This is a genomic window from Shewanella sp. DW31 (assembly GCF_015767295.1).
GTDB lineage: Bacteria > Pseudomonadota > Gammaproteobacteria > Enterobacterales > Shewanellaceae > Shewanella > Shewanella oncorhynchi.
In genome coordinates, this window is the sequence record NZ_JADWMP020000021.1 from 1 (window position 1) to 57,671 (window position 57,671).

The following is a 57,671-nucleotide window of genomic DNA, read 5'->3' on the forward strand; positions in this document are numbered from 1 at the left end:
ATAAGCCACAACTGAACCTCACTAACGCAGAGTTTAATGCTATTACAGTTATGGCTTGTTAAACCGATCTCAGGTTAGATATAAAAATCTTGTTGATTATTGACTGGTTCACATTGAGTGTATGGAAATTTAATATCAAATTGTGGGCCGCCTAGTTTTGAGTCTGCGCGATAACTCATAGTGCCTTTCAACAGTGTTGCGGCATTAAAGGCCGCTGATAATCCTAAGCCAGTACCACCTTTATTACGATTTGTAGTAAAGAAGGGTTCGAACATGTGCTCAGCAACATCGGCTGGAATGGCTAAGCCATTATTTTGAATGCTGATTTGAATTGATTCTTCATCCAAAGTCGCATTAATGTGGATAAGATTGTCTTCATGTCCTTGGAATGCATGGGTAAAGGCGTTCGAGAGAATATTACTAACAATTTGATTTAACAAACTGATATTGGTTTTGATATTGAGTGTAGGCTCCACGTTGATCTCCGTTGAGGCGTTAACATTGGGATGCATAATTAATGTCGACTCTAGGATTTCATGTAGCTGCTGGTTTAGATTACAGCATTGGTGTTCTTCATGACTGCGATCGATGGCGATCGTTTTAAATTTTTGAATTAAACTACTGGCTTTAGTGATATTACGGACAATGAGTTCACAGCTTTCTTGGTACTCATTAAGTATTTCATTTATCTCATCTAATGTAGCTTGATCGCTGTGGATCAGATCGATCAGTTCTTCAATATGGCTGAGCTGCGCACTCGCCGCCGTCAAACAAATGCCAATTGGGGTGTTTATCTCATGTGCAACCCCTGACACGAGTCCACCCAAGGCAGCCATTTTTTCTTGCTCAACTAAAACCTGTTGTGCTCGTTTTAGTGCGCTAAGGGATTGTTCTAACTCTAGTGTTCTTTCTTTGACTTGTCTTGCGAGCTCTTCTTTATAGCTACGTTCGAGCTTGAGTAGCCGCTCTCTATCTTCTAAGGCTATTTGCAGTTCCGTCTTAGAATTCTTTAAGGCGCTAAATGAGCTTCTAAGTTGTACTTGCATGCTATTGATGGAATCGGCGACTTGTTTGAATTCATCAATTTTTTCATGACGGTCAAATTGTAGTGGCTCGTATTCATGGTCTATGTCGATATTTTTGCAGTATTGGCTGAGTTTATCTAAGTGTTTAGTAATGTTGAACCACACTAAAAATAGAATAAACCCAGCCACTAAGAAGGTTTTAATGCCATTAGAAAGCAGAATGATAATGGCCTTATCATACAAGCGTTGATAGATAGCATCGACATCGACTTGTATTTCGAGTGTGCCGACATTGATGTTTTCAGTCGGTGATTTATAGACTAAAGGAAAGGTTTTATCTAAGGAGTGTTCTTGTTTTTGCTCGCCTGCATTCCATGCTTGGCCGCTGTCATCTTTAATCGAAATATAGTTAATATCAGGCAGCTGAATTAGCCCATTGAGCTGAGTGTTAATGAGCCGCTCGTCAATAACCCAAATACTGGCAGCGAGCACATCTAAGTTCACCTTTTCCATGTTGGAAAATACTCTATCGATACGCACTACATCATTGCGATAATCACTGATCAACTGATACGCAGTGGTGATTAAGGTGATAACAGAACTAAAAAGTACAATAGACAGGGTAAGGTGCCTGCCTATGGGGCTTTTGATAAGTTGGCTAAAGAATGTCAGCATCTTAAATTTTCTTTATGCAATAGCGGCTTGAGATGCTTATAAGCATAGACCTACAGATCCAGAAAGTGCATTTTCTCGCAGATAAAATCAACGAAATATGTCTTCATTTGTGGCATTAAATTTGCTTATTAGTCGATAAGTTCAATTTTTTGTCACTGGGATAGCACTATGTTTAAACTCAAGCTGGATTCAGTTAAGTTTTTTAGCCCGAAGAAAATGATGTTTAGAGTCATGCTGTGGCTTATGGTGAGTTGTTCTGTCTTACTTCTTATTCCTCCTAATGTGCTGGCAGTGCTGGCGCTCGATAAATTTGTGCCAGAACATGCACAGTTTGTTGGATTAGGTCTAATCGTTTCTATCGCTTATTTTTTGAGTCAGTTAATTAACTTAGGTTTAGATGAGTCTATCCGTCATTTAAGTGATAAGCGCGTTATTGAGACGATTGAAGCTAAAGTGAATCTACTTGATCCCGCCGAGCGAGCTTTAGTGAGGGAATTCTTTCTTCAAGGCGCCACGATTTTGACTCTGCCGCAAAATGAACCCGCTGTAAAAAGTTTAGTGAATGCCTGCATCTTAGAAAAGCTCGGTAACGAGCGCCATTATGCGATTCAGGGACCGACCGCTGACTATAAGATTGCCATGAAAGCGCGTATGTACCTCAACCGTGATGTGCTGCGTTTGCCTGCAGGTGAGCCGAGCCAAGAAGAAATGCAGTCGTTGATTAAGGCGCGTCCGCAATTTTTGAATGGATTAGTACAAAACAGAAAACACGCTGCATAGGCGTGTTCTACCTCACTCGGATGAGTGCTAGCTATGTTTTAGTTAGCATTTTTAACATGCGAGACAATAAAAAATGGGGGTGATAAGACCCCCTAGATTTTGCATTTATACAAGAAACATGAAGAACAACTGGAGCAAAAACTATGGTTTCGGTGCCGACTTCACAATGAACATCCAAGTGATATAAGACACTATCCCTATTGTGCTAAAGATAACGATCATTGAAAGTAAGCCTATGGGGTTACCAAACATCAGATCTAACCAAAATGCCATGACTGAAATCCTCTTTCCTGTGAAGTCCTCGCTAAATTAGCGGTATTCGATAGCTAAAATACTGATCTCGATCAATAAAAAATCGACATAGGAATACAAAGTCATAACCCTTAGTTAACTCTGTGATCTTGGTCAAATTTAAGGGTGTGCTTAACAGCGGCGAGTTCAAATAATTTAGTTTTGTTTCTTCTTCCGTTAGCGTCTAGGATTAACCTATTCAACTCGATCGATATTCAGTTAACGCGCTATTCCATTTATTCGTTCTTGTTTTTATATGAAGGCGCGATATCAGTTTTTTAAAGGAGTAAAAAATGGATTCTAAAAAAAGTCACAAGGATTCAATGGGATATAATTCTATCTTTGCGCCACTATTGTTGCTGATTTATCCCCTCTATTGTTTGGTGATCACTGGGCACTTTGTCGCCATTTTATGTTTAAGCGCGCTCGCCGCCATTTTAGTGTTCAACATCAATAAATTAATTCGTAATTTGAGACAACTTGAGCGTGCAGCCCACCACTTAGGCGAGGGAGATTTGAGTTATCAATTGGAAGAGAAAGATGCGGGTGTGTTCATTAAGGTAGTACATAACATTAATCGCATGGGTGAGGATGTCAGCCGTACGATTTTGTCTTTATCTGATACTTGTGAAGGGATGAAAAAAGTCGCCTCGGATATCAAGGTTATCAGTGAACAGGCAAAGCAAGGCGTGTTAGAGCAAGAGCATCAAACGGAACTGGCAGCCAGTGCGATGACGCAGATGGTTTCAAGCGTACAAGCCGTATCGCAAAATGCGGTGAGTGCTGCGCAGGCAGCTGATATTGCCCAAAGTTCTGCTAAGCGCGGCGATCAAATCATGAATGGCATAGTCACTAAAATTGGCGCTATGTCACAACAGATCCATGATACTCGAACCGTGATCGAGCACTTGGCCGCCGACAGCAACAATATCAGTAGCATTATTGAAACCATTTCGCAGGTGGCCGAACAGACCAATTTACTCGCTTTAAATGCTGCCATTGAAAGTGCGAGAGCGGGTGAACATGGTCGCGGTTTTGCTGTAGTCGCCGATGAAGTACGTAATCTCGCTAAACGAACATCCGAAGCCACGGTTGAGATCCAGCAGCAAATCGCCGCATTACAAAAAGGCGCACAACATGGTGTTGAAGTCATGTTGAAAAACGTGGCGATTGCCGACGAAACGGCTGATATGGTTGATCAAGCTCACAGTGCACTCGGGCAGATTGTCGCTCAGGTGGAGACCATTACCGATATGTCCCACCAAATCGCCACGGCATCGGGACAACAACATACAGTAGCAGAGGAAATTAATAAAAATATCAGTGTGATGGCTGAGCTAGCCCTCAGTAATGCCTCCCACACCAACAACACTAACTTATCGAGTTTGAAAGTGTATAACATGTCGCAGGAAATCGGCTCCTTGCTGCATCGATTCCATGTGAATGCGGCATTTTTTAATTCGAGTCAGGCACAAAATAAACTCTTTGTGAAATGGGGGCCTGAGTTAGACATAGGGATGCCAGAGATCAATCGTCAACATCAGCGCTTAGTCTCATTGATCAATGAATTACACCGCACATTAAATGAAGAGTATGGACTTGAAGCCATCAAACGTATCGTACAAGGGTTAGTGGATTACACCGCCAATCACTTTGCCTATGAAGAGGAACTCTTTGCGCGTTTTGGTTATCCTCAAACTGACAGTCACAAGGAAAAGCACGGCAAGTTAGTTGGGCAAGTACTTGATTTTCAAAAGCGGGTTGTTAGAGGTGAAGATGTTGCCGACGAATTAATGGCTTTCTTGAAAGCTTGGTTAGTAAACCATATTCAAAAAAGTGATAAAGAATATACCGCTTTTTTATTATCCCATGGCGCAGAATAACCCCAAGAGCATGATTTTTGAGCGGTTAAATGCAATTTGTATTAAAGTCGCGGCAAAAGACTTGCCATTGTCATGGGCAAAGGTATAATTCCCAGCACTTAGAGACAGCCAGTTGTTTTGATTGCTTCTAAGTGCATATTTGATATGCCAGTGTGGTGAAATCGGTAGACACAGGGGATTCAAAAGTCACAGTGTTTACAGCTTAATTTTCACTAAGCTGATGATGTAAAAAGTTAATTCAAAAGAATTAACGCGCAAAATCCTTGCAAAGATTTGCAAAGTTTTTGAGATTGAAGATAATGCCAGTGTGGTGAAATTGGTAGACACACGGGATTCAAAATCCCGCGCCCTTAAAAGCGTGCCGGTTCGACTCCGGCCACTGGTACCACTTCAAAGCCGACCTTAGCGTCGGTTTTTTTGTATCTAAAATTCAGTGATGTTAGATACTTACCAACTCGCTGCTTTGCTAGAGTTCATCACTTTCCTTCCAGCAAAGCACCACACTGGCATGCTTGCCTAGGTCAAATCTTTGATGGTGGTTGTTTTTCCATTTTCCATCACCGACTTAATCCCGTTATCTCTCGCAGCAGTGCTCGAATACATTTGGCTGGTGGCAATGATTTGATGATTCGCTGCTTTGAGGTTGAAATACGGCTTCTCGTTTTTAGCCACTTCTTTGGCATATCGGGCTTCGATTGGGGAGTTGGTTTGCACGGATTCAATACCGTTCAACGCACCACTCTTACCTGTGTAAAGCTCGCTGGTGAGAATGACCTCTCCATTTCCCGCCTTTAATACAAACTTAAATTGCTCATTACTGCTTTTACTTAATTCATACCATCCTGACATGGGTTTACTCCTTATTCTTTAAGACAGTCCATAGCGCAAGCAAGGAAGACATTTCCTGCTTGAGCATCAGTGTAGTCGATTTCATTTTATTTGAGATGTGACTTTTGCGGTAGTTTTGAGTGTTTTGAGGGTTAATCTGGCGACACAATGACATTAAAAACGTCTAACTCTTGCCAGTAGCACAGGAAGTTTTGCTCCCATATCGGGTAAAACTCTACTGCTGCTTCAATGACGAGTAGGCCACTGATGCTTTGAAATACGCCGCTGCTAAAGTCAAAGTCCAGTTCTTTAACCAACTCCCATTGCCCCATTTGGCCGACATAGCAAAAGTCGGTGATGTAGCATAACTGCCATTGCTCGGCGTGTTTCTCTAGCCTTATCTCCACGGGATGAAAGCCACCCCGTTGTGGGCTGTAATCTGGATCACGAAAGTTAATCGTCACGGCATTGTCGGCTTGGTGACTGATAAACGGGGTTAATGCCAATAGCAATCTGTCAGAGACTGGCAAAGCCAACTCTTTATTAATGATATTCATTGTGTGTGTCCTTAGTCGGTGTTAGAACAAATCGCTGTGGGTTTCACGAAGGCTAGTAAAGCGGTTAAGGCCAATAATCACATGGTCGAGGACATTGATATCCAGCACTTTGGCGCACTCAATGACTTTACGGGTGAATTGAATATCGCTAGTGCTTGGTGTTGGATCGCCTGAAGGATGGTTATGAACAAGGATAACGCTGGGCATATTGAGAATAACGGCCGTGCGTAACACTTCGACGGGTCGCATACTGATGCCATTCACTGAACCTGTCGCCACGACTTCCACGCAATTAATGGTGTGCTGGGTTGTCAGGTTTGCCACGATAAACACTTCTTTGGTTTCATGCTTAAGGTAGTCAAATACCTGTGCGGTATCTTCAGGCCGTGTTATGGCTTGCTCGGCCAAGGCGCACTGGGTTTCTTTGAACTGATATTTGACATTGATTTCTCGGATAATCGCCATGGTCTATCCCTATAGATGGTAAAGACTCAGGAGAGAAGGGACTTCCTTCTGCTCCTGATAGTGTGTGCATTACTTGGTGGTTTTGGCTGGGGTATCACCCTTAGCCTCACTCTTTGATTCTTTACTGGCCTCATCGTTAGCCTTAGCCTTCTTGGTCGGGAACTTAGATGCCTTGAGGATGAACTCATCTAGCTCGCCTTTCTCCACGGCATCGATAATCAGCTTGATGGTGTCAGGTAGCTTGGCTTTATCACCGACATCAATGGCGGGTTTATCCTTTACCAGTTCGATAGGCTTAATCCCGATACGGACTTCGAAGTAATAGTGACCTTCACTGTCGTAGTACCATGGGCGCACTGTGATACGGCGGCGTACCTTTCTGCGCTCTCCCGTCTCGGGGTCTTTGACACTTTTCTCGCGGTAGGCTTCAAACTCGCTGCCTTGGATAAAGCATTCGGCCATATCCAATTGCTGCTTCAGCTTGTCAGCCAAGCGGGTTCTTTTGCCGATGATAGGTGGCTTAACGGCAATTTCAGGGCGAGCGATAACCTTGAGCGAACTCAATAATGTTGTCATGGGGTGTTCCTTTTCGTGGTTTAGTGGGTTGTATTGCTGGGTTTAGTTGATAAAGCCAATGCGGCGCGTGGCTTGTTTACGGTTGTTTTCTTGGGTTAACAGAGCAATCGCGGTGGCTCTGTGGTTGTGGTTAGGTTGAAATAACATGCGCCTTGCTACGATAGCGAAGTCGCCGGGCGTTAATTGTTGTAGTGCGTGAAGTTGGTCAACCTCTATCGCAGTGAGTTTGTTAATCCTTAGCACCTGTCGATACAAGGTCTGGCGCTGTTGCTCCGTTAGATAGTCACAGGTCAGTTTAAAGTCAAAGCGGCGCATCACTGCGCTGTCGATAGCGCTGAGTGCATTAGTTGCTGCAAACACAGGCATGGTGTTGCATTCAAGCTGTGACAGCAGTTCATTGATGAGCTGCACTTCATACTGCGCTTGAGCGCTCTCACGCTGACTGAGCAAGCTATCGACTTCATCAAAGAGCATCAGCTTCTTTGTTCTGTGCGCTTCTCTAAACAGCGCTGCAATGTTCTGCTCGCTCTCACCGACATACTTACTCAGTACATCAGAGCACTTGATGTGCATGATATCTAAGCCGTGGGTTTCAGCTAAGTGATGTACCCAGCCTGTTTTACCTGTACCTGGGGGACCATTGAGTAACACCCTAACAGGCAGACTGTTGGCTATCGCGGTGTCGATATCACTGATAATGGACTGTGTATCTTGTCCGTCGATGGCCTTAAGGTTTAAGCAACTGGGGTCAAAGCTTAGCTGGCCTTGATATTTAGCCGCTGGCGGCTCTTCACCACAGGCTTCAAGGGTGGCATCGATAACATCCAATACCACGATTTCAGCCTCATCCCCCGTTAAGGCTAAGGTACTTGCCACATGGGCGGCGTTCGCAATATATGCCGGAGCAGCATTAGATTTACTGGCTAACACCAACCGAAACGCATCCGACACCTTAAGTGATTTGAGCATGGTTTTACTCATGGCAAAGCTAAAGGCTTCATCGGGGACAGGGATTTCCATCACTAACTTAAAGCGGCGTATGTAGCTTGGCTCCAGTTGGGATACATGGTTGGTAATCCAAATAGCAGGCACAGGATTGGTTTCCAGTAAGCGCATTAAGCCTTCTTTAGAGTAATGCTCATCGGCATGCTTAAACACGCTTTCGCATTCATCAACCAATAACAGGCTTTCATCTGAGCCATCGAGCAAGCTTTGCAGTAGATTAAGGTAGGTTAAGCGTTGGCTAGTCGGCTCTTTACTCAAGAACTCATCAGTGACTTTGCCATCCTCAAACTGCACACTTTGCACTTCCACTAAGCTGCGACGCAGTGCCTTTGCTAAGGTGCGAGATAGCTCGGTCTTGCCTGTCCCCGCTGCCCCATAGAGTAAAATGTTAACCCCTTTAAGCCGCTGAGCCATGGCAGCTCTTAGATAGCGATACACCAAATCGGCATTCACATGCTCAAATTGTTTAAGTTTGAACTGCGCTTCTGGGCTGTGCTTGATAATCGGTGCGAGCAAGGCTTCACGGCGAGTGAGCTTTTCAGTCACCAGCAATACCCTAAACGGCTCCGGTATTCTCAACAAATGTGGTAGGAGTAATGCTGCTCCCTCAATAAAGCGATTACGGGCTAAAGGTTCTAGCTGCCCATGAATATCATCACTGTTGAGTCCCGTTTCTTGCTCTAACCAATGAATGAGGATATCCGTATCATGGTCAGCTAACAGGTTAAGCAACTCTTTGAGCCCTGCATTGGCATTGAGCACGATGATGAGCACCATCACAGGCTTCATCGCGGTATCAAGCTTAAACCGTTCACACAGAAACCGCGCATTGTGCTGCACCGTTTCTGCCATTAGAGGGTGATTATCCTTAGGCGGAAAGAGCGCTAGGGTGCTGTCAATATCATGATTAATGCCATGTTGCAGCTTGATACCCACTAACGAGTTAATCGCATAGGACGGCATATATTCAAAGCCATAATTGACGGCTGACAGCAATAAGTCTTCGGCGATTTGAGTCGCAAGGTAATAACAATGCTTAGCGTGTTTAGCGATGGGTTTGACGTTTATCATCGACTGCCGCGCCCCCGTTTAATGGGTTTATCAGGCGGGATGTAATCCAGCATCGCAGCGGCTTGCTTCATAAACGCATGGTCGCGTTTATCGTAAATGGTAGTGGTGCTGATATCGGCGTGTCCTGCCATTTGGCGCACGGTATTGATATCCACGTTCTGCTCAAGCAAGCGAGTTATAAAGGTACGGCGTAAATCGTGGGGCGATACGTTATCTACCCCTAGCTCATACAAGGTATCTTTAACTAACCGATACAAGGCCGTTGGGGTGGTTGGCTCAGATAACTTAAGCTTGCCAGTCAGTGTTGACTTACACACTAAATAGCCCTGCTGGCGCTGACGCAACTTAAGCCATGCCAACAGATTTAGTTCTACCCATTCAGGTAAAAACAAGGTGCGACTCTTGTTACCTTTACCCGCAGCTACGGTAAGGGTATGTAAGTTGGCATCGTAGTCACTCAGCATCAACGCCGATAACTCACTACGGCGCAACCCAGTGCCCAAGAACAGGCTAAATATCACCAGATTACGGGTAGCAAAGGTGCCTTTTTGCGTTTTACAGTAATCCAATACCGCGGTCACTTGCTCTGTGCTTAGCGGCGTACCTTGATGCTCACCGTGCTTTACTTGATTAATGGTCTGTAAGTTTGCAACTTGCGATAAATCGGCTTTGTTCATCAAGGCCGCCACTTTGACGATATTCTTAATCGCTATCATGGCGCGGTTGATGGAACGGGCTGACCACTGTGCATGAGTCATCACAGCGCGTATTTGCAGTGCTTGTTGATAGTCAATCTGACACAGCTTGTCATCGAGACTGTCTTCTTGCCACTGCATGAGCCGCGCAATACTGCGCATTTGTGAGCTGATAGAGCGCTGACTATTAATAGACAGGCGGCTCAAATACAGCGCATAAGGGGTCGCTGTAGTCATAGAGAACTCCAGTAAGTGTATAAATTGAATTGTGTTTAGAGGGTTGAACGAGAAGGGAAAAGTGATACTAGAAACACATTCATAATATCACTTTGAGGACTAAATTTCAGCCACTGTTTTTGACACGGTTGGGAACAATAAAAAGGGGAGCAACTTAGCTCCCCTTGGCCTTTGATTGGCTTATTTACTCACACTTGGATGTAATCGCACCGTATTGTTTACGAAACATCTTACGTATCTTCTGCGCTTGGTTTGATTTCGAGCCTGAGTGCTCTGACATTAACCCACGCAATTTTTTGAGTTCTTTCATGACAACATCTTTCACAGCTTCATCATCAAGCGAAAGCAACACACATTTCTTAAGCTGACTTTGCATTTTGCGCCGTTCATGCTTAGGAGTACTTTGTAATGTAGGCTTGAGTCCGTAACCTGTAATAGCCATGAGCGTATGCGGGTGTAAAGTAGGTATTTTTTTTAATTCACTAAAATCATATAGTTGGATTCTCTCAAGGTAACTGTGTTGCCTTAAGAACTTCTCTAATTGCGACAATTTACAATTGGGTTTGAATTGTGACTCTATACGTGTCTCTGGCTCGTCACTTGTAGGAAGATTTTTAGCCTTACAGTTCGCGGTACGATCATAAGCAGTTATGCGGCAACCACTTTTCTTATTACCCAATATTATCATTCCAATCCTACCATCTTTAGCGAAGAAGACTCCTGATGTTTGCGATCTCGCGTAATTAACGCAAATGCTATTAATATCAACCATCAAATCAAGGGCTATATCAAGGGTTGTTACCTTCATTTCCTCGCTGGTTAGTAGAAAATGGGCGGAGGCAGGTATAATCTTTTCGAGCCATAACCGAGCGATATAATAGTGCTCTCGCTTGAGTGGGAATCCTTTAAATTCAAACCGGATGAAAGGTCTATTCGGAGCGTAGGGACCTACTTGAATGAACAAATGAGGCTCTCCATTTACTGGTCTTACCCAATCAATCGGCTCCAGTAATGGCAATTTAACAGAATAGCGATAGCCGCCTAAGGACTTCATTACCTGAGGCTGAACAACCTCTTCATGACCGACAATAGCTTCAACTATGCTGAACAGATTACGCACAATGGTTTCACGGTGGTCTAAATCTAAGCAGTGACAGACAATCGCCAATTTGTCGAACAGGACGCGCTTAATGAATTTGGAGAGCTTATTCATCTTGAGCCTCCAATTTAGTTGTAGTTGCTTTTACCAATTCAACTGAATGCGCACAGAGCAACTCGATAGCTAGTGTGACTATCTTAAGGTTGTTACCTGCATCCGTTTCAATAAATGCATCGAAGATGGCTTTACTATTTTTGCATTCAGTCGCCTTAATCTTGAACTGTTTAAGGAACTGATGATGGCATTTACGTTGTTTGACTTCCTCTGCGTTGGATTGTTTAGGCTTCGATGATTGCTTAGTCGATATCTTAGCTTCCAAATCAGAGTCTAGAGTTTCATTGTTGCTATCATCTTCATCGTCGCTATCATCTAGATCAGTATCCTCTTCGACTTCATCATCGACTTCCAAATCTAGACCATCATCCGAAACATCTTTATCGAGTAGGTCAAGTGAACGCATCGCGGCTTCGACTATCTTGCGGGTGTATTTACCGTTGATAGTAATGTCCTCACCGTGTTCTTCTTCAATATGCTCAACCACATCTTGAATTTCTTCATCTGTTAAGTCCTTCATTGGTAGCATTGAGTTGTCACTAAAGAAACCAATAGCATGTGGTCCGTTAACCACATGCGCTACTCTTGCAGCCCAAACTTGTTTGAGCGCGACGTCATACGAGATTTTGAGATTATTTTCGACATAGGCTTTAAAGTCCGCATAACCAAGTTTTTTATAACCTTTATTCTCATGTATGATGAATAGTGCTTGCTTGAGTTCAATTTGCGATGTTTTAACGATACTACCTAAGTGTTTAACGTGATCACGAGAGAGTTTAAATGTACCGTCAAAGGCGGATTTAAAATCGCGTTCGTCGTTGAATAATTCTGATACCAACTTCGACTTTGGAAATGATTTATTCGAGCCGTCATCTTTGATAGCTTGCTTGTTTTTGGCAGCTAACGACGTTGATTTCACTTTCTTAGTTTTCTTCGGTTTCTTTTTAGCGTGCTTAGTTGCTGGTGCTTTTTCATCGCTAATTTGTTTACGTTTAATAGCCATTGTAAATCTCCTAATTGGATCTGTTTGTGTGATCGGTGTGAACCGATCTCTTGATTTACAGATTCGATTTTTCATCACTGAATCACCTTTCTCTGCAATCACAGATCCGTTTACAGATTACAATTTGTAGCTATTTAGATACTGCTATCTAGTGCTGTGTCTACTCGTTCATAACTGCAAGCTTTCAGTTTTAGAGATAGCTATTAGTGATGATGACTACAATCATGCTGGATAGATATGTTCTAGAAACACCTTATTAGACAATGCATTATGTAGAAATTATGATTTAGATGCATAGACGGGACGATGCTTTGAATTATGCTAAATTAAATAGGTGAACGCTAAATTCGACGGGACGACGATTGATTTTTCTAGTTGGCGATTTACTTCATCGAGATGATGAATTTGAGCTGCAAAAATCTGAAATTAAGACGGGACGACGAATTTGTTTTCGGTTGAGCTTTATCATAATGCTTACCGACGGGACGATGAATTGATTGACTGTTTATGTGATCGGCTTTAGTTTTGTTAGTGCGTATGGGGCGTAGTTACTGTAGTAATCTCGTAGTCAAGGAAATGGTATGTTAGCTAACCGAAAATTAAATTTTAACTTTATTAACCAGCATATGGAGGAATGGTTCAAGGCCCTTAAAGTTCATAATGAACAAGTTATTGAGAGACGTTGTAGACAGTTACTTAATAGTAAAAATAAACTACCAAAGGAACAATTTGCAGAGTTTCAGGTATGTATCGATAAAGTAAAAAAGCCTGCATGGGAAAATTATCTTAGAAGGTGTCGTGATAAAAAATATGAGAAAGGTCGGGGCAGAATTTCAATCAATAAATCGACACAAGAGCAGTTAGACGAGTTAAGAAAAAAACTTGATGCTGATTCATATGAAACTTTGATTGTTGCATTAATTGATACTTATAAAAAAGCAAATCGGACTAAAAGTACTCTACCTAAACCGAAGAGAAAGTAAAAATGTTCGATGGGAAATTTAGTTAACCACAACAACCATATCAAAGAGTTCGAACTTTCAATATTGACGTTTATGTGGAAAACGTGCTTTATACCAAGTTTAAAGTATCGTACTTTAATCACTATCAATGGAATTGTGGGCTTGTAGCAGAGGGAAATTAAATGAGTAAATTGCTAGAATGGAAGTTTGACGTCATCAATGATTCTCTTGATAAACTATTTTTTTTAGTTGAGAAAAATGAACATCCGCGGATGCTGGATGACTTGAATGCTTTTGTTAAAAAGACGGGCAAGCTTGAACTAGAAGACAGTTCATTCATGTCTATATATGATTGGTTTGATTATTTAAGCCATGAAACCCTCAAAAGCTTTAAAAGGACAATGTACGAAAAACGTAGGAAGAAAATCCGCCTTAAACATGAGACTCAGGTGGCGCTTCAGACATTGAAGGAAGTACATAAACTAAAAAGTGTTAACGATGTGATTTTATATTTGTTGGATATATATAACGAAGGTTCAGAAATAGGTGGCCCAAGACTCTATGTGCATACTATGTCTGAATCATTATACGATAAGTTTGATGAGCCAATTTTACCATTGTAACCCAGAGCTAGAGTGGCAATGTGCTCGTTATCGTTAAGGTGCTAGAGAAGCTTAACTAAAGGAATTTATGTCATGGGAAGACGCTACAGACGCAGAAGCCACGCCAACCAAATAATATCAGACTCAGTGTTTATCGTTAGTCGGTTGTCTTGGTGTGGTGCTTTCCTATATGGCCTAATCACGTTCCTACTCTTCTACTATGCCGTTCCCTATTGGTTAAGCTCTGTGCATGTCACTCAAGTGGGGAGTAGTGTTAACCAAGGCCTAGAAGTCATTAATCACCGTTGGATACGCGTATTTCATTATGTGGGTATTGCTTGCGGCGTGGCAGGGCTGCTTTTTACTGTTCGCAATTATTTTGTATTGCCAACAGCCCAACGTAATGAGAGGAGCTTTGCAGGGCTTTTTGCGCGATATTTAGGACGGCATTGGGATTGAAGAGTTGGAGCAAGTGCAGGGGATTAAACAAATAAGCAAACTGAAGTTTACGTAGTCAACTGTTTGAGATTTCTGTTTAGGCAATTACAAACGGCTCATGCTCTGAGTTATTTGATATTTCTACAGCCGTTGATTGTATTTGTCCATATAGGGTTGAACGGTACAATTTTTTAATAAAGTTCACATATTAGTGCTATTTACCAGCAAAATAGGCTCTTAAATGATATATGTAATAAGTAAACAAGGCCGATTGGGGTTGACTTAGCACTGCAATAATCGTGAACAGTGGCAATGACTACGAAAACCATAGGATTAGTTCAAGTACGCTTAGTTGAGGTGTTTACCTAAACTTAGAGGTGCAAAATAAATGGAACAACAGCAGCGGGACAACTTTAGACTTCCAGCCTGTTTAATAATGGATAATGGACTTTATGGACGTAGAATCCCCTGAAAAAATTAACCCTTTGCTGAAGTTAGCAGTCAAATCTGGAGTACTGGCAGCTGTTAATGTTCAAGTAAAAAGGGGTCACTCCGTCAATACTGTTGATTCAACAGGCTTTACGCCCTTGATGATCGCTGCCATGTTTGGGCACAACGAGGTATGTTCATTTTTACTAGAAGCTGGAGCTAATCCGCACCATAAAAATAACGCTGGTCAAACAGCACTAGAAATTGCCAGTAGACACGGCCATTCAAATGTAGTGTTTCTACTTGATGAATTGACTGCCATCCAGTGCTCTATTAAGGATTTGAGTGTTGAACGTGTAACTCCAACTTCAGAAATCAAAACTGAATTGATTGCTGAAAATCCAGCGCAAAATGAGATTAAGCAGCTATCACTGTCAAATCAGGAGTGGCCCCTGCATTCAATCGGTAGCAGTTTAGATAGCCATTCTTCGAAATTTGCTCTTGATTCTCATATTAATAACAAATTTACCTCCTTAACCTTAGTTGAATCTTCTGGTGAAAATGCCCCGCATGAGGAATTGTTTGGCTGGGAGATGGAGGTGGATGTTATCAAGCCAGAGTTTGATGACACCTTTTGCCATAATGCTGACGCTATTCAGCAATCCATAAGCAAACACCGTCCAGTAGATAATGATGCAGATTGGTCACATTTTGATTTTGATCTTCCTGATGTTGCGTGCTTCTCTTTCGAAAATATTGATGATTTCCCTGCGATTTCAGCCCTGATTTTGGAAGGGCTTAAGTCCGGAAGACTGCTTGTTCGGCAAGTCGAAATAGCCTGTGAGGTAGATTTTAACGAAAAGCACACCGATGTGACTCATTACTTAATGCGATTATTAGAAGATCTAGGTCTGATAATTGATGATACAGAGATTAGCGAATTTTTTAATTCTGATCTTGGTTACATTGCAATTGATGATTCATTGGAAAGTGTAATATATGAACAATCAGATGGTGAGCTAATCAGCTCTATATTAGAGCAGCTTGAAGATCTTGTTTCTGAGAAGGCTGAGCCTCGTCGTGTCTATCATAACGAGTCACAACAATATGATCTATTAGATAGACTCGGTGAGGAACGACTTGGTCAGCGTATGGACAGTGCGCTTATTGGACTTTGCAAGGTTTGCGCAGGTATGTCTGAGCCAGAATGGTCGTTACTGTTCCCTAAATCCGAGTTACCAATCGATAACTGTGATGATACAGAAAGTGGTAATCTACTTTCTAAACAAGATGAAAAAAATCAAGAAGATGAATTAACTAGGTGGGACAACCTAGAAGGTGATGAGTTGACTTGGCAAGAAGCTTCGGTTCATACAGGATTTTATGACTTAGTTATTCGGGTTAGAACTGGTGAGTCTGAAGACTTTACTGAATCCTATGTACCAAGGCCTACCCCCTCGGAAATCAATGCCCTTTATGCAGGTTCAGCCAGCCTAACACCCAGCGAAACAACCAAGATAATTCTCAAGTATCTCCGTATCTACGAAAATGTGCGTAACCAATTAGTGTTAGCAAACTTACGTTTGGTTGCATCAATTGCTAAACGGTACCGATATAGATTTGAGTTCAATGACCTGATTCAAGAGGGAAATATTGGCCTCATGAAAGCTGCAGAGAAATTTGATTATCGTAAAGGTTTCAAGTTCTCGACTTATGCGACGTGGTGGATCAGACAGGCTATAACGCGAGCTATTGCAGACCAAGCTCGCCTAATTCGCCATCCGGTTCATGTGGTCGAGTCGTTAAACGTATTTGAACGTACAAAGCTTGATTTTCTGAAACAACACCAAAGATCAGCAACAACTCAAGAGCTGGCATTAGTGCTAAATTGTACTACTGACAAAATCATTAAGTTTGAAGATATTAAAACGGATGCAATACTTTTCGATGACATAGAATTAGAGGAACCAAGAAATATCAACTTCGAAGAGATCCTTAAATCATCTGAGCTAACGCCTGAAGCTATTTATCTTGAAGATGATTTAAGAAAATCTATTCTTAAAGCGCTATCAACACTTAATGAAAAAGAATCGCAGATTATTCGTTATAGGCTTGGTATTAATGTACGGGAAATGACTTTAGAAGAAGTTGGCAAAATATATGAGGTAACGCGGGAAAGAATACGACAAATAGAAGCAAAGGCATTGAAGAAGCTTAGAGCTCCAAGTAGACGAGCTTTACTAGAAGACTATGATGAACCAAAAAATTCAATTAAATTGAATGGCTTTACTGATGAAAATATAAAGGAAGATAAAGATTGTCAGCTGAATTGATGGATGTGAGGAAAGGGACTAGACACGCTCCGCCTAAGGCTGCTGCGATGATCGAAGCTTTGCGCGGCCTTGGGTACAATACGGCAACTGCTCTCGCCGATATCATAGATAATAGTATTGCGGCTAACGCACTGAATGTAGATCTTAATTTTGTGTGGGATGGTGACTGCAGCAGAGTAACGATCCAAGATGATGGTTGTGGTATGGGAGCCACAGAAATTGATCTAGCCCTGCGTCTTGGAGCTACAAACCCTTTAGAAGAGAGAGCTATCAATGATCTTGGACGGTTCGGGTTAGGTCTAAAAACAGCTTCGTTTTCTCAATGTAGGCGTTTGACCGTCGCCTCGATTGCTGATGATGGGCTGCAATGCTTACGCTGGGATTTAGATGTATTAGCGTCGAGCAATGATGATGGCTGGTATTTATTAGAAGGTCCCGCTGAGGGTTCTGAGGTATTGTTAGAGCCGTTAATTAAGGCCGAACGTGGCACATTTATTCTGTGGGAGTTACTAGACAGAATAGTAACTCTTGGTTTTACCGAACAAGATTTTCTCGATCTAATAGATAAAGTAGACCGTCATATTTCCATGGTATTCCACCGTTATTTGGAGGGGAATAACCCCAAGCTAAGAATTAAGCTTAACGGTCGCAGGCTGGTTCCATGGGATCCTTTCCTCACAGGGCATCCATCGAAACCATGGCATTCACCATCCGCTCGTATACCTAATGCACCCGAGGTCGAGATTGAGTGTCATGTCTTACCGCATAAAGATCGTCTGTCTAATAAGGAGTTTGAATCAGCTCAAGGGCCAGATGGTTGGACTGCTCAGCAGGGATTTTATGTGTATCGAAATAAACGGCTATTAGTTGCTGGTAGCTGGTTAGGATTAGGGCATGGACGAGCTTGGACCAAAGATGAAGCTCATCGTCTAGCGCGCATACGTCTTGATATTCCTAATTCAGTTGATGCTGAATGGAAGATTGATATCCGCAAATCAATAGCAAGACCCCCAGTAGCTCTTAGGGGCTGGCTGATAAGAATGGCCGAAGCCACACGATCGAGAGCACGCAAGGCTTTTGCCCATAGAGGGCGAGTCTCAAAAGGGGGGAAAGGTCAAGTCGTTGAACCAGCTTGGAAGACTGAACATTTTTCTGGTGGGGTACGATATAGGCTCGATAGGGCTCACCCTGCATTGCGTTTTGTACTTGATGATGCCGGAATTTTATTACCACAAATCTTGGCAATGTTGAGAGTTATCGAAGAAACCGTTCCTGTACAGCGAATTTGGCTTGATACAGCAGAAAATAAAGAGACGCCAAGAACCGGTTTTGATGCCGCCCCTTCGACTGAAGTCACCGAGATACTGGAAGTAATGTACTTAACTCTAATAAGGCAACAAGGAATGTCAGCACAGATGGCTCGTGAGCGTTTGTTGCGTACAGAACCATTTCACAATTATCCAGAATTGATTACAGCCTTGCCAGATCAACCTTGAAGTGAGAAATATTCGTGACGTTAAAAAATGAGACAACCTGTTTAGAAGTATTGAAAATTGTTCAGGTGTTATTGCAGGGAGAACAGGACAAATCCTTGATTACCCCTACACTAATCGACGAAAAAATTTCGATAGTGCTAATACTAAACCCTCCTTGGAATGAAACAATAGATCGAAATTGGATTATCGAAGAGTTGATCCGAAGATTCAGTGTTTGGATCGGAAAGGACGCGTCATTAATAAATAATGATGGACATGAACCTTGGTTGACCACAGAACGAAAACAAGGGTGGCGATACTGGCAGCGTTACAGCGAATGGCAAGAGTCAAAGTTACCCTACAGTGCCATAAGAGGGCTAAATGATTCAACTGATCATGTGCTGGGTTTGCTTGAAAACCCTTTAAGGGATGGTGCATGGGACCGTCGCGGGTTAGTTGTTGGACATGTTCAATCTGGTAAGACCGCTAACTATACAGGTCTTATATGCAAGGCGGCAGACGCTGGGTATAAAATTATTATAGTGCTTGCTGGAATGCATAATAATTTGCGGTCACAAACGCAAATGCGGCTTGATGAAGGTTTTCTTGGTTATGAGACAAGCCCCTTTAAGGACAAGCTAAAAATTATCGGTGTCGGTGAGCTTGATGGTGATCTATCGATTCGCCCTAATTACGCTACAAATCGTACAAATAATGGAGATTTCAGTGCTAGCGTGGCGAGGAATCTTGGTATCACACCTGAACAACGCCCTTGGCTTTTTGTTGTTAAGAAAAACAAAACTGTCCTACAGCGCCTTTATAAGTGGATTCAAGATCATGTAGCAGATACAACTGACACAGAATCCGGACGAAAAGTTGTGACCAAACTTCCCCTTCTCGTCATTGATGATGAAGCAGACCATGCTTCTGTTGATACAGGAGAGATGGTTATTGCACAAGACGGTAAACCAGATTTAGATCACCAGCCAACAGCTATCAACAGTTTGATTCGCAAAATACTACATACTTTTAGTCGCAAGGCTTATGTTGGATACACTGCAACGCCTTTTGCTAATATATTCATTCATGAGCGAGGAGAAACAAAAGACGAAGGGCCTGATCTATTCCCTTCAGCTTTCATAATTAATCTTGGTGCGCCTTCAAATTATATTGGGCCTGCTCGAGTATTTGGTCTTGCAAGTATTGACAGTCGTGAAGGTGATTTGCCGTTGGTGCGGACCATTGATGATCAGTGTTCTAAAGATGGTAAGTCAGGATGGATACCTACTAAGCATCAAAGTACTCACCGACCAGAATATCCCTCAGAAGTTGGTTTTCCACCGTCCTTACTTGAAGCAATCGATGCTTTCTTACTTTCATGTGCGGTTAGAAAAATCAGGGGGCAAGGCGATAAGCATAGTTCTATGCTAATTCATGTGACCAGATTTAATGCTGTTCAAAAAGTTGTACATGAACGGGTTGAAAGACATATCCAAAATATGCAACAACGTATGGCAAGACAAATCGGTCACGAACCGGTTCTCGCCAGAATAGAATCTCTTTGGCGTAATGACTTTGCCCCAACATCAATAAAAGTAGAAAGCATAGTTCCAAGTACTATCACTGAAGAGACCGAAAATTGGAGTGATGTGTGTCATGCATTACTTGACGTGATCGGTGAAATTGACGTACGAATGATCAACGGTTCCGCAAAAGATGCTCTTGATTATGTTGATAGCCCAACTGGATTAAAAGTCATTGCCATCGGTGGAGATAAGCTGGCACGAGGCTTAACACTTGAGGGACTTTGCACTAGTTATTTTCTGCGGGCATCGCGTATGTACGATACGTTAATGCAAATGGGGCGCTGGTTTGGTTATCGTCACGGCTACCTAGACCTTTGTCGCTTGTATACAACGGAAGATTTAGTCGAGTGGTTTGAACATATCGCGGATGCTGCTGAAGAACTACGCGAAGAATTCGATACTATGGTTGCTTGCGGAGGCACACCACGGGACTATGGACTCAAAGTCAAATCTCATCCTGTATTAATGGTAACGTCCCGATTGAAGATGCGAACAGCTCGTTCTCTTTATCTTTCTTTTAGCGGCAGCGTAGTTGAAACGGTATCTTTTTTTAGAGACTCCGCTCGCATTAAGAAAAACTTCAATGCATTTAAAGCGTTAACTTCTCAAATTGGCATTTCTAGCAAAATTCCTGATAAACAACGAGGAAAGAGTCCAGACAAATGGACAGGAGCCATGTGGGAAAATGTGCCATGGGAACAAATCTGCGACTTTCTTAGCCAATATGAAACTCATCCAGAATCTATGAAAGTTAACAGTAAATTATTGTCTAAATTCATTACAAATATGGCTATTGATGGAGAGTTAACTTCTTGGGTTGTTACAGTAATAGGCGGTCAAGTAACTGAAAAAATGCAAAATGTTGGCGGCATTGATGTCCCACTTGCAAAGCGGACTGGCAAACCAGATCTTTTAGACCGTTATGCTATTCGTCGTCTTCTTTCGCCAAGAGATGAAGGGATTGATTTGGATGAGGATGCATGGCTGGCCGCGCTGAAGGAAACACAAAAAGTATTTCATGGAGATCCCGGTCGCCGTGAGGGCAAGATTGAGCCAGATGTACCAAACGGTCCTTTTTTACGCAAAGTCCGAGGTTTTGGAGCTGAGGGGATTAAACCTCATCCGGAAAGAGGCGTGCTAATTATTTATATGCTTGACCCCGATTCTGCAGGGATTGACTTCCCAAACAATACCGATCCAATTGTTGGATTCGGCATAAGTTTTCCAGGAAGTAATTCGGGGAAAAAAGTCGAATATAAGGTTAATAATGTACTTTGGGAGCAGGAATATGGCGCTGCTGACTAAAGATGAAATATCTCTTGCATGGCGAGCTTTAACTGATGACGGCGAAGATGTGGGGTGGCGTAGTATCCCACTATCAACTCATAGCACTATCAAATTGCAAGCAGCTAGACGTTTTCCGGGAAATGAGGAAGCTTTACTAATCGGTTTCACGTCTTTGCGTTTGCCACACTTTTCATCATTACCGCAAGGAAAAGGGTTCAGGGTTATTCTTGCTGAACTTGGCGACAGTTCTTGCAATTGGCTTGGCTTAGTTCGCCAACCTCAAGGTAGTCTCGATCTGTTTACTATGATGTCAGCTGACATTGTATCGACATTGGCAGCCAGCCATAGTTGTAATGAAAATCAACTGTTTCAACTTTTTTTCGGAAGAATTAGAGCGTGGCAGTTATTTATGGCTAGAGACGCTGTAGGGTTGAGACCAGAAGTAGAGTTAGGCTTAGTTGGAGAATTAACATGCCTAGAGGATTTACTTAACGCAGGACTGCCGAATTATATGGCCTTAGAGTCTTGGGTTGGACCACTCGATGGGCTACAAGATTTCGAGTTGGGATCAGGGGCTATCGAAGTCAAGAGCACGCTGGCCAGCTCTGGATTTCGAGCCACCATTCAATCGTTAGAACAGCTGGACGATTCGGTGCGTGCCCCTCTTTTTGTATGTGGTTGCCGTTATCGGATTGCGGAAGAGGGGACAACTTTACCTGAAAGGGTGCGTAGGTTACTGGAAAGGTTTGAAACTGATGAAACTGCTGCGTGGATGTTGTCCTCATCTCTTCTTCAAATTGGCTATACGGATGCTCATTCCGATCTTTACAGTAGAAAATTTATTGATGTAGAAACCGTGTATTTATTAGTAGACCAAGGTTTTCCTCGACTTACTGTTGGAAATGTCCCTTTTGGTGTTCGCAGTGCTCGCTACGAGATAGACCTCGATAATGTTGGAAAAGAAAAATATTCGATTCATGATGTTGTTAACTTAATTAAGGGGATATAAGTGGATTTAGCTGATTTTCTGCAACAGACACAACGTGAAGTCCGCGAGGAAATGGCTGCTCGAGCAAATCAAGTCGGCGAGGAAATGCCATTTCCTGAGCTGATTTTTACAGAGGTTGTGAGTAAACATATGGCAGAAATCGGGATGACATTCGAAGAGCCTGAGGTTTGCCATTATGAAGCCAAAGTAGGGGGGGCTAACGTACGATTGAGCGGCTTTGCACTTTCAGAGGATGGAGAGCAACTAGATTTATTTATTAGCCTCTATCAAGGCGCTGATGAAGTGGTTCATATCCCCGATTCCGTAACAACTAAAGCAGCAGAACATTGTTCTCGTTTTTTAAATATGTGCGTTGAAGGTAAGCTTGCTTCAAAATTAGACGAATCTTCAGATGCCTATCCACTAGTTTTGACCATCGAACAAAATTATTCAAATCTTGACCAAATTCGCATATTTATTTTGACCGACGGAAAGGTCAAAACAAAGCAATTTAAGTCAAGGCAGATCAAGGGGAAAGTTGTTGGGCTGGAGATTATGGATATCCAACGTCTCTACAACCATTGGCAAGAAGGGAAACCACGAGACGAATTAGTTGTGAACTTTGACGATGTTTCAGGCGGTCCTTTGCCTTGTGTCTGGGTTTCAAACGAAATGGAGGAATATGATTACGCGATGACAGTAATGCCCGGCGAGGCCCTACGTTTTTTATATGATAAGTATGGTCCACGAATTCTTGAGGCTAATGTTCGTTCATATCTTAGTCAAACAGGTAAGGTCAATAAAGGGATAAGCAATACGTTACGAGAGCAGCCGGAGCGTTTCATGGCGTACAACAATGGAATTGTGATTGTTGCTGACGAGGCTAGACTAGGAAAAACAGTAGATGGAGGTCCCGGCATTGCATGGCTCAAAGGGATGCAAATTGTGAATGGTGGCCAAACGACAGCATCGATGTTTTTCACTAAGAAAAAATTTCCTAGCACTGATCTTCGTCAGGTTCGTGTTCCAACCAAAATTATTGTACTTAAAGCGACTGACTTTGCTCAGGAGGAGGCTCTAGTAGCTGATATTTCACGCTATGCAAACAGCCAGAATAAGGTCAATGCCTCGGACCTTTCAGCTAATCGACCCTTCCATATAGCAATAGAAAAGCTTGCAATGTCAACTTATTGCCCAGATGGCTTTGGCCGCTGGTTTTATGAACGAGCCTCAGGTAGTTACAAAGTCATGCTTGAACGTGAGGGGAAAACCCCTACTGGTATCAAACATCTTCAATTATTGATGCCAGTATCACGTAAGATAACCAAAACTGAGCTTGCCAAGTATCTTTGTACTTGGAAACAGAGGCCGGATTTGGTTAGTCTTGGTGGACAAAAAAACTTTTCAGCCTTCATGGAAATGATGAATGCCGCAGATGGAAGCAACCTTAATGCCTCTGATTACAAAGAGATGATTGCACAGATCATTATTTTCAAAGAGGCTCAAAAACAAATCCGCAAAAAATTCCCAGCCTTTCAGGCCAACATTACAACTTATACCGTAGCCATATTATCCAAGTACCTTGGTGAAATGCTCGATCTAAGTATTATCTGGAAGAATCAGCAAATTTCTCAGACTCTGTCTGCTCAAATTTTAACATGGGCAGAGGAAATAAATGATCAACTCCACAAGACCTCTAAAGGTCGAATGATTTCAGAGTGGGCGAAGAAAAAGGAATGTTGGGAAACACTTTCAGCTGCAAAATATACTGAGGCTTCAAAATCGATATTAGAGCTAAGTAAGTGCTGAATTCTAAGTTAAAGTAAAATTTTACGCTTTCGTCAAAATTGACCTCAATGAAGCCTTATTGATTAAATAATTCTCAGGCTAACCACCGTTTTAGTCCATATCCAGGTATGAATTGAGTATCTGGATAATGGGCATACCGAGTTCTATTACTTTGTTAATTCGCCTGCTTTGTACGCCGCTGACTTAGCGTAGTGGTCAACTCAATTTCGGGCTGATGAATGCTTATACTTACTTTTTAGTTATTGACTAAAGCGCTTTTTGCTGAAATGACAAGTGAGCGTCTAAGACTGATAGATTTGTGATTATTTATGCACATTGTGCTGCATAAATCGAGTTTTACACAAGTTTGTCACGATAATGCGCAAAACACATCGTTTAAGCGCTATAACTCGCGAAAACTGCACTTTAATCATAATTAAAATGCAAAAATCGAATAAATATCATTTGTTTTTTTGAAGTGCTTGCTGAGTAAGTTAGTTGAAACATAAGAAGCTTGATCTATTTACTCGTCAGTCATAACGTAACAATTAAACGGAGACTATAGCGGCGTAGTATACATTTATGGATGATTTTTACAGTTCTTTAGAACGGAGCTTAATAGGTTGCGATGGGGGCAATATTCGAGCTCCGCTTTGGTTTTCTGGTATAGAGTGGGGGTCATCTGATGAAAGGATCACATCGGGGATGACTAGACCTACCTATGCCATATCGAATTATGCTGTGCCCTATTTATCAAAGGATTGGAAGAACGAAAATCCTAGATTGTTAAAATGGCAGTTTGATCAAAAAATCTCAAAGATATTATGCAATGCATATGATTACAAAGGTGATTATCGAGATTACATGCGCCAAAAATACTGCGAAGCGGATTCAAATGAGTTTAAAGTTAACTTATTTCCTCTTCCGGCAACAAACATTGATGAATGGTCAGTTGAACATATTGAACTGACAAAAACTCGTATTAAATACCATTACCAAACATATTGCGCACACCATCGATTCAAGCTTCTACATCAATTAGTAAAAGAGTTTAAGCCAAAAGTTATTGTCTGCTTTGGTAGGAGCTTTTTGGAAGAGTTCAAGCTTGCATTTTGGGGGGACGGTGCACCACAATCTTTCAAAGAGACAAAACATGAGATAGGCGAGCGAAACAGCTTATCGGTTCTTAGTTCAGATAACGCTACGAAGTTAGTTATAGCACCATTTTTGGGACGAAATTTAACCGCGGATAGTGACTTAATGGAAATTGCTGAAGTTGTAAAAAGAATGATCATTCCATAGAACTTTCCCTCAACTATAAGAAGAGGAGATTCTGAAATGCCTTATAGACCAATGCCTGACTCTCGACGCAATATCCGAGGGGTAATTTATCCACTTACAGAGGCAATTCGACGGCTTTATGGATGTCGGTCTACCGACGGTGCTTATCCCTTAGGTGCATTTTATTCAATAAACATTAGTACATCCGTTTGGCGTTCTGCTGGAGGGATTTGGTACATACCTGCATCAGAAAACGACCTCAATGAAAGAAATCCTCGAGAGGAGTCTGTCGTAGCATTCATGCTGAGTATTTCATCTGGAGAACCTGTCGAGCTACCAAGTGGTGTTATGGTCACTTGGGAACGTATTCCTACCCATGAGGCGAGCTTCCTTCCACATATTAAGGCATAAATACACTATGCCACTTGTAGTGGTCAAGTCCAACAAGCGATTTATGCCCTGCCAACAGCGCATAAAGACTAAGACGTTAGCCCTTACAAACATTAGAGCGTGCACATGGAATTGAGTAAGCCACAAAGTTTATTTTCTCTTGTCGCTGGAGATACAGTTTCAAAGAGAAATTTATTTGACCTAATTCAGTACTCTAAGGTTGAGTCCTCGCAGTATTGGTCGGGTTCTGAGTTTGCAATCTGGAATACACCTCAGCAAGGCATAAACTGGATTGGAAAGTTACCGTCCGTGAAAGCTGTAATTATAAAAACTCGTCCCGGATCATATGAAGAAGATGGCTGGTCTGACGATACAAAATCGGTATTTCACTATTCATTTAAAGCAAGGAATGGAGAGGTTAATTTTCAGGAAAAGGCCAACGATGTTCTAATAAAGCAACCACAGCATCTTTATCCTATCCTCCTGTTCACAGAGTCAAAGGAAAAATGGCTTTACGAAGGTGATTTTTCTGTTTCAGAGATCGAAGAAAAATTCGTTGTACTTACTCGAAAAGGTTCATTGTTTGAGGATGAAGTTGATGATCAGAGCGAGGTGCTGTATCAAGAAGGTGAGCGTCGTTATGTCACCCATTTGATGGCAGAAAGAAGCAAGACGGTAGTTTCCGCAGTAAAGAATGCTCGCTCATGGTTCTGCGAAATATGTTCATTGGATTTTCATAAAAAATATGGAGTTAAGTATATTGAGGCACACCACAAGACTCCAATTTCTACTTACTCAGAAAAGTACACCATCAAACCCCAAGATTTAGCGCTTCTTTGTCCTAACTGCCATAAAGCCGTTCATATACTCATGAAGGAAAGTAACATTGAATATAATGAAATAATCAAAATTCTGGCTTCAAAGGGCTAACAAGCGCATGTTGCCTGATTGGTTTTCCGCTGCGTTTCAAACCCGCTGCAGAGTTTATTTCGCGACACTTTAACTTAGTGCTGCATGAAGCTAATAGGCGTCTAGTGAAGAAGCTGCGATTCACTTCTTGACCAATTTAGGATACAAACATGTCGGCGGCTTAGCCATTTTCGCCAACATGTTTGTATTACTTCTCAGGACGTTAGTTCCGTTACGAAAGTATTTCCCAAACTGAACGAATTGAAATTTATTTAGAAAGCATATTACCTAGTGCCCAGTTGAGACTCTGAGTATTTGTCGTGATCGATGAGCGAACAAACTCGAGAAACATTGGTAAGGTCTCAATTACCATAACTCTTAGCTCTCTCGAGCTATCTGCTACAGGAGTTTCATCGCCCACATTATCATTTATCTTTTTTGTGTAGGGAAAATAACTAGGCCCGTAAAGTATGTTGCCCCAAGCATCACGCACATAATCGCATTCGGAAATTACTTTCCTGATTACTAGCCTTCCAGAGATATAACCTGGTTGATAGGTGGTCACGGTGAAAGGCTGAAGGGGAAAATGCTGAGGCTGTATACTAGGCATTCCTGAAGGTGGTTCGGGAAGTCTTGGGAAAAGTGGGTATTGGTACCAGAAGTTAATATTAATTTTATTAAGACCCTTCTCTGTATCTGAAAAGATCTTGTTTGCTTCGTCGAATGTGGCGTTGTGCTTAGTGGTAGCTTCTTCAAGCTGAGCCATAGCTATGTATGTTTCTACTCATGTCTAAATCTCCTTCCAGAAGTACTACTAACAGTCAGATAGCAGTGTGTTTGTGTAAAATATGCTTCGAAACAGTCCCACGTCAATGAGAAAAGCTTCAGGAGTACGTATATTTAAAACAAATATTATTTGTCATGTCAAAGTATGCTGTAAATGGAATGCGGTAGTTATCGAGTTAGTCGCGGCCTCATTTGCTATCAAAGCAGTTTAAGGATGTGTGAAAACACGCGATTTCTGCATGTTTGTTGATTAAAATGCAGAAGTTGTTGTTTGTCTAACAAACTCGATAGTTACGTCGTGAAGTTGCTTAGCAGGTTGCTTTGTTATGAGCTTATAAAGTCGTCTCAAGAACCCGTGGCGATTCCGTATGACTTCGCGAATATATACAGCATAACTATCAAAAATGTAACTTGTTGATGAGTTAGAATTTAATCTAGGTTAAGCTTATCCAATAGTATTTTAATCATAAGAGTTAAGCATGTTCGAGCTGCTTGCCGATGTATTCTCGTCCGCCGCATTCAAATACCTTACAGCCGTCGATGCCAGTCCTGTGTCAAATCAGCACGAAATAGGCGGGCTGATCAAGGCAGGCATTGGCAAAGACTTGGGAACTCCTGATGACGGCAGCCAGATAAAGATTGCCGCAATGCTTGTCTACCTCACTGAGGAGGAAGGCGAGCCGATCATCAGCGAGGATACAGTTACTTGGTACGATACACGCTACCAAGACCCTAACCGCTCTCCCGAGTGGCGTCTCTATTACAAATCTAACGATGTTAGTAACAGGTTTGAGCCCGGCGATTTCTTCTTGATAGCGGTTACACGTGAAGGGACGCTGCTGATGATCTTCTGTCCCCCTGGTAGCGAGTACGAAGATCAGATCCGAATACTTTTCGGTGTGCGGGATACCGATACCAATGAGAGGGGGCTAACCGGCGTGAAGGTCGACCAGCCTGGATTCACCCTCCCCATCAGGCTGATGTTCGCTCGGTACGGTATAGAAATCGGCTCCGACGGTACAGACTACCTTCAGCTTATCCTCGATAAGTTCGGTGCCGAATTTCCAAAAACCAAGGATTTCTCCAAATTTGCACGTGACCTAACAAGGGAGTTATCTCCGGTCGATAACCCCGACACGGCGCTCATAGAGTGGATGGAGACTGAAGAGTCGGTGTTCAGGCAGCTTGAGAAACACATCGTGCAGCAGAGACTGCGCGAAGGGTTCGGTGAGAATGGCGACGATGTCGACGAGTTCGTACGCTTTTCGCTCAGCGTCCAGAATCGTAGGAAATCACGGAGTGGACATGCTTTTGAGAACCATATCGAAACTATATTGTTTTCCAACGGCATCATGTTTGACCGCGGAGCCATAACAGAGGGGAGACAAAGGCCTGACTTCCTATTTCCCGGCAGTGGCAGCTATGCCGATACTAGTTTCCCGGTAGAGAAGCTCCGTATTCTCGGGGCTAAGACTACCTGCAAGGACAGGTGGAGACAGGTGCTGGCTGAGGGCAAACGAGTTCCGCGTAAGCATCTTATAACAATGGAACCAGCTATCAGCGAAGCCCAGACTCAGCAGATGGAAGAACTACAACTGCAGCTCGTGGTACCTGAAGCAATCCAAGCGAGCTATAAACCGTCGCAGGCCGAATGGCTGATGTCATTCAAGAACTTTATCGACGAAATCAAAAGTATACAGCGCTAGTTGGAGCAAACACAACGTGAATACACAAATGCAAGGGACGCAAACACCTGTCGGCAACGGTACTGTGCTTAGTCAACTGGATCTGGACAATAAAAGCATTCAGTTCGAGCTCCTTAGCTACGACAAGCACCAGACCCTAGAAGGACTACAAATAGAACCAGTTGCCATGACTTACATAAAGTACCTCGAACAACTAGGCCTCGAGGTGCTGAACGTTACGACAGTTATTGCTCTGCAGAAGGGAGCCAGAAATGCTCGCTGTTTCTTCGTTTGGGACCGAAGCAACAACTGGGCAAGTCAAGAGTATATTAGAACTCTTCATAAACTTGCGCCTAAAACCACCTTTATCGTCGGCTTCGACGAGGAAAGCTACGACTTCTACTGTCACAAACCCGGACAAGAAGAAAAGGTATTGCCGCTTCAAACCTTCCTGCAACGAAAAAGACGTTGCGCAACTATCCTTTTCCCCGCTATCCAACAGAATGTCAGGGATACAGAAAGACAGATGGCTGTTTTCTGGGGTAGATTACATGGGGCCTTTGAAACAAAAGATAATTTTAGGAACGAGGTGCTGCTTAATAGGGTAATGAAAAACTTCGTGATCCAGCCATTTTTCAGTTGGCTATGGGACCTCGATCGGATCGTCCTTTACAGAAAGCAGTTCTGGGAGATCGAACTCAAACACAAGTTCCCCTTTAGGCGCGGCGCCAAGGCTCCTCTCAAATTTGGTATCAATGTAGGCCAAGCGAAACTAGTCAGGGACTTAGGGAAGGCTGGTGTCCGCACCCTGCACCTGATCCTAGTAAAACCTGACTGGAATAAAGACTCCGATCCCGGCTACATCTTTAACCGCCGGGACATTTACAACAAAGTTCTGCTCATTGGCACCGAGTTGACCATAGCCAAGGTCGAAACTCTTCTGAACCAGAAAGCCCAAGAGAGCGATGAAACAACTAGTTTCACTGGTGCGACCAAGAACCGCTTCCTTGAGATTCCAGCAACGGATTTCCATGTCCTTGGTAGCTACCAGACTCCACCAGAAGAAGTGGCAGAGAATATAAAACTCTTGCTGGAAGGAGCCTCCCTTGAAAAGGTCACGGATAGACTGTTGGAAAGTTGCCGAATAAACAAATAACCCCCTCTATATGCGCAAATGCCTCAAATAGTAATTACTAAAGTCCACATCGATTCACCAGATATTCATAAGCTGTGTCGTTCGCTACGATGACTCGATTTAGGATATGCTTAGTACTGGATATCCATACAATATAAAAATACTCTCTGGGAATTTTGTGTGATAGAATTTACGTAAAACTCCCATAAAGTATCGTTATGTTATATAAAGAAATACTAATAGGCGATCAGTTTGACAAACTGAGAATCGAAACGAATAGATTACAAAGCAATAAGTTACTTAAACTACTTGTTGAGATTTATGATCAAAAAAATCTTGCTATTCAATTTCAGACGCTTGGCGGTGATTTCTCATCGGTGACAAGAGAAAAACTTAATAAGTGGAAAGCCTCAGCAGAAGAGCACCCAATCATTTTCCACGAAAGAGCGATAGCGCATCTTAGAGAAAATTTACTACCTCGTAAACCTACACACTGGGATAATCCTGATTTCACATTTATCGACTTATTCGCAGGTATCGGTGGAATAAGAAAAGGCTTTGAAGCCGCGGGCGGTAAGTGCGTGTTTACAAGTGAATACGATGCAAATGCTCGCAGAACATACCTTGCAAACCACTTTGTGGATGATAGCGAATTACCTTACTTTCTAAACAGTGAGGAAGATGACCCACATAGAAACAAATCATTTATGGATATTACAAAAGTAACAAGGAGTGGTGATGACACTGCAAGTAGATACGAAAGAAAGCAAAGTATCCTATCGCACATTCCAGAGCATGATGTATTGCTTGCGGGCTTTCCTTGTCAACCGTTTTCTCTTGCTGGAATTTCTAAGAAAAACTCACTGGGTCGCGCCCACGGTTTTGATTGTGATACTCAAGGAACACTATTTTTTGATGTTGAACAGATACTTATAGTAAGGCAGCCAAAATTCTTCGTACTTGAGAACGTAAAAAACCTTAAAAGCCACGACAAAGGAAATACATTCGCAACGATCATTAGAGCGTTAGATAAAGCTGGTTACTGGATTGCTGATATCAGCAATCAGCATAAAGATATTGAAGAAGCCATTAAAATTGTACGTATGCGTAAGCCTGAGCCGACAATCATTGATGGCGCAATATTTACGCCACAACACCGCGAACGTATCGTTTTAGTCGGTGTGAGAAAAGACGTATTAGCAGCCAAACCTGAACTAGCAAGATTAAGTTTAAAAGACATCCCTAAGCCAGAGCGACGCTATTCATTAGCAGACATTCTGCTTCCACTCAGCAAAGCCGAGCAAGATAAATACACGCTTACGCCAAACTTATGGAACTACCTATACCACTATGCTCTCAAGCATCAGAGTAAAGGCAATGGTTTCGGTTTTGGATTAGTTGACCCTAAAAATGAACAAGCAGTAACTCGGACTTTATCTGCTCGCTATTACAAAGACGGTTCAGAAATTCTGATAAACCAAAATGGCTTAACGGATGAGTATCTTGAGCGTAGAAAGGAGTTCGCTATTCGCAAAAATCAAGATAGAGAACAGTTTGCTTTAGCGTTTGCGAATAAATGGAAGAAAGGTCACCCTGAATCGACTGAAGATGCTTTTAATGAACAGATTAAAAAAGGCGAGACTATGTATGATGACAAGCACGGTCGTTATGCTGAGGAATTTGACTCCCAGTACCGCACTCCCCGACGTTTAACACCTCGTGAATGTGCGCGTTTAATGGGCTTTGAAAAGCCAGAAAAAGACAGAAGCGAAACTGATACTAATTTTAGAATTGTGTGTGCCGACACCGCAGCGTATAAGCAATTTGGTAACTCTGTAGTTGTACCAGTATTTAGTGGTGTGGCTGATTTGCTGAAAAGATGTTTGTAGGGAGATGAAATGTAAAAACCGTTTTCTTAGAAGTCGAAGGCGGTTCTAATATATACCTCTGTAGTTGCTAAATAAACAATGCCACTACAGTTAAAACACGCGGACAATAATGTATAAATCAATTAAATTTTCTGATAGTCACTTAGCGGAAATGCCTGATCCATTTGATTATAGTGATCTATCAGAGAATAAGTTCGAAATGGGTATGGGGAACTTCGAAAAATTCATTCTATATAATAAAGCCCCTAGATATCTATATGTTGTAAGGTGTGCAAGTTCAAACTTCTATAAAATAGGTATTACCAATGATTTAGACAAGCGTTTACAAACACATCAAACAGGCTGCCCTTTCGAGCTGACTTTAGTTCTCTTTAGTGAACCAGAGCTAGAAGACATGTATGCTCGCGAAATAGTCTATCTGGAAAAATTTCTACACAGTAATTTTAAAAAATTTCATGTCAGAGGTGAGTGGTATGAACTCTCCTATAACCATATATCCGATATTATATTCTTTTTAGAAAATGATAGAGGTCTTGAGGTTATAACTAGCGAAGATGATTCTTTATCAGTTTACGAAGCTAAGGTTGATGAAATCGTTCGGTTAGAAGGCAGGATGCCGTAGTGTGACTGATAGTCCGTTGTTTCTAAGGCAAAGATTTAGGATGATCGTTTCTTTTGTTATGTATAGGGCTGATTATGAGTATTAAACAGGCAACAGCGTTAACTTTAAGGCAATTGCGCAACCAGGTTGGACTAAGCCAAGAACAATTGGCAAGGAAGTCTGGCATTGATCGCACTTACATTTCTGGAGTTGAACGCTCAGTTCGCAACATAACCCTTGATTCGCTCGAAGGCCTAATTGATGCGTTAGGTGTGACTTCTGAAGAGTTTATCCGTAGATTACATATTGAGCTGATTAAACAGGGGTCATAGCTGCTCAGTTTGAGTTACTTTCATAGGCTGTTTTCATCTCAGGCAATGCGTAGTATCAAGGTAATGGTGTTAAGCCAACTCATTAACTAACACAATCATTGAGTTATCATACTTTTTATTTCCTTGAATAATTCTATTTGCCTCTGTCTCGGCAGCGTACCAAGCCTGACCCAGTTTAGAATCACGATCCTGCTTGTAGGCGGCATAACATTCTGCTGGTTCCAAATCGTGTTCCTCAAAGTAAAGAACAGCTAATTCTAATCCCTCTTGCGCTAGATAGTCAGGAACATCACCAACACCTTCAGCGCCTAATTCAAATTTATCCATCATTGTTTTTCCTATGTTTTCTTTCGATTGAGGCGTTTGCAACAGCCGTCGCTAAATCGCTCAGGATTGTGGTCCCATGATTAATGGGCTGAGGCTAACTGTCTCAGATATGCCGTTAATTCAGAAGGGCTTTCAGTCGCCAATACCACTTCGCTATCCTCACCCGTGTAGATTTCTGGGTCAGCCTCTGTACCTTCATTGATTGCCGTCATCACAAGGTAGCGTTCTTGCCCTAGTTCGCGGCTATCGGGTTCTTCATAGTCGACCCAAAGGACAAGGTACTGAGAACCTGCTTTAAAGGTAAAGCTTGGGCTGACGTCATTGTGCCAGCTCTTATCTGTCAACCAAGGGAAATCTGCGAGGTTAAAGCCTAAATTAAAGTCTTCACCAAACTCGCGTTTATAGTGTGTCATTTCAAGCTCCTGAGTTTTATGTCGGTATCCTATCATTTGAAACCATCCAATGGCGAGGGTATGACAGGACAATAACTTGTTGCTATTGCCAGTCTCTTATTTACAGAAAGGTATTCATTTCAAAAGGTAATCTTTAGACTAGAAGCGGTAGGCATTGCTGCGCATTTCCTGCAATGCCTACCTGATTGGCTGTTGTTATTTCTTAGATACGTTTCTTATTAACCTAACATGCATGTTAACGACTGAATAATTCCAACTCCCGTATCCATGTGCAAAATTAATGTTCCATGCATACCCCATATTGATAACATTGCCGCTTGCGGTTGATGTCCAGAATGGTGCGGCGGGAGTTTGTGGAAACGCAGCTTGTGCAATAGCAGGACTGTCAAAGTCACCCTCACATACCCCATCGCCAACCTTCCAATATCTTGGTTTGCCTGATGAGCAGTAAGTGAGTAAATTCAGCTCATCTTTTGTCGGTAAGCGCCAATCGGAGTAATTACCATCTGAGTATGACATTGCGTTTGCAACTGCCCAAGTGAAGCTGCTTGCCTTACCTTGGCAACTCTTGTTCTGCCATGTTTGCCCGATACTGCAACGCATCCACATCTGATTGGACAACAAGTCTGTAATGGTGCCATCGCCATTATCAAGATAACGCGTAGCAAGCGAACCATCACCAGTTGGGGTAAATGTGGCGTTAATTTGGCAATCTGATGTCACTTTTCCTGTTGTGTACTCATTGTTATTGAGCGTGCCGTTACAGCCTGTGACGGATTCAATTTTATAGCCGATGTCCGTTGAGATAGTAAAGCTGGTATTGGTGTTGTAACTGACATCAATACTCTCGGGACTGATTTTGCCTCCGGTTGTTGCTTGCGTGGTGATTTTGTACGTGCTGAGTTTGAAAGATACGGTGACTGCACACTGGGCATTTATGACTGCCGTTTTATAGCTGCTCTGGGTTAATGCGCCACCGCAACCACTGATATCATCGATTTGATAGCCGGTATCGGGTGTCACGGTGAAGGTGGTTGTATGGCCGGATTCAACCATGTTGATTGCTGGGCTGATTTTCCCGCCAAGGCTTGCCGTCGCTGGAATACTGTAGACGGTTGGGGTGATTTGTCCGTTGTCATCGTTGCTGCCACCCTCCGAGCCGCCACAGCCAGCGAGTAATGTTGCCGCGACTATGCTCAAAAGCAGTGGATTTGCCTTTGATTGTGTTGTCTTTACCGACGTTATGGCGTGTTTGATGCTTGCGTGAATGCACTTATTCATAGGTGTTCCCTGTTATGTCGTCCTGATTAAAGCAGGCTGTTGGTCTTGATTATTACTTCGTTACTTGATTGAGGAGGATGTTTTCTGGTGTGAATATTTCGCCGATAGCCTTGTTGAGTGAGTTACTGTAGATGTCATCTAGGGCATTATTGGCGGTGATATACGGGGTGTACTCTTTACCTTCTCCCAATGACAGTTGCCACCTTGTGGTATTCACTTCAAAGGTATCGTCGAGATTGATGAGAAACTGAATCGTCAATGATGCGCGCGTGACCTGAGAGATAAAGGCTTCATCGACTTTTCCTGTTACCGCTTCAGAGGCTTTTTGACCCATTTGCTTGAAGTGTTTCAGCTTCATATTGCAGGTATAGACCACTGTGGTAATACCATTGTTGGCTTCTTGCTCTACCCAAGCCGTGTTGGCGCAAGGCGTCCATTTATCAAACGCCTGACCTATGTTGGTTTGCTTGTAGTCTTCGAGGAACCCCTCTTTTACATAGATAATATTTAATGGTTCACCGAAACGAATGCCGAGAATGATTAAGACGATAAGGAACGCAACAAACGTAACAACCGCAGAGGATATGATACCTAACCAACTCGTCATCCACTTTGGCATCCAAGGCCATATAGTTTCACCGAGCTTGTAATAGCGGTAATAGTCATAATTAGCCGTAAGACCAAAGACAATAGAATTAATGATAAAAGGAAGCTTACTCAGATTCTTATCAGTAATGAGTGATGCAACCGCTAGGATTATCAGGTTCAGCAGCATTAGCATGAGAAACAGATAAATGCCTTTCTTCCACATGCCCTTAGCGAAGTAGTACCCCGAGCCAAACACAAAAGCGAGCGCATTCATGTTGACTACATTCTGCCCCTTTAATTGCTCCTTTTTTGGCCTTGAGGTATGTGCAGGACTTTTTGCTGAAGCAAAATAGCCCAACTTGTCAGCTTGTCTTAGGTCAAATTCAGCAAACACCTTTTGCCAGCCTTGACTTAAATCATCATAGGATTTCACTGTCGGTTTAGTGGCTGCTGTAACAGGCTTAGCTTCAATCGATGGCTTCGCTACTTGTTTTGGTGTAATAGGTGCGGTGGCTACAGGGGCTGACGTTACGGCTTGAGTTGCTACGGGCTTGATGTGGGTAATGATACCCACACCGTTCAGCTTGGCTTTTAGTGCGTTAGCTTCACTTTCGCTCAGAGCTTTCTTAATGCATATCGGGTTACCTGAGAACAACAGATGTGCTTTTTCTTCTGGGACTTTCAAAAACTTTGCCAGTGCCTGACTCAGCTTATGACGGTCTTTCCCTTCAGCTATCTCACCTTTAAAAATGACGTTGTAGGAGTTCATTACCTTTCCTTGTGATACGTGAAGAGCAATCGGCTTTGCTAGACATGCAGAACTCAGGTTTGCTCAAGGACTTAAATGAGGATTATATGCATTAAATGCGGATTATAATCCGTGGTTAGTTGGTAAGCAAATTCCCATAGTGGTTGCCTTGTGACGAAGGAGACACTATGAAAACATTAGCGACTGAATTTGGTCATGCGATGCGCAAAATGAGAAAGCTCAGAGGCTTATCTCAAGATGAATTGGCGTTACGTGCAGAGATTGACCGCAGTTATATCGGCCGAATAGAACGAGCTGAGGCGAACATCACGCTCGATATGTTGTACAAGATTGCTGAGGTGCTCGACTGTGAGCCACATGAGTTGCTGCCGAGTCGAACATCACTAAAAGGTTAGGCATTGTCTAAGGCTTAAATACAGCCACGCTGTTTGTAGCTGACTTGCCACTCTTTAAACAGCTCAGTCAATCTCACTTCATTTTGCTTAACGCCAGACGTTCTTTTGGTTTTTACTTTGGACTTGGCTTTGCCTAGGTCAACACCCGACAGTTCTTTACTGTACATTTTCGGCGTCACGTGGCTGTAGTGCTGTTCAATCATGGCAATGCTAGTGCCACATTGTTTAGCCAATACTTCCATGCTGACGTTACCTGATATCAGTTGCCAAGTAATGTAGGTATGGCGCAATGAGTAAAGTGTTCTAACGCCATGGGGGGATGACTTTAAACCTGCCGCTTTTATCGCTTTATCAAAGGCTTTACCGAGTTCATTGGTTTCACTTCCGTCGACTAAGCGAAACAGCTTGTCAGAAGGCTTTCTGTTTGGGAAACGCTCTCGTAACTCTTGAACGCTGGAGAAAATTTCATCACGGCAAACCACTTCTCGGACGCCCGTGTGTTTGACTGTTTTCCCCTTGGTCACAGTGATATAGAAGATAATGTTGTGCTCATTAGTATCGATGTGGATGTCACCCCATGTCAGGCTTTCCATTTCTGTTCCTGGTCGAATACCTGTGTTCACCGCAAACTCCATATAGTCCATCAGTAGCTCACGAATTTGGCGGGTTTTCTCTTTACGGCTGTTTTGCTCAAGCTGATATACAGCATCGAATGCTTTGTCGTATTCCTCTGGTGAAAAGTGCGCGCGACGTTGTGATTCAACCCCTTTGGTAGATAGTGAGGGGACTTGTGCTGCCAGCATCCACTTACAATCTACGGCTTCCTTAAACACTAATTGCAGGGCTGCGTTGTGGTTCAGTAGCGTTGATTTTGCGGGTTTCCGGCCAAGTAGCTTTTCACGCCATTCATCAAAATCACGCAGCTTTTCATTATTAATCGAAGTGATGTAAGTGCGATCGAAAAAGGGGATATGGTACTTGCGAAGCACCTGAATGTAGGTCGTAAACTTGTGATTTTTGTCTTTGTCTTTGTCCTTCTCCTTTTTGATAATATCTGCCATGGTATTAATGGCTTTTTCAGCCACATCACGAAAGCGCTTGGAACTCACCAGTTGATTACGGTCTGCCATAAATTGGTATTCGATTTGAAGCCGATACGCCATACCAATGGCTTTCTCTTTTTCTTTCTGCTTGGTGGCTTTAGAGTGCCACTTACCTGCAACTTTGATGCGGGCATACCAACGCTCGCTGTTATCTTGTTTATAGACGTATAATTCGTCTGAAATGTCATGCCGTTCGACTTGTTTGCTCATGGTCTGATTCTGATGCTATTTTGCAAAGAATTTGCAAAGTTTGTACTTGTGCCGTAACTATATGAAAAGTAATAGTGATATTACAAGCGTTATATTCAAAATCCCCCGCCCTTAAAAGCGTGCCAGTTCGAGTCTGGCCACTGGTACCAAATCCTTCTGATGAAGGAACTAAAACCGACCTAGAGTCGGTTTTTTTGTGCCTGAAATTTGGTTTTCGCTCGGTGCTCTAGGTTGAGCTAGTGGGATTCGGCGATATCCATTTGCGTCATAGTCACGCCTTTGATTTGTGCATAAATCGCTTTTCCATGAGTGAGTTGCAGTTCGTCGCAGGCCCAAGGGGTGATGTTGGCCCAAAGTTCATCGCGGCCTAGGGCGATTTTTAATTGGATTTGCTCGCCGTTATCGCTGGGGTATAACTCTTTAATTTCTCCCTTTAGCAGGTTGCGGATACTTGAGCCTTTGGGGATATCAGTGCAAACCGAGACATGATTTGCCTGAATACACACTTTGAGTTTCTTCGCCGTTTCAGCCAGATAGCCACTTACCCACAAATAGTTTCCATCATCCATCACGAGTCGAGTCATGGGGTAGTCGGGATGTCTGTCGGCGACCTTTGCACTGAGGAGTGAGCTGAGTTCCTGCAATGGCACCCAAGGGCGCATTTGCTCGCTATTCCACACTTCACTTAAGGCCCCTTGGGCGATCAATTTCCCCTGATGCAGCACCAGCATATAATCCGCCAGTTGTAAGATCTCATCTAAGCTGTGGCTCACATACACTATCGGCAGTTTTAGTTCCTGCGATAAGGTTTGCAAGTAGGGCAGTAACTCGCGTTTACGGGGTAAATCGAGTGATGCCAGCGGCTCATCCATTAGCAGCATGTCAGGTGATGTCAGCAGGGCACGGCCAATGGCAACCCGTTGTTTTTCACCGCCCGATAGCGTGCTGGGATAACGACTGAGGAGTTTTTCAATCCCTAGTAGTTGCACAATTCTATCGAACAAGACTGGGTTAGCTGTACGCATACCATAGTTGAGATTGCCCTTCACGCTATAGTGCGGGAACAGTCGTGCTTCTTGAAATACATAGCCAATTTGGCGCTTCTCTGGGGGAAGGTTCACTTTGCCTTGTTGATAAAGCAGTTTGTCGCCGAGGCGGATTTCACCGCTATCTGGGGTTGAAAGCCCACCGAGTAGGTTCACTAGTGAGGTCTTACCCGCACCCGAACGGCCAAAAACGGCTGTCACGCCTTGCAATGGCAATTGGGTATCGACTTTCAGTTGCAGTTGTCCGAGTCGTTTTTCAATATTGATTGTTAACATACGCTTGCCGTCCTCTGCAGGGCTTTTTTACTCAGCCATTGGGAGGCAAGTAAAGACGCGAGTGCGATAACGATCGATATAATGCACAGACGCATGGCCTGATATTCTGCCCCTGGGGTTTCAATAAAAGAGTACATGGCGAGCGGAATCGTACGGGTTTCACCTGGGATATTAGAAACGAAGGTAATAGTCGAGCCAAATTCCCCTAGGCTGCGGGCAAAGGCGATAATCATGCCTGACACTATCCCTGGAGAGGTGAGTGGCAGTGTGATGGTGAGAAATACTCGCCATCGACTGCTACCTAAAGTGCGTGCGGCCTGCTCGAGTCGAATATCAACGGTTTCAAAGGATTGGCGTATGGCTCTGACCATCAGCGGGAATGACACTATCGCCGCCGCGAGGGCCGCACCGCGCCAACTAAAGCTAAAACTGATACCAAACCAATTAAATAACCACTGGCCGATAAAACCTTGGCGGCCCATGCTGATCAGCAAGAGGTAACCCACTACCACGGGCGGTAACACCAGTGGTAGATGGAGCACACTGTCAAATATAGCCTTGCCAGGAAACTCGACCCTTGCCAGTAACCAAGCGCACAAAATACCCAAGGGTAAACTGGCGATAACGGCAACGGATGACACCTTTAAACTGAGCAGCAGTGCGGCAATTTCATAGTCGCTTAAAAGAGAGCCACTTAGCAGAGAGCCGCTTAACAAAGAACCACTCAGCACCCTAATTCACTCCAAAGCCATATTTCTCAAACACATTTTTTGCGCTTGGGCCCTGCAGATACTCATTGAACGCTTTGGCGCTTGCGGTCGATTCTTGTTTGACTAAGGCGACAGGGTATTCAATTGGGCTGTAACTCGTTTCTGGGAAGGTGCCAACGATTTTGATCTTTTGAGCGACTTTCGCATCGGTTGAATACACTATGCCAAGCGGCGCTTCACCCTGTTCAACCAAAGCGAGGGCGGCACGGACATTGTTAGCACGGGCGAGTAAGGGCTCAGCGGCTTGCCACAGTTTGAGGTTTTCGAGGGCTTGCTTGGCATATTGTCCAGCGGGTACATGATCAGGGTCGCCAACAGCCATACGACTGCCTTTTAATGCGGCTTTAATATCCCAATCGCCATTGAGCACGACTTCTGTGATGGGACTATTTTTCTCGGCAATCAAGACTAAGGTATTTTTTAACAAGGTTTTTCGGCTGTTAACATCGACCGCTTTAGCATCGACCAGATAATCCATCCACTTTTGATTCGCCGAGACAAACAGATCGGCGGGCGCACCATTGGCGACTTGTTTTGCCAGTGTTGAGGAAGAGGCGAAGGAGAATATCACCTTAGTATTGTGTTCTTTTTCATATAGCAGGCCGATTTCGTTAAGTGCATTGGTGAGCGATGCCGCTGCAAAAACAGTCACTTGCTCATTGTCTGCCGCAAAAATTGGGCTAGATGTCAGTACCATTGTGAATAACGAAGCCGTGGTAAAACGCAGTAATTGCTTAAGGTGAATGGATTTCATTGTGTTCCTCCGTGATAAAAAGTGATCGTTATATACCAATCTATATATCGATCATTCAAGTCCTAAGCAATCAATTAGTGATCTGTGTGCGGTTTCTTGCTGATTAATGGCATTAATCCGCTGAAATATCTCGGCAATCTTATTGGTATCCTCAAGACGATGAAGGACAATAGGACTCAAGTCAGACTTGGGTGCTGGATAAACGATGGATTTACATGCATTACTTACGCTTTCCCTCGGGGATAAGCCCTTCGCCAATCCTAGGCGGATAAGCCTGCTTGAGCAGGTTGCCAACACAGGCTCGATCAGCCAAGGCGCCAAGCTTGCGGGGATCAGTTATAAAGCGGCGTGGGACGCGATCAATGAGATGAACACCGCCATGCCCGAACCCGTAGTGTGTAGCGAAAAGGGCGGCAAAGGCGGTGGCGGCGCTAAACTCACCGAATTTGGCGAACGGTTGCTTAAGGTGTATTCCATCACCTCCCAAGTACAAGAAATGGCTTTGGCTGCCTTGCTCGATGAGTCCGTCGATATGCACAGTTTATTGGATGTGATGGCGCATTTCTCTCTCAACACCAGCGCCCGCAATCAGTTAACGGGGCGTATCAATAGCATTGATTCATTTGGATTAAATGACAAAATCAGCGTGACCTTAGCGGGCGGACAACAGATTCAGATTTCAGTGACCCATTCGAGCCGCGAACGCTTGCAGTTAGCCCTGGATAAATCTGTGTTGTTACTGTTTAAAGCCCCCGCTGTACTGGCGACGACTCATGCCTGTGAAGTTGATGGGCAAAATTGCCTAAGCGGTCGTTTGCTGAGCGTGACTGAACTTGGCGATAAGGCCGAATTAGCCATAGATATTGATGGCAAAGACATCATCTATTCAGTGATGCCACTCACCCAAATGCAGAGTTTGGCTGTCGGCGAATCATGTTTCGCCTGTTTTGATGCCACGCAGGTGATCCTCGCCAGCATGAATTAGTCGAATTGAATAATTAATTCGATTAATCATTGGGTTATTCACTGGGGATGGCCAGTAACTTGGCGTTATTGTTGTCGAATGGGATCGTTCGTTTTTGTATTTAAATCAAGAGTTGACCCAAAGGGGGAGCAACAGCAATCCTTTCTTGGATCTCCTTTGCCAAACAACGTCCATGTTTAACTGTCAGTTCACCATCTCAGGCTCTCGTTCGTAACACTGCTACACAGCACGGTCGCTTATCTATTCATCAACACTGATAGCTTCACTAACTTAACTCATTTAGGACGGCACATCGATAGCCTTGTTGGTGTAACAGGCATTTTTGTGCGTAGGGTTATACGGAGAAATGCAGTAATTACAGCGGCACTTCCAAGCAAACACGGTGAAGAAACTGAATGTGTTATCGACAGTCAGGATGGGCAAAGAACTGTTACGGCGACGGCATGACTATTCCATATCAGCAGATGACGCGCTTTGTGCTGTGAAGAAACAGGCTGAACTCTCATTAATTCATGGCTGTTGGGGTTATGAATTATTAGGGGATCCTACTGTGCTCTGCTTATATACCCTCTTTTGCGATTAACAGTGTATTAAAATGTAAGCTCTGGCTGTTCGGCTACTACACGTTTTTGCGAAGTTTTATTGATACAGTAGATTGCCTTGCTAAATCTTCAAGTGTTAATCATTGTGCTAGCAATGACTCTTGAGTTTCTTTAATTTTGGCCGTTTCCCCTACATCCTTTAATATTTTTCAGTTACTTAGGGTTTTCAGTGTGGTAGCGATTTTTAGTTATAGTATTAGCTTGGATCATTTTTATCTCCTCAAGTTAAATAAGTTGGCATCACAATATTACTTCAGAAAAAGAGTTATAAAGGTTTAAAGTTAAAGGTGAAAGCGTATCTATGATGAGTGTCATGATTCTATAAATGCATCACTAAAACACTTTTCCTAAAACAGTAACTTGCTTTAACTCGTAGATGAATTTAACAAAAAATTGACCAGCTTGAAAGTTGTTAGAGTAATTAGACTGTACATGATATATTAAAAAATTAATTTAATAATGATTAAAGTGTAATATTTATAGGTTTAATGGTTAGCTATTATATAACTCTATTGGCTTTAATAGTTTTTTATATCAAGGGTAAATGTTAATTATCTTATTTAAAATAATTGCTGATTAATGTGAGAGTGAATAGCTATAAATAATGGGTAAGTCTGAACTTAGATAATTAACTACTAAAATATGCCTAAACGACTGGCCATACGTTATAAATTTTATCAAATAGCAACTATTCTTTATTTTGGTTAAATGATTTATTGTTGAGTAACCCGATATAATTTTTTGCAAAAGCTTCTCTACCAACTATACTAAAGCCCAACCAGTAAAAATGTCGGCCATTACCATCAAGTGTTTTGTATCCGTTAAGGTACACATGTCCTTATATAGAAGAAGCTCTTAATCCTTCAGCAGCATCATTCCTTAAAGTTATGAAGGAAAACTGAGTTACCTGAGAGAGAAAAACTAATCTTGTTGCTATTCAATTTTTATTTTTATACATTAAACTTGCACCATGATTACTATTTTTGTATAACTATTTTAACTGATTAATTCATTATTTCTTAAATATTAAACGGGTTTTAATGCTGTTAAATCATTTTTTCATCGATGGTTTTAAAAACTTTTTATGATTTTGAGTATTAGAGTCTAGGGACGTATATGGCATTTAGTCATGGAAAAGTGATCAATATTTTAGTGGTCGATGATCATTCGTTGATTTTTGATGGATTAAGAGGCTGTTTAGCGCCTTATCCTGAACTTAATCTGATTGGCTCGGTTGAAGATGGGCTTGCGGTATACGAGAAATGCCTCAAACTCAGGCCAGATCTGGTCTTTATGGATCTTAAATTACCCGGAATGGGTGGATTGGACGTGATCCGTCAGCTCAGACAACGTTGGCCAGAGATGATGATTATTATGTTAACGGCGACGATTGAGGAAAAAAGTGCACGGGAAGCGCTTGATGTAGGCGCCAATGGTTATGTATTAAAAAATAGCCCTAAGAGCACATTATTAGCGGCAATTAAGTGTGTGAGTAAGGGCAAAAATTTTATCGATCCTAGTTTAGATGAGCAGCAAATAGCCGCTTTGAGTGGAGTGGTCGATGGGGATATCCCTTTGCTGACCCCCCGCGAGCAACAAGTGCTAAAACTGATCTGTGAGGGGCGCCGCAACCGTGATATTGCTGAAGATTTAGTGATTGGTTTAAAAACGGTAGAGACTCACAGAATGAATTTAATGCGCAAACTTAATGCGCATAATGTCGCCGAGTTAATGCATTGGGTGCAAAGACTCGGATTATAAAGATGGATGTGGCGTAAGCACAGTTTGTGCCGTGCTTGCACTTTTAGTCTAAGATCAACTTTCAGCGTCTAATGCGTGAATTAAATTATCGAGTGCGCTAAATTCTGCTAGGCTCAAACATTCTTTCGTTTCGAGTGCTACCTCTAAATCTGCCGCTTCATTTGCAATGTTTTTTTTACCTGCTAAGCCAGCGCTACCTTTGATGGTATGCAGTACATCACTCAATTCTTTCCAAGCTTGATTCTCTATATGTAACTTGGCCTGATGTGCCATATCTGCCAGATGCACGGCGAGTCTATGATTAAGATCTGTATGCGAAAAATCAATCATAGGCGCATCGATTTCATTGTTTATCACGAGCTGCATATCACGATCTAACTGCATATCAGCCGCGGCTTCGAGTGCATGGTTAAGTTGCTTCAATGACACTGGTTTGGTTATATAACTATTCATTCCCGCGGATTCTATTGTGTCATGCTCTTTAGGATTGGCGTTGGCAGTGAGTGCAAAAATTGGGCAATCACCATCGAGAATATCTTCACTATTGCGCCATCGTTGCGTTGTTTGATAACCATCGAGTCCTGGCATACGAATATCCATAAGGACAAGATCGAAGATATGTCGAGTACCTTTTTCTAACGCGGCTTCACCACTGCTAACGGCAATGACTTGTTGTCCTAATTCAAGCAACATTTTACCTATGATATCGCGATTAGTTTCGACATCGTCGACTAAGAGGATCTTTAACCGCCAAGGGAGAAGTGTTGGGGTATGCTGACGTTGCTTATGTGGCAGGTTGTGGCGAATTTCAAAGAGCCTCTGCCATAAACGAGCCGGCAAGTGAGCCAGTTCAGGAGATGCTAATGCCGGATTATCCCCTTCAATGGGGCAAGCTCCCCAGAGTGTGAGTTGTGGATGTAAGGCTAAAGGAGCGACAATCACAGTATTAGGTAAACATAAGGGCGCAGTTGGATCAACTAAGGGTAAATCGAGAATAAAAGTACTACCTTCGCCCAAAGTGCTAAACATTGTGAGTTTGCCTTTCATTTTGCTGGCGAGTTTCGCTGAGATAGGTAAACCAAGCCCTGTGCCCGATTTATGATGGCAAGTTTGTGCAAAAGGTTCAAAAATACGCTGCTGATCTTGAATAGCAACCCCTCCCCCCGTGTCTTCCACACTAAAATACAGATGCTGCTTAACCACTTCGATACGTAATAAAATCTGGCCAGCTTCGGTAAATTTAGCCGAATTACCGAGCAAGTTAACCAGAATTTGCCTGACTCGCAGAGGATCCAGTAGTGCTTTCTCGGCGACATTAGCATTGACTAAGCATTTTAGGGTGATGGGTTTATTCACGATCCGAGATTGGATGGTGATCATTGCATCATCAGCCAACTTCAAAATGGGGTAAGACTGTAAGTTCATTTCAATTTGGTCGGCTTCTATACGGGAAAAATCCAACAAATTATTGATAATGGCGAGTAAAGAATTGGCACAATTATATGCGGTATCACGCAAATCCATTTGCTTAGGTGTCAGTTGGGTATTACGTAGTAATTCGAGCGACCCAGTAATACCATTCAATGGAGTTCGAATTTCGTGGCTGATAGTTGTTAGATGCTCGGTTTTACGTTCATTGGCCTTTTCTGCTTCTTGCTTAGCCAAGGCTAATTCATTGGTACGAAGGGTGACTTTTTGCTCTAACTCGTCATAGCTTTCTTTTACTGTATCGAGTAGATGATTATAGGCTTTCGCAATTTGTCCCAGCTCGTCATTACGATCCTGTGGTAGTCGGTGTTCGAAGGTCGACTGACTGGCATTATTGATGATATTTACGAAGTTTCTCATAGGTTTGCTAAGGTTAATCTTTAATATATTCAGCAGGATAGTTGCTGTCAAAACTAAGACCAACAGAGCGCATGGCAGCTCTTTAAAAAAAGGTATTAACGCCATATCTTTAAGATAGACATCTGAAATTAATGTGATGTGCTGCCAGCCTGGCCCATGAATATGCTCTTTTATGACATAGTAATCGCCCAATGGGTGTGCGGTGTTCTTAGCATGTGGGTGGTCATGACTAAATTCATCTTTGAGTTTAACGAGTATCGACGGAGTTAAGGTTAAGGTAGATTTAGAAAATAACTCCCCCTTTGGTGTCATGAAAAAGCTAATGTCCCCAGGTCCTAAGGCATTATTTAGTGACATTGCTGACGCTAAATTGATACTAAAACCGACTTGTGGGGATAGGGGATCCTGTGGATCACTCGAGTAACTGAAACTTAAGTGGTAGTCTTCTGAATTCTTGTCCTTGAGCGGTGTTCCCCAACGATAACCTGTAGTCGACGCTTGTACTGAGAGCTGTTTTATCTCGCGTAGACGAATTTGAAAATATTCATCATTGGCATCGGATGCTGCATAAATCGTAATACCTTCGTTAGGTTTCAAGATGAAAGTATCTAAATATCTGTGTTGCCCAGCACTGCCAAATGTTTGCGCGACCCACATGGTCAAAGTATCGTCATGGCTTTTCGCTTGGAATGGAAAATAATGAGACACAATTTCCTGGTCATTCACTTTGTCTATTGAAGCGAACTGTTTGAGCTGTTTATCGAGCTGGCGCACATCATAACTGGCATCGGTGAAAAGTGTATTACTCACCTCGGCCCGTAATCCGCTGAGCTCACTAAAGGCAACTAAGGAGCGTTCGAGTGTATGGCTGAACGTGTTGTTATAGGATAGATATTCCATCATCAGCCACAGAGCTACGAGCACTGACATAAAGGAGACTGTGAGCTTAGTAACTAAGGAAAACTTCCATTGGATCTTCATCTATGTTCTCTGCTCATCTTATTTCGGCCTTTGTCAGTTAAAAATACGCTATTCATCTTGTTCTTGCATGAACTTCGAAATCCATTCGAACCATTTTCTCATCTTAACCACATTAACGGCCAGTGCTATCAGGTGAATAACTGAGGCTTGGTATTTTTCATCTACCTACCTTAAGTAGTTAAGGTGTTCACCTGATGGGCGCTAGGCTTAGACACTTACATACTGATCCCATGAAAGTGAAACAGGGTGTAAAAATGCTGACGAGATTGATTGAAAGTGGCTTCTTGGCTAGCCAAAACGTCGAAGGAAACACGACTTGGACCTTAGCCGAAAGACAAGCCCTCGTTCTCGAAACTGACACCTCTGTATCTATTGCAATAGTGCTAGCGATTTCGACCGATATTGCTGTGGATTGGCTAACACAAGCAACGCTCGCATTAGCCGCTAGTGATCACGCCTTAGATTGTGGCCTTCAGCTTAGAGGTGAACTCTGGTTGTTATGGCGTTATTACGATGAAATTCAAGATGATGAAGCTTTATCTAAAGGGATTGTCATGCAACTTGCTATAGCGAGGTTTCTCGAAAAGAGCCTGCTTAAACCTGTTGATAGCAATCGAGCTTCACTTATCGGGAGGACAGTATGAAAAAACTACTCAGTCTACTGTTACTTTGTCAGATTGGCCTAGTTCAGGCTGCACCACTGACAAACATTAAATGGCAAGGTGAACCCTTTGTAATGATCAGTCGAGGCACTGCGCTAGCCTCCGTCATCCAAGACTTTGCCAACAATTACGGCGTACCAGTCATTGTCAGTAACAAGGTCAACGACAACTATATCGGCCAAATCCAAGAACAAGATCCTAAATCCGTTATTCAAGATCTGACCCGTCGCTATGGCTTAGTTTGGTACTACAACAACGAAGTCTTATATGTTTACAAAGCCAGTGAAATTAATAGTGAAGTGCTACCGTTAACTAGCTTATCCGCGACTAAGGTCGACCATTACCTGCGCAGTGCAGGAGTGTTAGATAAGGGGGTCTGTAACATTAAATCTATGGCAGGGATCAGTGGCTTACAAGTCACAGGTGTACCCGAATGCATTAACAGTGTCACCAAACTTACGGCACAACTTGATGCCAATGCTAAACAAACCACAGAAAACCAAGAAACGGTTAAAGTCTATCCACTGAAATACGCATCTGCCACAGACTCTATTTATGAATATCGTAGCCAACCTGTGAGTATTCCTGGATTAGTCACGGTGCTAAAAGAAATGGATCAAGGTACACAAGTCGCCAATGCAGTGGCGGGTTCTGTGAGTAATATTAGCGGCCCAGTCTTTGCCGCTGATCCTCGTCAAAACGCCATCATAGTCCGTGGAAGTGCCCGTGATATGGCCACTTATGGCTCTTTGATAAGACAACTCGATACTAAGCCCACCATGATTGAAGTGTCTGTATCGATATTCGATGTGGACGCCTCTGACTTTAAACAGTTGGGCATAGATTGGTCGGCGTCAGCCAAATTAGGGGGTGGTTCAGTCAGTTTCAACAGTGGTGATAGCAGTGACAATTTTTCCACTGTCATAGGCAATACAGGCAACTTCATGATGCGCCTCAATGCACTAGAGAAGAACTCTAAGGCCAAAGTGCTCTCACGTCCCTCTGTGGTTACGTTAAACAATGTGCAAGCAGTACTCGATAAAAACGTGACATTTTACACTAAGTTGGAAGGGGATAAAGTCGCTAAATTAGAGTCAGTGACCACTGGTTCTCTATTACGAGTCACACCAAGATTGATTGATGAAGTAGGTCATCAGGCTGTGATGTTGGATCTCAATATTCAGGATGGTCAACAGAGCCAAGCAGTGAGCCGTAGTGAACCATTACCACAAGTGCAAAACTCCGAGATCTCGACTCAGGCGACGCTGAAATCGGGGGAGAGTCTGTTACTCGGCGGCTTCGTACAAGATAGAGATGAAACGACCCAGAACAAGATCCCGTTACTAGGCGATCTACCATTACTGGGCGGTTTGTTTAGAAGCACAGATCACCACACTCAAAGCGTGATGCGTCTGTTCCTGATCAAAGCGGAACCCGTTAACCAAGGAGATTAATATGTCTTCAGGATACAAGCTCTTATGGTTAAACGGTCCATTGCAAGGACGAGAGCTATCTTTGCCTCTTGGTAACTTAAGCATCGGACCCGATGGTGATGTGTTAGCCACACTTGAACACGTAGAACAAGTGGATTTATTGATCGATGAAGCGGGGGTTCGGCTGCAGTCTTGGGTACCGACTTGGATAGCTGGACAGCCTATAAGCGAAGTCAATATGTTGCCATTGGGGCAAGTTATTGAACTCGCTGGTGTGGGTATCCTCTTAGGCCATTGCACCGATGAATTACAGCAACAGGCAATACCATCACATTTTCAAACAAAGGCAAAGAAGTCGTGGTGGTTACTGGCGATAGTTTCAATGCTCTCTATGGTGCTATTAGCGACAGTGTTATTAGCTCCTGCAAAGATGCCTATCGCCGAGTTGACACAAGCACAATGGTTATCGCAGCAGCTGCAGACCGACGGTTTAAACGGAGTTCAAGCCCATTGGTCAAAAGATGGCGTGGTGACACTGAGCGGTTTTTGCCAAGATTCACAACGTATGGCGCAGTTTCTCGGTGATATCAAAGGACAAGGTATTTTATTTATAGAGCAGACCACTTGTGGCGATCAGTTGATACGTAATGTCAAAGATGTCTTAGTCCAAAATGGATTTGCCAATGCCCTTGTGACCTTAGGTAGTGAGCCCAGCAATGTCATCATCTCAGGCGCCATTCAGTCAGGGGAGCGCTGGGATAAAGCGGTGTCTAGCTTGAATAACCTGCCCGGACTTGTTAATTGGCAAGTTAGCAATCAGGTTGACAGTCAGCTCAAACCGTTAATCTCCGCATTGCGAAACAAAAATTTACTGGTTGGTCTCATGATAGAGCGGATCAATGATGCCATCGTCATGACAGGCAAAGTCAGTGAACAACAACAGCAACAGATTATGACTGTTGCGCAAGGATTAGAACCAACGCATGCCAATGGATTGAAGTTAGTATTTCAAAATATTCCAGTACAAAACGAACTTAATCATTTATTAAATGCTTCTGTGGTGACCTATGGTGGTAATGCTCAGTCTCCATTCATAGAGTTATCGAGTGGTGTTCGGTTATCAACGGGTAGCAAATTAGATAATGGTTATGTCGTGGAGTATATGAACATTCATGGATTAGATCTCAGTAGAGCCGGTGAGTTAATTCATGTACCACTTATTTTTTAGGAGGCATTATGTCAAGAATTACACAGCTTGAGGATGATATTAAATCACATAATTACAAACAGGAGGCTTACCATAATAGACTAGCTAAAATGCGCAGTAATATCTTATCTGGTAATAGTGGAACAATTCCATTGTTAGATGAAGCTATCAATGCGGCAGAAATAGTTATAGACACACTTGTTTCACGTTATAAAAAATAGCTTTAAATTTTAATCTAGTGGTTTGACCAGTTTTGTTTTATTCCCATCGTTTTTAGGTATCTTCAATACATAATAGTATTAATATATAAGTCAAGGGGTTAGTTATGGATATGTTCAGTGATATAAAATCAGTTATGCAAGATCTTCAGCAACGTAAAGCAGCACTTGGAGAACATATTAAAGAATTTCAAGCGCTACAAGAAGAAATAAATCTTCTAGTTGAACGTTCTGATAGGGATCCTGAAGCATTAGCTAAGCTGATTAAGTTAAAGAATGCATTCCCTGGTGGATTTGAATCACAGCAAAATACTGTTATGAATAAAGTCAGTGAATTGGAACATCATTTCAAAAGTCTCGAAACACAATTTAATTTGTTAGGTAAAATAGAATCTGGCGAGGTTGATAATGATATTGACTCAACTTCTAAAGAAAAGGTGATTGACAAGGTTAAAAAAGTTAGAAGTTATATGTAAGTTCAATAAAAATCATGCTTAATTTAAATAATCAATGAGGTGTTATTATGGATATTTCAAATGTAGGTAATCAAGGCACTAGCATTATTAACTCTCAACAACCTGAAAGTGTCAAAAATCAAATTGCTTCACGCGGTGATTCAGTACTCTCAGGGGGAATTGCAGTCTTATATATGTTTATGAATCTGCTTTCTGAATTAGCCGATGCTAAATACAGTCAAATGCAGCAAAAAGCTGATGTTTCTCGTCAAGCGCAAGATATGGCAAATCAGGTTGATGAGGTCATTGCAAACGTCTCCAAAGATGGTGATAAAGCCGTAGGTAAACTTCCTGATGATGTCGTGAAATACATGCATGATAATGGTTTCACCATAGATGGTATGACCATCGATAAGTACCTGGCCAAGAATGACCCCGACGGTAAAGGGTTAGATAAAGGTAAGTTACAGGCGGTGAAAGCGGCGTTGGAATCTGTATCTAACCGTGCCTCTGACTTCGTTTCACAATCTCAGCTACAGCTGCAAAAAATTATGCAGACTTACAACGTTACCGTCAGTTTATTAAACAGTATGCAAACCATGCTAGCGGAGATGAACAAGTCGATTGCACAAAACATTCGTTAATTTAGTGCGATATCGTTTTTTGTTGGAGGTAATCATTGTGGAAATTACAAATGTAGCAACTCAAGGTACCAGTATTACCAACAGTCAAGCGTCGGATGAGGTGAAAGCTCAGATAGCGTCTCGCGGAGATTCAGTGCTCTCTGGAGGTATTGCAGTACTGTATATGTTTATGAATTTGTTGTCAGAACTGGCCGATGCTAAGTATGGCCAAATGCAGCAAAAGGCCGATGTGTCGCGCCAAGCTCAAGACATGGCGAATCGCGTCGATGAGGCGATAGCTCAAGTCGCGAAGCAAGGGGATAAAGCCACGGTAAATCTGCCTGCTGATGTCGTTAAGTATATGAGTGACAATGGCTTTGAAGTTGATGGCATGAGCATCTCTGCTTATCTCAGTCACAATGATCCCTCCGCTGTTTATTTGAAAAAGTTACTAGACAAAATTGCCGCAGCTGGACCAGAAGGAATGCAATCGGCGAGTTGGCAAGATGTGATCAGTTATATGGATGAACACGGCATCAAGGTCGATGGTCAGCGTTGTTGTGATTATATCTGGGGTCTTCCCGAAGTCGGACAGCAATCATGGCAAAGCATCAGTAAGGTACATATGCAACAGATTGCCAATGCCCTTGGCGCTGCTGGAGGTCTAGATAAAGGTAAGTTGCAAGCGGTGAAATCGGCTTTGGAATCGGTCTCAAATCGTGCCTCTGACTTTGTCTCCCAGTCACAATTGCAACTGCAGAAAATTATGCAGACCTATAACGTGACCGTCAGTTTACTCAATAGCATGCAGACCATGTTGGCCGAGATGAATAAATCCATCGCCCAAAATGTCCGTTAGGGAGTCAGTTATGAAACAGGAAGAATTTGAAGTAATTGAACACTTTCTGCAACGGGGAGGCTCACTGCGTATGTTGGCTGACGTCGAGCAAAGTGACTTGAATGTGTTGTACCAATACACGTTGCAGTTAATGGCTTGCCGTGATCAACAGGGGGCGAAGCGGATCTTTTACCTCTTAATGCGCATAGACCAATGGAATTACGACTACTGCTTTTCTCTAGGAATATGCTGCCAGCAGTTACACGAACATGAAGAGGCCATTTTCTGTTTGGGCCGAGCTGGGATGATCAAAGTCGATAATCCGTTACCCGCTTATCATGCTGGTTTGAGTTACTTGGCGTTAGGTAACCATGATTATGCCCAGAGAAGCTTTAACGCCAGTCTACGTTGGTGTGAAGGCCACCCCGAGAGCACAGGGATTGCCGCCAGTGCACAGCGCGGGCTAGCCACACTCGCTAAGGAGAATTCCCATGTCAATTAACAGTGTGACAGAAAGAGGCCCTGAGAATGTGTCGGCCAATTATGCTAGCGCCCAGGCGCATGCTGTTAGCAAAGCAAGTTTGCCCGACTGGTCCATGCCTGTGACGCTCACTCAAACTGAGCATAAAGATCAGCATCAAGGTCCAGTCACAATGAAAGATGCACAAAGGGCATTGCAGCGTATTTTAACGCCCTTTTTTACCCCAGATCCTAAGACGGGCACTGTTGGTGGATTGGGATCATTGAATTCATTAGAAAAAGCGTCCATGGATTCCATGGTCATGATGGCTGCGAATCTCAGTATTTCGACCTTCGCAGACACAGCAAGCTCGGCCATGAAAGCTAGCAAGATAATGACCGATACTCAAGAGTTCCTGCGCGATAAAAAGGTGAAGGAATATCAAGAGCAACTGGCAAAAGCCATCGAGCAAGCTGATAAGGCCCACAAGGGTGGAATTTTCGGAGCTATTTTCGACTGGATTGTCGGAGCGGTTGAGGCCATTTACGGGGTAATTAAGTTGGTCGAAGGCGCCTTACGCTGTGCGGTTGGTGATGTTGCGGGGGGCGCATTAGAAATTGCCGGAGGTGCTGCCTATCTCGCTGCAGGGGTTGCTGGCATGGTTAAAGCCGCGGCAGAAACCGCCATCTTATGTGGGGCAGATAAAGATAAATGCCAGAGCGTAATTGATGTGGCAGGCAAAGTGCAATTAGGTTGCGAAATAGTGGGCATGGCACTGGATATCTTCCAAGCAGGGCGGGCAATTTCAGCGACACGTTCAATTGCCAAAGGTACAGAAACGGCGATGAAGGAAGCGGCTCCTAAACTCGTTGATGGTATTACTAAAGGTTCTACCGAAGCGGTCACTAATGTCGCGAAAGAAGTTGGTAAGCAAGTTGCCGAACAAGTTACTGACCAAGTTATGGCCAACTTAGGCAAGGGTTTAAAAGAAGCCGCTGAACAGGGGGGACGTAAACTTGCCAGCGGTCTGATGGATGCCTTCAGTAAAGAGGCGATTGAGCAACTCGTGACTCGATCTGTCGAAGAAGTCGGCAAACAGGCTATTAAGAAAGGCGTCCAGGTCACTGCCGAGGAAATCACTAAGCAAGTGGTGAAAGAGGTTAGCCATGAAGTGATTAAAACGGCAATCAAGGCATGTACTTTTACGACCTTAGATGTGATCCGTGCGACCGCTGGTGCAGGAAAAGCGATTACCGATGGCAGCATAGCCGTTGAGAAAGCCAAACTGCAAAAGCAAATTGAAGAACTGATTTTAAAACAGAATTTCTTAGAGTTTTGCTACGAGTGGTACGACAAGGCTAAAGAACAGCAAATGAAAACTGTAAAAGATCTGATTGAAAAACAAGGCGACAGCTTAGACGGTGCCAGTAAGGCGATCAGTCAGAGTGGCGCACTACAAGCTCGTATCGCAGGTTCAACAGTATAAGTGAGGTTTACCATGACAGATATCAACATTATTTCGGGCCAAGGCCACACTCCAGCGCCCGTTAACACAGACAAGACTGATCAACTGAATGACAACTGTGCCAGTGACGGTATGGATGCTATCTCGCAAATTAATGATCTTATGCTGAAATTGGCCGAGATGTTTAAAAAATTACGCAACGTATTACAGGACTACAACGTTAAGCAGCAACAACTCGGTTGGGACGTACAAATTGCCTCTATGGACGATAAACGTTCCGCCATTGATAAGGCCTGCGAAGCGAGTATCTGGACTGGTGTATTAGAGATCGCCGGAGGCGTGATAGGTATGGCAGGGGTTGGGTTATCGGGCAAGTTTGGAGATGCTGCGACTCACATGAGTGGGGCGTTTAGCAAAGGGATTGAAGGCACAGGCAAAGTGGTCGGTGCCAATATAAGCAAAGAGGCTGAACTAGAGCGCACTATCGGTGATTTTAAGGCGAGTAACGCCCAGAGCTATATCAAGGGTGTTAATGATCTGAATGATAAAGCAAAGCAAATTTCGGAGCAGATGCGCTCCTTGATCAAAGAGCTCGTCGAATTGCACGGCCGCATTAGCTCGGCAGTACATAACTAGCAGTGCTTCTATTCAACATCATTAAGTGTTAGGTCGAACCGGCCTAACACTAAGGAGATCAATATGGATAGTGTAAGTCAATATCTTGCCCGTCAAGGGGTGACAGTCAGTCCTGCTTATTTTGAAAACAGCCAGTTTGAATGGGGAAAATGTTGGGATAGTCCCCATTGGTCGATGGTGTATCGCGTCGACGAAAACACACTGACCATTTGTGACTTTTGCAGTAAAGGCAATACCTCGGGGGTCAGCAGTGCGGTTTTACAGTTAGTGGAACAATTACGTGATTTAAGGCGAGGTCTGCCGGATATTCAGCAGATCCGCGGCATGGTAATCCATGATGCAGGTAGGCCTGCACAACGTCTCGCTCGTCAGGCACTGAGAGAGGTATTGCTCAAACAAGGCGCCAAGGAAGTTAATCAGAATGGCGAGACTTGGTTGGTGTACTAGGGCAAACAAAAGCCGTTCATGGGCATGGTCAATTAAGAGGTAAAGATTATGACTGTCGAAGTCGCATTAGGTAGGCAACATACCTATCACTTTAACGAGAGCCGCTTAGAGCGGGTTCTCACCGCCAACACTTTAGATGAAGCGGGGAAAATGGGCTTACTGGACAAAATTCTTGATTGGTTTCGTGGTGGCGTGAAACTCGAAGCGATACAAGCTTTATATCAGCAAGTAACCCAGCCTGGCGTGCTCACTCCTTCCCAAGTGGCACAAAGGTTTTGTGCATTACGTAATTTAGCGGTCGATCAACATCAAACCAAATTTAAATTAGCTCTAGGCGACAATGGTGAGCAATGGCGTATGTTGCTAAGTATTGGTGGCCGTACAATTTATCAAACGGATAACCGCGATATAGACACACATTTCTATCAAGTTGCCGCAGTGAAAACCACAATAACGGCCAGTGATGACTTACGAAAAATGGCCTCTTCACTCACGCTGGAAAAGTATATTGAAGGCAATATTCAATGTATGTCTGACAATCAAGTTGTACAACAAGCCTTGCGAAATAGCTTGACAGATCCTCGCTTTAGCAGCGAAAAGTTTACTGGAATTCTCCCTAATGATAGCGAAGCTGCGACCTTTGTCGCTCAATTTGGCGATCTTCAGTGGACCTTCTCTAATCGCGCTGAAACAAATGGTGAATTTCGCGGCGGTTTACTTAAAAACGCTTTATCTTCAATTTATTATAAAAATATTGGCGACTTGGTGGCGAAAGGTTTTATGAGCTGTGAGGATAATTTTCTGCGTTATGCCGTCACACCATCTCGTTACGAATTACTTAATTACGTTACTGCTCATGGCATGGAGGATGAAGGGCTAATACGAGTGCTATATCAGGCCAAAGTAGGTAATACCAATTTAGGGGCTCTTTATGGTTTACCCGCCCCCAAAGATGCACCGCAACTAGACAATTTCGATGATTTTGTTTTATGCGATGAAGATATTAATCTTGGCGAATCCCAAGCGGATGTTTATGCCGATGAAGCTACATTCTACCAAGGTATAGGGCAGCACCAAACCACCACCATAGGTGATAACTGTTATAAATTACTTCAGTTGGATATCAATGAAGGCCTGCATTATCTCGCGACTAAAGCTAATCCGTATAAATTTCACGGAGGCATGCAGAACGCGTTCGACTACCTTGTTGGACGCAACTCAGGTGCGATTGCATTACGTAATTCTATAACATGCGCTAAGGCTGTCGATGTCAATATGGGACTCATGTTGGCTCGACAAAATGATAGCGTCGTTCCGCTCAAGTTTTGGGAAGCGATAGACACGAGAGCGGGTGTTATCAGTCAAGTTACGGCTCAGAGCCAAACGATAGGGTTATCGCCTGAACAGTCTGTCTCATCATTACTATTTAGCGCCTTGCCTCAAGGAAAGCGGGCCATAGTCACTGTCCCTGTCAGTGGGGGGAAAGATTCCCATGCCATGAATTTTTTTCACTTCGATTCGGGTAAATGTTTTTTGGTCGATGGACAAAATGGTAAAAGCTATGATCTTCAGCACCCAGAGGATCGCACCGCGTTAGATAGCCAATATAATGCTCAGGGCCGAGACCTAGCACCTATCACACTCCATACCACAGGAGACTTGCCGAAATTTTAAGTAGATAAGGCATTCAATCGGATAGTTTACGATTTTCTCGTTATTCAGATACAGGATAGCAATCCGATTTAAGACACTTATTCGCGAACATTTACCTAGCTAAAAACGAATGAGCATCATCTTTTTTTCATACTAATGGATAGATTTTCGCATTGTCGAGTGGATCCCCGTAAATGCATTTAAATTGAACCGCTAAAGGCACCTCAAATGATAAATAAAGAGATTGAATTAGATTTTGAAAAGC

52 protein-coding genes, 1 tRNA gene and 2 pseudogenes (1 of these 55 running past the window's edge) are annotated in these 57,671 nt (G+C 43.0%); 35 read left to right on the forward strand and 20 right to left on the reverse strand.

What is annotated here, in order from left to right; translation table 11 throughout:
* Window positions 1-74: 74 nt before the first annotated feature.
* Complete coding sequence (locus GWI56_RS16420) at window positions 75-1,700, reverse strand: ATP-binding protein (RefSeq protein WP_168826667.1); 1,626 nt, start codon at window positions 1,698-1,700, stop codon at window positions 75-77.
* A gap of 168 nt (window positions 1,701-1,868) precedes the next feature.
* Between GWI56_RS16420 and GWI56_RS16425 the strand changes: the two genes are divergently transcribed.
* Window positions 1,869-2,480: a superinfection exclusion B family protein gene (locus GWI56_RS16425; RefSeq protein WP_105251480.1), complete on the forward strand. Its 612-nt coding sequence runs from the start codon at window positions 1,869-1,871 to the stop codon at window positions 2,478-2,480.
* Window positions 2,481-2,621: 141 nt separating this feature from the next.
* On the opposite strand, the gene GWI56_RS16430 is transcribed toward GWI56_RS16425, so the two are convergent.
* Window positions 2,622-2,753: a DUF3149 domain-containing protein gene (locus GWI56_RS16430; RefSeq protein ID WP_105251481.1), complete on the reverse strand. Its 132-nt coding sequence runs from the start codon at window positions 2,751-2,753 to the stop codon at window positions 2,622-2,624.
* 311 nt (window positions 2,754-3,064) lie between these two features.
* Here GWI56_RS16430 and GWI56_RS16435 point away from each other — a divergent pair, with 311 nt between their 5' ends.
* Window positions 3,065-4,654, forward strand: a complete 1,590-nt coding sequence (locus tag GWI56_RS16435; RefSeq protein ID WP_198573513.1) for a bacteriohemerythrin — start codon at window positions 3,065-3,067, stop codon at window positions 4,652-4,654.
* A gap of 301 nt (window positions 4,655-4,955) precedes the next feature.
* A tRNA-Leu gene (locus GWI56_RS16440) sits at window positions 4,956-5,042 on the forward strand.
* A gap of 128 nt (window positions 5,043-5,170) precedes the next feature.
* Here GWI56_RS16440 and GWI56_RS16445 read toward each other — a convergent pair.
* The 8 genes and pseudogenes from GWI56_RS16445 to GWI56_RS16480 form a co-directional block, all read right to left on the reverse strand.
* Entirely contained in the window at window positions 5,171-5,503 is a 333-nt protein-coding gene (locus GWI56_RS16445; RefSeq protein WP_198573514.1) for a YegP family protein, read from the reverse strand.
* A gap of 131 nt (window positions 5,504-5,634) precedes the next feature.
* The gene (locus tag GWI56_RS16450; protein ID WP_198573515.1) at window positions 5,635-6,039 is read right to left on the reverse strand and encodes a DUF2787 family protein; all 405 of its coding nucleotides are present in this window, start codon (window positions 6,037-6,039) and stop codon (window positions 5,635-5,637) included.
* Between the two features lie 21 nt (window positions 6,040-6,060).
* Window positions 6,061-6,504, reverse strand: coding sequence for a JAB domain-containing protein (locus GWI56_RS16455; RefSeq protein WP_198573516.1), 444 nt, complete (start codon window positions 6,502-6,504; stop codon window positions 6,061-6,063).
* 69 nt (window positions 6,505-6,573) lie between these two features.
* A pseudogene (locus tag GWI56_RS16460) lies at window positions 6,574-7,110 on the reverse strand (DUF6641 family protein); the annotation flags it as partial.
* A gap of 12 nt (window positions 7,111-7,122) precedes the next feature.
* On the reverse strand, window positions 7,123-9,156 hold the full coding sequence (locus tag GWI56_RS16465; RefSeq protein WP_198573518.1) for an AAA family ATPase: 2,034 nt from the start codon (window positions 9,154-9,156) through the stop codon (window positions 7,123-7,125).
* Window positions 9,153-10,088, reverse strand: coding sequence for a site-specific integrase (locus tag GWI56_RS16470; RefSeq protein WP_198573519.1), 936 nt, complete (start codon window positions 10,086-10,088; stop codon window positions 9,153-9,155). The genes GWI56_RS16465 and GWI56_RS16470 overlap by 4 nt, the downstream gene beginning before the upstream one ends.
* 184 nt (window positions 10,089-10,272) lie before the next feature.
* Window positions 10,273-11,301 carry a hypothetical protein gene (locus GWI56_RS16475; protein WP_198573520.1) on the reverse strand — a complete coding sequence of 343 codons (1,029 nt, stop codon included), beginning with the start codon at window positions 11,299-11,301 and terminating at the stop codon, window positions 10,273-10,275.
* Window positions 11,294-12,304: a hypothetical protein gene (locus GWI56_RS16480; protein WP_198573521.1), complete on the reverse strand. Its 1,011-nt coding sequence runs from the start codon at window positions 12,302-12,304 to the stop codon at window positions 11,294-11,296. The genes GWI56_RS16475 and GWI56_RS16480 overlap by 8 nt, the downstream gene beginning before the upstream one ends.
* A gap of 581 nt (window positions 12,305-12,885) precedes the next feature.
* Here GWI56_RS16480 and GWI56_RS16485 point away from each other — a divergent pair.
* The 10 genes from GWI56_RS16485 (at window position 12,886) to GWI56_RS16530 (ending at window position 26,793) form a co-directional block, all read left to right on the forward strand.
* Window positions 12,886-13,287 carry a hypothetical protein gene (locus tag GWI56_RS16485; RefSeq protein ID WP_198573522.1) on the forward strand — a complete coding sequence of 134 codons (402 nt, stop codon included), beginning with the start codon at window positions 12,886-12,888 and terminating at the stop codon, window positions 13,285-13,287.
* Window positions 13,288-13,448: 161 nt separating this feature from the next.
* Window positions 13,449-13,889, forward strand: coding sequence for a hypothetical protein (locus GWI56_RS16490; protein WP_198573523.1), 441 nt, complete (start codon window positions 13,449-13,451; stop codon window positions 13,887-13,889).
* 72 nt (window positions 13,890-13,961) lie between these two features.
* The gene (locus GWI56_RS16495; protein WP_198573524.1) at window positions 13,962-14,327 is read left to right on the forward strand and encodes a hypothetical protein; all 366 of its coding nucleotides are present in this window, start codon (window positions 13,962-13,964) and stop codon (window positions 14,325-14,327) included.
* A gap of 431 nt (window positions 14,328-14,758) precedes the next feature.
* Entirely contained in the window at window positions 14,759-17,068 is a 2,310-nt protein-coding gene (mzaA, locus tag GWI56_RS16500) for an MZA anti-phage system associated sigma-70 family RNA polymerase sigma factor MzaA (protein ID WP_198573525.1), read from the forward strand.
* Between the two features lie 47 nt (window positions 17,069-17,115).
* Window positions 17,116-18,564: an MZA anti-phage system associated ATPase MzaB gene (gene mzaB / locus GWI56_RS16505; RefSeq protein WP_198573526.1), complete on the forward strand. Its 1,449-nt coding sequence runs from the start codon at window positions 17,116-17,118 to the stop codon at window positions 18,562-18,564.
* Between the two features lie 14 nt (window positions 18,565-18,578).
* Entirely contained in the window at window positions 18,579-21,434 is a 2,856-nt protein-coding gene (locus tag GWI56_RS16510) for a Z1 domain-containing protein (protein ID WP_198573527.1), read from the forward strand.
* Entirely contained in the window at window positions 21,418-22,425 is a 1,008-nt protein-coding gene (gene mzaD / locus GWI56_RS16515; protein WP_198573528.1) for an MZA anti-phage system associated PD-(D/E)XK motif protein MzaD, read from the forward strand. Before GWI56_RS16510 ends, mzaD begins: the two co-directional genes overlap by 17 nt.
* A complete protein-coding gene (gene mzaE / locus GWI56_RS21875) occupies window positions 22,426-24,213 on the forward strand; it encodes an MZA anti-phage system associated AIPR family protein MzaE (protein ID WP_198573529.1) in 1,788 nt (595 codons plus the stop codon). It begins immediately after the preceding gene.
* A gap of 684 nt (window positions 24,214-24,897) precedes the next feature.
* Window positions 24,898-25,494 (forward strand): hypothetical protein, encoded by a 597-nt coding sequence (locus tag GWI56_RS16525; RefSeq protein ID WP_198573530.1) that lies wholly within the window; start codon window positions 24,898-24,900, stop codon window positions 25,492-25,494.
* Between the two features lie 495 nt (window positions 25,495-25,989).
* The gene (locus GWI56_RS16530) at window positions 25,990-26,793 is read left to right on the forward strand and encodes an HNH endonuclease (protein ID WP_198573531.1); all 804 of its coding nucleotides are present in this window, start codon (window positions 25,990-25,992) and stop codon (window positions 26,791-26,793) included.
* A 247-nt stretch (window positions 26,794-27,040) separates the two neighbouring features.
* On the opposite strand, the gene GWI56_RS16535 is transcribed toward GWI56_RS16530, so the two are convergent.
* Entirely contained in the window at window positions 27,041-27,538 is a 498-nt protein-coding gene (locus GWI56_RS16535; RefSeq protein ID WP_198573532.1) for a hypothetical protein, read from the reverse strand.
* Window positions 27,539-28,037: 499 nt separating this feature from the next.
* Here GWI56_RS16535 and GWI56_RS16540 point away from each other — a divergent pair, with 499 nt between their 5' ends.
* From GWI56_RS16540 to GWI56_RS16560, 5 genes are all read left to right on the forward strand, one after another.
* On the forward strand, window positions 28,038-29,264 hold the full coding sequence (locus tag GWI56_RS16540) for a type II restriction endonuclease (protein WP_198573533.1): 1,227 nt from the start codon (window positions 28,038-28,040) through the stop codon (window positions 29,262-29,264).
* A 16-nt stretch (window positions 29,265-29,280) separates the two neighbouring features.
* Window positions 29,281-30,399, forward strand: coding sequence for a hypothetical protein (locus tag GWI56_RS16545; protein WP_198573534.1), 1,119 nt, complete (start codon window positions 29,281-29,283; stop codon window positions 30,397-30,399).
* Window positions 30,400-30,596: 197 nt separating this feature from the next.
* Window positions 30,597-32,267 carry a DNA (cytosine-5-)-methyltransferase gene (gene dcm, locus GWI56_RS16550; RefSeq protein WP_198573535.1) on the forward strand — a complete coding sequence of 557 codons (1,671 nt, stop codon included), beginning with the start codon at window positions 30,597-30,599 and terminating at the stop codon, window positions 32,265-32,267.
* Window positions 32,268-32,376: 109 nt separating this feature from the next.
* Window positions 32,377-32,889, forward strand: a complete 513-nt coding sequence (locus GWI56_RS16555) for a GIY-YIG nuclease family protein (RefSeq protein ID WP_198573536.1) — start codon at window positions 32,377-32,379, stop codon at window positions 32,887-32,889.
* Window positions 32,890-32,963: 74 nt separating this feature from the next.
* Window positions 32,964-33,200 (forward strand): helix-turn-helix transcriptional regulator, encoded by a 237-nt coding sequence (locus tag GWI56_RS16560; RefSeq protein WP_198573537.1) that lies wholly within the window; start codon window positions 32,964-32,966, stop codon window positions 33,198-33,200.
* A gap of 69 nt (window positions 33,201-33,269) precedes the next feature.
* Here the strand turns inward: GWI56_RS16560 and GWI56_RS16565 are convergent, their stop codons facing one another.
* The 4 genes from GWI56_RS16565 to GWI56_RS16580 all read right to left on the reverse strand — a co-directional run bounded on the left by GWI56_RS16565 (window position 33,270) and on the right by GWI56_RS16580 (window position 36,578).
* Complete coding sequence (locus GWI56_RS16565) at window positions 33,270-33,530, reverse strand: hypothetical protein (RefSeq protein ID WP_198573538.1); 261 nt, start codon at window positions 33,528-33,530, stop codon at window positions 33,270-33,272.
* Window positions 33,531-33,607: 77 nt separating this feature from the next.
* A complete protein-coding gene (locus tag GWI56_RS16570; protein WP_198573539.1) occupies window positions 33,608-33,940 on the reverse strand; it encodes a hypothetical protein in 333 nt (110 codons plus the stop codon).
* A 195-nt stretch (window positions 33,941-34,135) separates the two neighbouring features.
* A complete protein-coding gene (locus GWI56_RS16575) occupies window positions 34,136-35,221 on the reverse strand; it encodes a DUF1566 domain-containing protein (RefSeq protein WP_198573540.1) in 1,086 nt (361 codons plus the stop codon).
* Window positions 35,222-35,273: 52 nt separating this feature from the next.
* The gene (locus GWI56_RS16580) at window positions 35,274-36,578 is read right to left on the reverse strand and encodes a DUF2628 domain-containing protein (protein WP_198573541.1); all 1,305 of its coding nucleotides are present in this window, start codon (window positions 36,576-36,578) and stop codon (window positions 35,274-35,276) included.
* 167 nt (window positions 36,579-36,745) lie between these two features.
* On the opposite strand from GWI56_RS16580, the gene GWI56_RS16585 reads away from it, so the two are divergent.
* Window positions 36,746-36,973: a helix-turn-helix transcriptional regulator gene (locus GWI56_RS16585; protein WP_115335460.1), complete on the forward strand. Its 228-nt coding sequence runs from the start codon at window positions 36,746-36,748 to the stop codon at window positions 36,971-36,973.
* Between the two features lie 14 nt (window positions 36,974-36,987).
* Here the strand turns inward: GWI56_RS16585 and GWI56_RS16590 are convergent, their stop codons facing one another.
* The 4 genes from GWI56_RS16590 to modA form a co-directional block, all read right to left on the reverse strand.
* Complete coding sequence (locus tag GWI56_RS16590; RefSeq protein ID WP_198573542.1) at window positions 36,988-38,286, reverse strand: site-specific integrase; 1,299 nt, start codon at window positions 38,284-38,286, stop codon at window positions 36,988-36,990.
* Window positions 38,287-38,522: 236 nt separating this feature from the next.
* Window positions 38,523-39,608, reverse strand: a complete 1,086-nt coding sequence (gene modC / locus GWI56_RS16595; RefSeq protein ID WP_198573543.1) for a molybdenum ABC transporter ATP-binding protein ModC — start codon at window positions 39,606-39,608, stop codon at window positions 38,523-38,525.
* Window positions 39,602-40,339 carry a molybdate ABC transporter permease subunit gene (gene modB / locus GWI56_RS16600; RefSeq protein WP_006083011.1) on the reverse strand — a complete coding sequence of 246 codons (738 nt, stop codon included), beginning with the start codon at window positions 40,337-40,339 and terminating at the stop codon, window positions 39,602-39,604. Before modB ends, modC begins: the two co-directional genes overlap by 7 nt.
* 1 nt (window position 40,340) lies before the next feature.
* The gene (modA, locus tag GWI56_RS16605) at window positions 40,341-41,132 is read right to left on the reverse strand and encodes a molybdate ABC transporter substrate-binding protein (RefSeq protein WP_198573544.1); all 792 of its coding nucleotides are present in this window, start codon (window positions 41,130-41,132) and stop codon (window positions 40,341-40,343) included.
* Between the two features lie 205 nt (window positions 41,133-41,337).
* Here modA and GWI56_RS16610 point away from each other — a divergent pair, with 205 nt between their 5' ends.
* The 3 genes and pseudogenes from GWI56_RS16610 (at window position 41,338) to GWI56_RS16620 (ending at window position 44,480) form a co-directional block, all read left to right on the forward strand.
* Complete coding sequence (locus tag GWI56_RS16610) at window positions 41,338-42,117, forward strand: TOBE domain-containing protein (RefSeq protein ID WP_198573545.1); 780 nt, start codon at window positions 41,338-41,340, stop codon at window positions 42,115-42,117.
* A 295-nt stretch (window positions 42,118-42,412) separates the two neighbouring features.
* Window positions 42,413-42,700: pseudogene (locus tag GWI56_RS16615) on the forward strand (hypothetical protein); the annotation flags it as partial.
* Window positions 42,701-43,835: 1,135 nt separating this feature from the next.
* Window positions 43,836-44,480 carry a two component system response regulator gene (locus tag GWI56_RS16620; RefSeq protein WP_131525039.1) on the forward strand — a complete coding sequence of 215 codons (645 nt, stop codon included), beginning with the start codon at window positions 43,836-43,838 and terminating at the stop codon, window positions 44,478-44,480.
* A 54-nt stretch (window positions 44,481-44,534) separates the two neighbouring features.
* On the opposite strand, the gene GWI56_RS16625 is transcribed toward GWI56_RS16620, so the two are convergent.
* Window positions 44,535-47,309 carry a two component system sensor kinase gene (locus GWI56_RS16625; RefSeq protein ID WP_168826752.1) on the reverse strand — a complete coding sequence of 925 codons (2,775 nt, stop codon included), beginning with the start codon at window positions 47,307-47,309 and terminating at the stop codon, window positions 44,535-44,537.
* A 254-nt stretch (window positions 47,310-47,563) separates the two neighbouring features.
* On the opposite strand from GWI56_RS16625, the gene GWI56_RS16630 reads away from it, so the two are divergent.
* From GWI56_RS16630 to GWI56_RS16690, 13 genes are all read left to right on the forward strand, one after another.
* The gene (locus GWI56_RS16630; RefSeq protein WP_242068425.1) at window positions 47,564-47,953 is read left to right on the forward strand and encodes a hypothetical protein; all 390 of its coding nucleotides are present in this window, start codon (window positions 47,564-47,566) and stop codon (window positions 47,951-47,953) included.
* A complete protein-coding gene (locus GWI56_RS16635) occupies window positions 47,950-49,425 on the forward strand; it encodes an EscC/YscC/HrcC family type III secretion system outer membrane ring protein (protein WP_131525041.1) in 1,476 nt (491 codons plus the stop codon). Before GWI56_RS16630 ends, GWI56_RS16635 begins: the two co-directional genes overlap by 4 nt.
* Window position 49,426: 1 nt before the next feature.
* On the forward strand, window positions 49,427-50,632 hold the full coding sequence (gene sctD / locus GWI56_RS16640; protein WP_198573547.1) for a type III secretion system inner membrane ring subunit SctD: 1,206 nt from the start codon (window positions 49,427-49,429) through the stop codon (window positions 50,630-50,632).
* An 8-nt stretch (window positions 50,633-50,640) separates the two neighbouring features.
* The gene (locus GWI56_RS16645) at window positions 50,641-50,832 is read left to right on the forward strand and encodes a hypothetical protein (RefSeq protein ID WP_198573548.1); all 192 of its coding nucleotides are present in this window, start codon (window positions 50,641-50,643) and stop codon (window positions 50,830-50,832) included.
* A gap of 104 nt (window positions 50,833-50,936) precedes the next feature.
* On the forward strand, window positions 50,937-51,305 hold the full coding sequence (locus GWI56_RS16650) for a hypothetical protein (RefSeq protein WP_131525044.1): 369 nt from the start codon (window positions 50,937-50,939) through the stop codon (window positions 51,303-51,305).
* Window positions 51,306-51,352: 47 nt separating this feature from the next.
* Window positions 51,353-51,928 carry a secretion protein EspA gene (locus GWI56_RS16655; RefSeq protein WP_006081435.1) on the forward strand — a complete coding sequence of 192 codons (576 nt, stop codon included), beginning with the start codon at window positions 51,353-51,355 and terminating at the stop codon, window positions 51,926-51,928.
* Window positions 51,929-51,965: 37 nt separating this feature from the next.
* Window positions 51,966-52,766, forward strand: coding sequence for a secretion protein EspA (locus tag GWI56_RS16660; RefSeq protein WP_168826761.1), 801 nt, complete (start codon window positions 51,966-51,968; stop codon window positions 52,764-52,766).
* A gap of 10 nt (window positions 52,767-52,776) precedes the next feature.
* A complete protein-coding gene (locus tag GWI56_RS16665; protein WP_198573549.1) occupies window positions 52,777-53,247 on the forward strand; it encodes a SycD/LcrH family type III secretion system chaperone in 471 nt (156 codons plus the stop codon).
* On the forward strand, window positions 53,237-54,691 hold the full coding sequence (locus GWI56_RS16670; RefSeq protein WP_168826763.1) for a type III secretion system translocon protein: 1,455 nt from the start codon (window positions 53,237-53,239) through the stop codon (window positions 54,689-54,691). Before GWI56_RS16665 ends, GWI56_RS16670 begins: the two co-directional genes overlap by 11 nt.
* A gap of 12 nt (window positions 54,692-54,703) precedes the next feature.
* The gene (locus GWI56_RS16675; protein ID WP_028759295.1) at window positions 54,704-55,306 is read left to right on the forward strand and encodes a pathogenicity island effector protein; all 603 of its coding nucleotides are present in this window, start codon (window positions 54,704-54,706) and stop codon (window positions 55,304-55,306) included.
* A gap of 63 nt (window positions 55,307-55,369) precedes the next feature.
* Window positions 55,370-55,753, forward strand: coding sequence for a secretion protein (locus GWI56_RS16680; RefSeq protein WP_198573550.1), 384 nt, complete (start codon window positions 55,370-55,372; stop codon window positions 55,751-55,753).
* Between the two features lie 48 nt (window positions 55,754-55,801).
* A complete protein-coding gene (locus tag GWI56_RS16685; protein WP_198573551.1) occupies window positions 55,802-57,427 on the forward strand; it encodes a hypothetical protein in 1,626 nt (541 codons plus the stop codon).
* 207 nt (window positions 57,428-57,634) lie between these two features.
* On the forward strand, window positions 57,635-57,671 hold the 5' portion of the coding sequence (locus GWI56_RS16690) for a SycD/LcrH family type III secretion system chaperone (protein ID WP_173246820.1). 443 nt of this gene lie beyond the right edge of the window; only the first 37 of its 480 coding nucleotides appear in the window; its start codon is at window positions 57,635-57,637; its stop codon lies beyond the right edge, outside the window.

Bases quoted from the DNA above. Each gene is read 5' to 3' on its own strand.
- GWI56_RS16420 (WP_168826667.1), bottom strand. From the start codon at position 1,700: ATGCTGACATTCTTTAGCCAACTTATCAAAAGCCCCATAGGCAGGCAC.
- GWI56_RS16425 (WP_105251480.1), top strand. From the start codon at position 1,869: ATGTTTAAACTCAAGCTGGATTCAGTTAAGTTTTTTAGCCCGAAGAAA.
- GWI56_RS16430 (WP_105251481.1), bottom strand. From the start codon at position 2,753: ATGGCATTTTGGTTAGATCTGATGTTTGGTAACCCCATAGGCTTACTT.
- GWI56_RS16435 (WP_198573513.1), top strand. From the start codon at position 3,065: ATGGATTCTAAAAAAAGTCACAAGGATTCAATGGGATATAATTCTATC.
- GWI56_RS16445 (WP_198573514.1), bottom strand. From the start codon at position 5,503: ATGTCAGGATGGTATGAATTAAGTAAAAGCAGTAATGAGCAATTTAAG.
- GWI56_RS16450 (WP_198573515.1), bottom strand. From the start codon at position 6,039: ATGAATATCATTAATAAAGAGTTGGCTTTGCCAGTCTCTGACAGATTG.
- GWI56_RS16455 (WP_198573516.1), bottom strand. From the start codon at position 6,504: ATGGCGATTATCCGAGAAATCAATGTCAAATATCAGTTCAAAGAAACC.
- GWI56_RS16465 (WP_198573518.1), bottom strand. From the start codon at position 9,156: ATGATAAACGTCAAACCCATCGCTAAACACGCTAAGCATTGTTATTAC.
- GWI56_RS16470 (WP_198573519.1), bottom strand. From the start codon at position 10,088: ATGACTACAGCGACCCCTTATGCGCTGTATTTGAGCCGCCTGTCTATT.
- GWI56_RS16475 (WP_198573520.1), bottom strand. From the start codon at position 11,301: ATGAATAAGCTCTCCAAATTCATTAAGCGCGTCCTGTTCGACAAATTG.
- GWI56_RS16480 (WP_198573521.1), bottom strand. From the start codon at position 12,304: ATGGCTATTAAACGTAAACAAATTAGCGATGAAAAAGCACCAGCAACT.
- GWI56_RS16485 (WP_198573522.1), top strand. From the start codon at position 12,886: ATGTTAGCTAACCGAAAATTAAATTTTAACTTTATTAACCAGCATATG.
- GWI56_RS16490 (WP_198573523.1), top strand. From the start codon at position 13,449: ATGAGTAAATTGCTAGAATGGAAGTTTGACGTCATCAATGATTCTCTT.
- GWI56_RS16495 (WP_198573524.1), top strand. From the start codon at position 13,962: ATGGGAAGACGCTACAGACGCAGAAGCCACGCCAACCAAATAATATCA.
- mzaA (WP_198573525.1), top strand. From the start codon at position 14,759: ATGGACGTAGAATCCCCTGAAAAAATTAACCCTTTGCTGAAGTTAGCA.
- mzaB (WP_198573526.1), top strand. From the start codon at position 17,116: ATGATCGAAGCTTTGCGCGGCCTTGGGTACAATACGGCAACTGCTCTC.
- mzaD (WP_198573528.1), top strand. From the start codon at position 21,418: ATGGCGCTGCTGACTAAAGATGAAATATCTCTTGCATGGCGAGCTTTA.
- GWI56_RS16525 (WP_198573530.1), top strand. From the start codon at position 24,898: ATGACTAGACCTACCTATGCCATATCGAATTATGCTGTGCCCTATTTA.
- GWI56_RS16530 (WP_198573531.1), top strand. From the start codon at position 25,990: ATGGAATTGAGTAAGCCACAAAGTTTATTTTCTCTTGTCGCTGGAGAT.
- GWI56_RS16535 (WP_198573532.1), bottom strand. From the start codon at position 27,538: ATGGCTCAGCTTGAAGAAGCTACCACTAAGCACAACGCCACATTCGAC.
- GWI56_RS16540 (WP_198573533.1), top strand. From the start codon at position 28,038: ATGTTCGAGCTGCTTGCCGATGTATTCTCGTCCGCCGCATTCAAATAC.
- dcm (WP_198573535.1), top strand. From the start codon at position 30,597: ATGTTATATAAAGAAATACTAATAGGCGATCAGTTTGACAAACTGAGA.
- GWI56_RS16555 (WP_198573536.1), top strand. From the start codon at position 32,377: ATGTATAAATCAATTAAATTTTCTGATAGTCACTTAGCGGAAATGCCT.
- GWI56_RS16560 (WP_198573537.1), top strand. From the start codon at position 32,964: ATGAGTATTAAACAGGCAACAGCGTTAACTTTAAGGCAATTGCGCAAC.
- GWI56_RS16565 (WP_198573538.1), bottom strand. From the start codon at position 33,530: ATGATGGATAAATTTGAATTAGGCGCTGAAGGTGTTGGTGATGTTCCT.
- GWI56_RS16570 (WP_198573539.1), bottom strand. From the start codon at position 33,940: ATGACACACTATAAACGCGAGTTTGGTGAAGACTTTAATTTAGGCTTT.
- GWI56_RS16575 (WP_198573540.1), bottom strand. From the start codon at position 35,221: ATGAATAAGTGCATTCACGCAAGCATCAAACACGCCATAACGTCGGTA.
- GWI56_RS16580 (WP_198573541.1), bottom strand. From the start codon at position 36,578: ATGAACTCCTACAACGTCATTTTTAAAGGTGAGATAGCTGAAGGGAAA.
- GWI56_RS16585 (WP_115335460.1), top strand. From the start codon at position 36,746: ATGAAAACATTAGCGACTGAATTTGGTCATGCGATGCGCAAAATGAGA.
- GWI56_RS16590 (WP_198573542.1), bottom strand. From the start codon at position 38,286: ATGAGCAAACAAGTCGAACGGCATGACATTTCAGACGAATTATACGTC.
- modC (WP_198573543.1), bottom strand. From the start codon at position 39,608: ATGTTAACAATCAATATTGAAAAACGACTCGGACAACTGCAACTGAAA.
- modA (WP_198573544.1), bottom strand. From the start codon at position 41,132: ATGAAATCCATTCACCTTAAGCAATTACTGCGTTTTACCACGGCTTCG.
- GWI56_RS16610 (WP_198573545.1), top strand. From the start codon at position 41,338: ATGGATTTACATGCATTACTTACGCTTTCCCTCGGGGATAAGCCCTTC.
- GWI56_RS16620 (WP_131525039.1), top strand. From the start codon at position 43,836: ATGGCATTTAGTCATGGAAAAGTGATCAATATTTTAGTGGTCGATGAT.
- GWI56_RS16625 (WP_168826752.1), bottom strand. From the start codon at position 47,309: ATGAAGATCCAATGGAAGTTTTCCTTAGTTACTAAGCTCACAGTCTCC.
- GWI56_RS16630 (WP_242068425.1), top strand. From the start codon at position 47,564: ATGCTGACGAGATTGATTGAAAGTGGCTTCTTGGCTAGCCAAAACGTC.
- GWI56_RS16635 (WP_131525041.1), top strand. From the start codon at position 47,950: ATGAAAAAACTACTCAGTCTACTGTTACTTTGTCAGATTGGCCTAGTT.
- sctD (WP_198573547.1), top strand. From the start codon at position 49,427: ATGTCTTCAGGATACAAGCTCTTATGGTTAAACGGTCCATTGCAAGGA.
- GWI56_RS16645 (WP_198573548.1), top strand. From the start codon at position 50,641: ATGTCAAGAATTACACAGCTTGAGGATGATATTAAATCACATAATTAC.
- GWI56_RS16650 (WP_131525044.1), top strand. From the start codon at position 50,937: ATGGATATGTTCAGTGATATAAAATCAGTTATGCAAGATCTTCAGCAA.
- GWI56_RS16655 (WP_006081435.1), top strand. From the start codon at position 51,353: ATGGATATTTCAAATGTAGGTAATCAAGGCACTAGCATTATTAACTCT.
- GWI56_RS16665 (WP_198573549.1), top strand. From the start codon at position 52,777: ATGAAACAGGAAGAATTTGAAGTAATTGAACACTTTCTGCAACGGGGA.
- GWI56_RS16670 (WP_168826763.1), top strand. From the start codon at position 53,237: ATGTCAATTAACAGTGTGACAGAAAGAGGCCCTGAGAATGTGTCGGCC.
- GWI56_RS16675 (WP_028759295.1), top strand. From the start codon at position 54,704: ATGACAGATATCAACATTATTTCGGGCCAAGGCCACACTCCAGCGCCC.
- GWI56_RS16680 (WP_198573550.1), top strand. From the start codon at position 55,370: ATGGATAGTGTAAGTCAATATCTTGCCCGTCAAGGGGTGACAGTCAGT.
- GWI56_RS16685 (WP_198573551.1), top strand. From the start codon at position 55,802: ATGACTGTCGAAGTCGCATTAGGTAGGCAACATACCTATCACTTTAAC.